This is a genomic window from Bradyrhizobium sp. WSM4874 (genome assembly GCF_055811835.1).
In genome coordinates this window covers 4551-59680 of the sequence record NZ_JBVVPR010000030.1, presented here as the reverse complement: position 1 = coordinate 59680, position 55130 = coordinate 4551, and the positions used below count along the sequence as shown (strand labels likewise).

At 63.6% G+C, this 55130-nt stretch carries 58 protein-coding genes, 1 tRNA gene and 1 pseudogene (1 of these 60 only partly in view); 27 read left to right on the top strand and 33 right to left on the bottom strand.

Features of this window, described 5'->3' with window-relative positions; all coding sequences use genetic code 11:
* The 3 genes from AC0L3P_RS26685 to AC0L3P_RS26675 all read right to left on the bottom strand — a co-directional run.
* Positions 1-250 carry the start of an electron transfer flavoprotein subunit beta/FixA family protein gene (locus AC0L3P_RS26685; protein WP_007597346.1) on the bottom strand. 500 nt of this gene lie to the left of the window's left edge, so the window shows 250 of its 750 coding nt (coding positions 1-250); the start codon lies at positions 248-250; its stop codon lies off the left edge, out of view.
* Positions 251-375: 125 nt separating this feature from the next.
* Positions 376-948 carry a cob(I)yrinic acid a,c-diamide adenosyltransferase gene (locus AC0L3P_RS26680; protein WP_247285810.1) on the bottom strand — a complete coding sequence of 191 codons (573 nt, stop codon included), beginning with the start codon at positions 946-948 and terminating at the stop codon, positions 376-378.
* Position 949: 1 nt separating this feature from the next.
* A complete protein-coding gene (locus AC0L3P_RS26675) occupies positions 950-1144 on the bottom strand; it encodes a twin transmembrane helix small protein (protein WP_247427614.1) in 195 nt (64 codons plus the stop codon).
* Positions 1145-1348: 204 nt separating this feature from the next.
* On the opposite strand from AC0L3P_RS26675, the gene AC0L3P_RS26670 reads away from it, so the two are divergent.
* Entirely contained in the window at positions 1349-2242 is an 894-nt protein-coding gene (locus AC0L3P_RS26670) for a YihY/virulence factor BrkB family protein (RefSeq protein WP_275170925.1), read from the top strand.
* Here AC0L3P_RS26670 and AC0L3P_RS26665 read toward each other — a convergent pair.
* Both AC0L3P_RS26665 and gluQRS read right to left on the bottom strand, forming a co-directional pair.
* Entirely contained in the window at positions 2169-3470 is a 1302-nt protein-coding gene (locus AC0L3P_RS26665; protein ID WP_473306441.1) for an ATP-binding protein, read from the bottom strand. The two genes, AC0L3P_RS26670 and AC0L3P_RS26665, sit on opposite strands and share 74 nt — an antisense overlap.
* Positions 3471-3574: 104 nt before the next feature.
* Positions 3575-4447: a tRNA glutamyl-Q(34) synthetase GluQRS gene (gene gluQRS / locus AC0L3P_RS26660; protein WP_473306438.1), complete on the bottom strand. Its 873-nt coding sequence runs from the start codon at positions 4445-4447 to the stop codon at positions 3575-3577.
* 223 nt (positions 4448-4670) lie between these two features.
* On the opposite strand from gluQRS, the gene AC0L3P_RS26655 reads away from it, so the two are divergent.
* A complete protein-coding gene (locus AC0L3P_RS26655; RefSeq protein WP_354061132.1) occupies positions 4671-5324 on the top strand; it encodes a DNA-3-methyladenine glycosylase family protein in 654 nt (217 codons plus the stop codon).
* On the opposite strand, the gene AC0L3P_RS26650 is transcribed toward AC0L3P_RS26655, so the two are convergent.
* On the bottom strand, positions 5321-6208 hold the full coding sequence (locus tag AC0L3P_RS26650) for a LysR family transcriptional regulator (protein ID WP_354207852.1): 888 nt from the start codon (positions 6206-6208) through the stop codon (positions 5321-5323). The two genes, AC0L3P_RS26655 and AC0L3P_RS26650, sit on opposite strands and share 4 nt — an antisense overlap.
* Positions 6209-6385: 177 nt before the next feature.
* Here AC0L3P_RS26650 and AC0L3P_RS26645 point away from each other — a divergent pair, with 177 nt between their 5' ends.
* The 8 genes from AC0L3P_RS26645 to AC0L3P_RS26610 all read left to right on the top strand — a co-directional run bounded on the left by AC0L3P_RS26645 (position 6386) and on the right by AC0L3P_RS26610 (position 15173).
* Positions 6386-7360, top strand: coding sequence for an NAD(P)H-dependent flavin oxidoreductase (locus tag AC0L3P_RS26645; protein ID WP_473306436.1), 975 nt, complete (start codon positions 6386-6388; stop codon positions 7358-7360).
* Positions 7361-7393: 33 nt separating this feature from the next.
* Positions 7394-8578 carry an ABC transporter substrate-binding protein gene (locus tag AC0L3P_RS26640; protein ID WP_473306433.1) on the top strand — a complete coding sequence of 395 codons (1185 nt, stop codon included), beginning with the start codon at positions 7394-7396 and terminating at the stop codon, positions 8576-8578.
* Positions 8579-8600: 22 nt separating this feature from the next.
* Positions 8601-10109, top strand: a complete 1509-nt coding sequence (locus AC0L3P_RS26635) for an acyl-CoA synthetase (RefSeq protein WP_473306431.1) — start codon at positions 8601-8603, stop codon at positions 10107-10109.
* Between the two features lie 177 nt (positions 10110-10286).
* The gene (locus AC0L3P_RS26630) at positions 10287-10607 is read left to right on the top strand and encodes a PepSY domain-containing protein (RefSeq protein ID WP_027514171.1); all 321 of its coding nucleotides are present in this window, start codon (positions 10287-10289) and stop codon (positions 10605-10607) included.
* 12 nt (positions 10608-10619) lie between these two features.
* Positions 10620-11252, top strand: a complete 633-nt coding sequence (locus AC0L3P_RS26625) for a general stress protein (protein WP_275170916.1) — start codon at positions 10620-10622, stop codon at positions 11250-11252.
* Positions 11253-11512: 260 nt separating this feature from the next.
* The gene (locus AC0L3P_RS26620; RefSeq protein ID WP_473306428.1) at positions 11513-13288 is read left to right on the top strand and encodes an NAD(P)-binding domain-containing protein; all 1776 of its coding nucleotides are present in this window, start codon (positions 11513-11515) and stop codon (positions 13286-13288) included.
* 135 nt (positions 13289-13423) lie between these two features.
* The gene (locus tag AC0L3P_RS26615) at positions 13424-14401 is read left to right on the top strand and encodes a peptidyl-alpha-hydroxyglycine alpha-amidating lyase family protein (RefSeq protein WP_473306424.1); all 978 of its coding nucleotides are present in this window, start codon (positions 13424-13426) and stop codon (positions 14399-14401) included.
* Between the two features lie 214 nt (positions 14402-14615).
* A complete protein-coding gene (locus AC0L3P_RS26610; protein WP_007597381.1) occupies positions 14616-15173 on the top strand; it encodes an HNH endonuclease in 558 nt (185 codons plus the stop codon).
* A gap of 15 nt (positions 15174-15188) precedes the next feature.
* Here the strand turns inward: AC0L3P_RS26610 and AC0L3P_RS26605 are convergent, their stop codons facing one another.
* Together AC0L3P_RS26605 and AC0L3P_RS26600 are read right to left on the bottom strand one after the other, a co-directional pair.
* Positions 15189-16670 carry a GH1 family beta-glucosidase gene (locus AC0L3P_RS26605; RefSeq protein WP_473306421.1) on the bottom strand — a complete coding sequence of 494 codons (1482 nt, stop codon included), beginning with the start codon at positions 16668-16670 and terminating at the stop codon, positions 15189-15191.
* 2 nt (positions 16671-16672) lie between these two features.
* Positions 16673-17674, bottom strand: a complete 1002-nt coding sequence (locus tag AC0L3P_RS26600; RefSeq protein WP_473306419.1) for a glycoside hydrolase family 16 protein — start codon at positions 17672-17674, stop codon at positions 16673-16675.
* Positions 17675-17967: 293 nt separating this feature from the next.
* Here AC0L3P_RS26600 and AC0L3P_RS26595 point away from each other — a divergent pair, with 293 nt between their 5' ends.
* Positions 17968-18189 (top strand): dodecin, encoded by a 222-nt coding sequence (locus AC0L3P_RS26595; RefSeq protein WP_018453224.1) that lies wholly within the window; start codon positions 17968-17970, stop codon positions 18187-18189.
* Between the two features lie 298 nt (positions 18190-18487).
* On the top strand, positions 18488-19135 hold the full coding sequence (locus AC0L3P_RS26590) for an HAD family hydrolase (protein WP_473306416.1): 648 nt from the start codon (positions 18488-18490) through the stop codon (positions 19133-19135).
* A 25-nt stretch (positions 19136-19160) separates the two neighbouring features.
* On the opposite strand, the gene AC0L3P_RS26585 is transcribed toward AC0L3P_RS26590, so the two are convergent.
* From AC0L3P_RS26585 to AC0L3P_RS26560, 6 genes are all read right to left on the bottom strand, one after another.
* Positions 19161-20129: an ABC transporter ATP-binding protein gene (locus AC0L3P_RS26585; RefSeq protein ID WP_473306414.1), complete on the bottom strand. Its 969-nt coding sequence runs from the start codon at positions 20127-20129 to the stop codon at positions 19161-19163.
* Positions 20126-21121: an ABC transporter ATP-binding protein gene (locus AC0L3P_RS26580; RefSeq protein ID WP_473306412.1), complete on the bottom strand. Its 996-nt coding sequence runs from the start codon at positions 21119-21121 to the stop codon at positions 20126-20128. The genes AC0L3P_RS26585 and AC0L3P_RS26580 overlap by 4 nt, the downstream gene beginning before the upstream one ends.
* A complete protein-coding gene (locus AC0L3P_RS26575; RefSeq protein WP_007597392.1) occupies positions 21121-22038 on the bottom strand; it encodes an ABC transporter permease in 918 nt (305 codons plus the stop codon). Before AC0L3P_RS26575 ends, AC0L3P_RS26580 begins: the two co-directional genes overlap by 1 nt.
* Positions 22004-22963 (bottom strand): ABC transporter permease, encoded by a 960-nt coding sequence (locus AC0L3P_RS26570; RefSeq protein ID WP_106941042.1) that lies wholly within the window; start codon positions 22961-22963, stop codon positions 22004-22006. The genes AC0L3P_RS26575 and AC0L3P_RS26570 overlap by 35 nt, the downstream gene beginning before the upstream one ends.
* Before the next feature lie 28 nt (positions 22964-22991).
* Entirely contained in the window at positions 22992-24782 is a 1791-nt protein-coding gene (locus tag AC0L3P_RS26565) for a peptide ABC transporter substrate-binding protein (protein WP_473306411.1), read from the bottom strand.
* 261 nt (positions 24783-25043) lie between these two features.
* A complete protein-coding gene (locus tag AC0L3P_RS26560) occupies positions 25044-26462 on the bottom strand; it encodes a M20 family metallopeptidase (protein ID WP_027514180.1) in 1419 nt (472 codons plus the stop codon).
* Between the two features lie 282 nt (positions 26463-26744).
* Between AC0L3P_RS26560 and AC0L3P_RS26555 the strand changes: the two genes are divergently transcribed.
* The 3 genes from AC0L3P_RS26555 to AC0L3P_RS26545 all read left to right on the top strand — a co-directional run bounded on the left by AC0L3P_RS26555 (position 26745) and on the right by AC0L3P_RS26545 (position 29104).
* Positions 26745-27716: a S1C family serine protease gene (locus AC0L3P_RS26555; protein ID WP_473306406.1), complete on the top strand. Its 972-nt coding sequence runs from the start codon at positions 26745-26747 to the stop codon at positions 27714-27716.
* A gap of 28 nt (positions 27717-27744) precedes the next feature.
* Positions 27745-28815 carry a phospholipase gene (locus AC0L3P_RS26550; RefSeq protein ID WP_473306403.1) on the top strand — a complete coding sequence of 357 codons (1071 nt, stop codon included), beginning with the start codon at positions 27745-27747 and terminating at the stop codon, positions 28813-28815.
* Positions 28816-28897: 82 nt separating this feature from the next.
* Positions 28898-29104: a hypothetical protein gene (locus AC0L3P_RS26545; protein WP_027514183.1), complete on the top strand. Its 207-nt coding sequence runs from the start codon at positions 28898-28900 to the stop codon at positions 29102-29104.
* Positions 29105-29186: 82 nt separating this feature from the next.
* Here the strand turns inward: AC0L3P_RS26545 and AC0L3P_RS26540 are convergent, their stop codons facing one another.
* The 5 genes from AC0L3P_RS26540 to AC0L3P_RS26520 form a co-directional block, all read right to left on the bottom strand.
* Entirely contained in the window at positions 29187-29846 is a 660-nt protein-coding gene (locus tag AC0L3P_RS26540; protein ID WP_473306401.1) for a DsbA family protein, read from the bottom strand.
* 87 nt (positions 29847-29933) lie between these two features.
* Positions 29934-30656, bottom strand: a complete 723-nt coding sequence (locus AC0L3P_RS26535) for an LrgB family protein (RefSeq protein ID WP_354061093.1) — start codon at positions 30654-30656, stop codon at positions 29934-29936.
* Positions 30653-31036, bottom strand: coding sequence for a CidA/LrgA family protein (locus AC0L3P_RS26530; protein WP_275170904.1), 384 nt, complete (start codon positions 31034-31036; stop codon positions 30653-30655). Before AC0L3P_RS26530 ends, AC0L3P_RS26535 begins: the two co-directional genes overlap by 4 nt.
* 34 nt (positions 31037-31070) lie before the next feature.
* Positions 31071-31556 carry a PaaI family thioesterase gene (locus AC0L3P_RS26525; RefSeq protein ID WP_473306398.1) on the bottom strand — a complete coding sequence of 162 codons (486 nt, stop codon included), beginning with the start codon at positions 31554-31556 and terminating at the stop codon, positions 31071-31073.
* 3 nt (positions 31557-31559) lie between these two features.
* Complete coding sequence (locus tag AC0L3P_RS26520) at positions 31560-31988, bottom strand: acyl-CoA thioesterase (protein WP_354061087.1); 429 nt, start codon at positions 31986-31988, stop codon at positions 31560-31562.
* A gap of 109 nt (positions 31989-32097) precedes the next feature.
* On the opposite strand from AC0L3P_RS26520, the gene AC0L3P_RS26515 reads away from it, so the two are divergent.
* Positions 32098-32646 (top strand): TetR/AcrR family transcriptional regulator, encoded by a 549-nt coding sequence (locus AC0L3P_RS26515; RefSeq protein WP_354061085.1) that lies wholly within the window; start codon positions 32098-32100, stop codon positions 32644-32646.
* A gap of 47 nt (positions 32647-32693) precedes the next feature.
* Here AC0L3P_RS26515 and AC0L3P_RS26510 read toward each other — a convergent pair whose 3' ends face one another.
* The gene (locus tag AC0L3P_RS26510) at positions 32694-33176 is read right to left on the bottom strand and encodes a hypothetical protein (RefSeq protein WP_354061083.1); all 483 of its coding nucleotides are present in this window, start codon (positions 33174-33176) and stop codon (positions 32694-32696) included.
* Between the two features lie 202 nt (positions 33177-33378).
* On the opposite strand from AC0L3P_RS26510, the gene AC0L3P_RS26505 reads away from it, so the two are divergent.
* Together AC0L3P_RS26505 and AC0L3P_RS26500 are read left to right on the top strand one after the other, a co-directional pair.
* Positions 33379-33651 carry a PsiF family protein gene (locus tag AC0L3P_RS26505; protein ID WP_275170899.1) on the top strand — a complete coding sequence of 91 codons (273 nt, stop codon included), beginning with the start codon at positions 33379-33381 and terminating at the stop codon, positions 33649-33651.
* A gap of 98 nt (positions 33652-33749) precedes the next feature.
* Complete coding sequence (locus AC0L3P_RS26500) at positions 33750-34835, top strand: AbrB family transcriptional regulator (protein WP_473306395.1); 1086 nt, start codon at positions 33750-33752, stop codon at positions 34833-34835.
* A 3-nt stretch (positions 34836-34838) separates the two neighbouring features.
* On the opposite strand, the gene AC0L3P_RS26495 is transcribed toward AC0L3P_RS26500, so the two are convergent.
* Positions 34839-35378: a disulfide bond formation protein B gene (locus AC0L3P_RS26495; protein ID WP_354061078.1), complete on the bottom strand. Its 540-nt coding sequence runs from the start codon at positions 35376-35378 to the stop codon at positions 34839-34841.
* Between the two features lie 154 nt (positions 35379-35532).
* Between AC0L3P_RS26495 and AC0L3P_RS26490 the strand changes: the two genes are divergently transcribed.
* A tRNA-Leu gene (locus tag AC0L3P_RS26490) sits at positions 35533-35617 on the top strand.
* A 418-nt stretch (positions 35618-36035) separates the two neighbouring features.
* Here AC0L3P_RS26490 and AC0L3P_RS26485 read toward each other — a convergent pair.
* Both AC0L3P_RS26485 and AC0L3P_RS26480 read right to left on the bottom strand, forming a co-directional pair.
* The gene (locus tag AC0L3P_RS26485) at positions 36036-36422 is read right to left on the bottom strand and encodes a RidA family protein (protein ID WP_275170896.1); all 387 of its coding nucleotides are present in this window, start codon (positions 36420-36422) and stop codon (positions 36036-36038) included.
* A gap of 53 nt (positions 36423-36475) precedes the next feature.
* Positions 36476-37243, bottom strand: coding sequence for an AraC family transcriptional regulator (locus tag AC0L3P_RS26480; RefSeq protein WP_473306392.1), 768 nt, complete (start codon positions 37241-37243; stop codon positions 36476-36478).
* Between AC0L3P_RS26480 and AC0L3P_RS26475 the strand changes: the two genes are divergently transcribed.
* Positions 37233-37490: a hypothetical protein gene (locus tag AC0L3P_RS26475; protein WP_473306389.1), complete on the top strand. Its 258-nt coding sequence runs from the start codon at positions 37233-37235 to the stop codon at positions 37488-37490. The two genes, AC0L3P_RS26480 and AC0L3P_RS26475, sit on opposite strands and share 11 nt — an antisense overlap.
* A 3-nt stretch (positions 37491-37493) precedes the next feature.
* Here AC0L3P_RS26475 and nbaC read toward each other — a convergent pair whose 3' ends face one another.
* From nbaC to AC0L3P_RS26455, 4 genes are all read right to left on the bottom strand, one after another.
* A complete protein-coding gene (gene nbaC / locus AC0L3P_RS26470) occupies positions 37494-38027 on the bottom strand; it encodes a 3-hydroxyanthranilate 3,4-dioxygenase (RefSeq protein ID WP_275170894.1) in 534 nt (177 codons plus the stop codon).
* A gap of 40 nt (positions 38028-38067) precedes the next feature.
* Entirely contained in the window at positions 38068-38595 is a 528-nt protein-coding gene (locus AC0L3P_RS26465) for a flavin reductase (RefSeq protein ID WP_473306386.1), read from the bottom strand.
* 5 nt (positions 38596-38600) lie between these two features.
* On the bottom strand, positions 38601-40166 hold the full coding sequence (locus tag AC0L3P_RS26460) for a 4-hydroxyphenylacetate 3-hydroxylase N-terminal domain-containing protein (protein WP_473306384.1): 1566 nt from the start codon (positions 40164-40166) through the stop codon (positions 38601-38603).
* 377 nt (positions 40167-40543) lie between these two features.
* Positions 40544-41023 carry a RidA family protein gene (locus AC0L3P_RS26455; protein WP_473306382.1) on the bottom strand — a complete coding sequence of 160 codons (480 nt, stop codon included), beginning with the start codon at positions 41021-41023 and terminating at the stop codon, positions 40544-40546.
* Between the two features lie 1168 nt (positions 41024-42191).
* On the opposite strand from AC0L3P_RS26455, the gene AC0L3P_RS26450 reads away from it, so the two are divergent.
* From AC0L3P_RS26450 to AC0L3P_RS26430, 5 genes are all read left to right on the top strand, one after another.
* Positions 42192-42494, top strand: a complete 303-nt coding sequence (locus AC0L3P_RS26450) for a hypothetical protein (RefSeq protein WP_473306380.1) — start codon at positions 42192-42194, stop codon at positions 42492-42494.
* Positions 42495-42652: 158 nt separating this feature from the next.
* Complete coding sequence (locus tag AC0L3P_RS26445) at positions 42653-42886, top strand: hypothetical protein (RefSeq protein WP_473306378.1); 234 nt, start codon at positions 42653-42655, stop codon at positions 42884-42886.
* Between the two features lie 249 nt (positions 42887-43135).
* Complete coding sequence (locus AC0L3P_RS26440) at positions 43136-45886, top strand: DUF2235 domain-containing protein (RefSeq protein WP_473306376.1); 2751 nt, start codon at positions 43136-43138, stop codon at positions 45884-45886.
* 115 nt (positions 45887-46001) lie between these two features.
* Positions 46002-46685, top strand: a complete 684-nt coding sequence (locus tag AC0L3P_RS26435; protein ID WP_473306374.1) for a response regulator — start codon at positions 46002-46004, stop codon at positions 46683-46685.
* Positions 46682-48619, top strand: a complete 1938-nt coding sequence (locus AC0L3P_RS26430) for an ATP-binding protein (RefSeq protein WP_473306373.1) — start codon at positions 46682-46684, stop codon at positions 48617-48619. Before AC0L3P_RS26435 ends, AC0L3P_RS26430 begins: the two co-directional genes overlap by 4 nt.
* A 117-nt stretch (positions 48620-48736) precedes the next feature.
* Here AC0L3P_RS26430 and AC0L3P_RS26425 read toward each other — a convergent pair whose 3' ends face one another.
* Positions 48737-49018: a hypothetical protein gene (locus AC0L3P_RS26425; protein WP_473306371.1), complete on the bottom strand. Its 282-nt coding sequence runs from the start codon at positions 49016-49018 to the stop codon at positions 48737-48739.
* Positions 49019-49253: 235 nt separating this feature from the next.
* Between AC0L3P_RS26425 and AC0L3P_RS26420 the strand changes: the two genes are divergently transcribed.
* Positions 49254-49478, top strand: a complete 225-nt coding sequence (locus AC0L3P_RS26420; RefSeq protein WP_473306369.1) for a cysteine rich repeat-containing protein — start codon at positions 49254-49256, stop codon at positions 49476-49478.
* A gap of 100 nt (positions 49479-49578) precedes the next feature.
* On the opposite strand, the gene AC0L3P_RS26415 is transcribed toward AC0L3P_RS26420, so the two are convergent.
* From AC0L3P_RS26415 to AC0L3P_RS26400, 4 genes are all read right to left on the bottom strand, one after another.
* Positions 49579-50280: a hypothetical protein gene (locus tag AC0L3P_RS26415; RefSeq protein ID WP_473306366.1), complete on the bottom strand. Its 702-nt coding sequence runs from the start codon at positions 50278-50280 to the stop codon at positions 49579-49581.
* An 86-nt stretch (positions 50281-50366) separates the two neighbouring features.
* Positions 50367-51077 carry a hypothetical protein gene (locus tag AC0L3P_RS26410; protein ID WP_473306362.1) on the bottom strand — a complete coding sequence of 237 codons (711 nt, stop codon included), beginning with the start codon at positions 51075-51077 and terminating at the stop codon, positions 50367-50369.
* 132 nt (positions 51078-51209) lie between these two features.
* Complete coding sequence (locus AC0L3P_RS26405; RefSeq protein WP_007615367.1) at positions 51210-51458, bottom strand: hypothetical protein; 249 nt, start codon at positions 51456-51458, stop codon at positions 51210-51212.
* A gap of 140 nt (positions 51459-51598) precedes the next feature.
* Entirely contained in the window at positions 51599-52573 is a 975-nt protein-coding gene (locus tag AC0L3P_RS26400; protein ID WP_473306359.1) for an NAD(P)H-dependent flavin oxidoreductase, read from the bottom strand.
* Between the two features lie 108 nt (positions 52574-52681).
* Here AC0L3P_RS26400 and AC0L3P_RS26395 point away from each other — a divergent pair.
* Positions 52682-54242 (top strand): annotated as a pseudogene (locus tag AC0L3P_RS26395) (AMP-binding protein).
* A 37-nt stretch (positions 54243-54279) separates the two neighbouring features.
* Here AC0L3P_RS26395 and AC0L3P_RS26390 read toward each other — a convergent pair.
* Entirely contained in the window at positions 54280-55053 is a 774-nt protein-coding gene (locus tag AC0L3P_RS26390) for a thioesterase family protein (protein WP_275170881.1), read from the bottom strand.
* Between the last annotated feature and the right edge of the window lie 77 nt (positions 55054-55130).

Genomic DNA, 55130 nt, shown 5'->3' with positions numbered 1-55130 from the left:
TGCCGCGATCGGCGCCCATGGCGAGACCGGTGCGGATCGTTTCCGACGCCTGCGCCGGTCCGATGGAGACCACCACGACTTCGGTCGCCTTGCCGGCTTCCTTCAGGCGCAGCGCTTCTTCGACCGCGATTTCGTCGAACGGGTTCATCGACATTTTGACGTTGGCGAGTTCAACGCCCGATCCATCGCTCTTGACGCGGACCTTGACGTTGTAATCGACCACCCGCTTTACCGGCACCAAGACCTTCATCGATCCTCTTTCACTCAATCTGGGAGGGGGGTTATCAACTGGCGCGGAACCTAAAGGCCTGATCCGGCCCGGTCAACGCGCGAAGGGGTCTAATTTTGGCGCCCAGAAATGCGCGGCCTAATGGGTCAGCGATTCTGGCCCGGAACCCAGAGCACGTCGCCGGCGCCGTCATCGTTACTGGCGCGGCTGGCGACGAACAGGAAGTCTGACAGGCGATTCATATACTGGATGCCAGCGGCACCAACAGGCTCTTCCGGCCGGGCCGCCAGTTCCACCATCACGCGTTCCGCCCTGCGGCAAATCGTGCGGGCGACATGGAGGTAGGCGGCGGCGGGCGTGCCGCCCGGCAGCACGAAGGAGGTCAGGGGTGCCAGCTTGTCGTTGAGCGCGTCGATGTCGCGCTCGAGTCGCTCGACCTGGCTCGCCACCACCCGCAGCCGCTCCGCCTTGCCCTCACGTTCGGGCACCGCGAGGTCCGCGCCGAGGTCGAACAGATCGTTCTGGATGCGGCCAAGCATCGCGTCGAGCTCGGGGGCATCCCTGGTGTGAAGCCGGACCACGCCGATCGCAGCATTGGTCTCGTCGACCGTGCCATAGGCCTCGATGCGCAGATCGTATTTCGGCCGGCGTTCGCCCGAGCCGAGCGCTGTCGTGCCGTCGTCACCGGTTTTCGTATAGATGCGGTTGAGCACGACCATGTTAACGCCCCATCGCCCATACGGCGACCATCGCGATGACGATCGCCACGAACTGAAGCAGCACGCGCCAGCGCATCAGCTTCTGCGAGGTGCTGGGCGAGCCGCCGCGCATCATGTTGATGAGACCGAGCAGCAGCACCAACGCCACGGCGCCGACCGCGATCGGCAGGATGAAAGTACTCAGGAGAGATGCCATTCGAGGGTAGATAACACCCTGCGCGCCGGTCCGCCATGGCGTTCCCGATCTGGCTTTTAAGCCAATAATATCAGAAGCTAGCTAGATGATTTCCGATTTGCGCGAATTGCCCATCCTCTTCGCCTCTCCCCGCCTGCGGGGAGAGGTCGGAATGCGTTTCCCGCGCGCGGAAAGAGGAAGCAGCAACAGCAGTGCAGGTGGCGCGTGAAGGCAATCCGCACCATCTACGTCGTCGTGATGGACGCGTTCTACACGTTCCTGGCCGACGATGGCTGGGCGATCGCGAGCCATATCGCGCTGTCGACGCTGATGGCGCTATTCCCGTTCCTGATCGTCCTGACATCGCTCGCCGGCTTCTTCGGCTCCAAGGAACTCGCCGACCAGGCTGCAAGCCTCATGCTCCAGGTCTGGCCCAAGCAGGTCGCGGATTCGATCTCGGGGGAAGTCCACGACGTGCTGACCACGACCCGCACCGGCCTATTCACCATCGGCGCGGTGCTGTCGGTCTACTTCGCCTCCAACGGCGTCGAGGCGCTGCGGGTCGCACTGAACCGCGCCTATGCGGTCGTGGAGATGCGGCCCTGGTACTGGCTACGGCTGGAATCGATCGCCTACACGCTGATTGCGGCCTTCACCGCGCTCGCCATGGCATTCCTGATCGTGCTCGGACCGCTGCTCATCGAGGCCGCGCGTGCGCACATTCCGCTGTTCGTTGAATCCAACGAGAGGATCCTCACCTGGCTGCGCTACGGCATCACCGTCGGCGCGTTGGTGGTGGCGTTGATGATCCTGCATACCTGGCTGCCGGCGGGACGGCGCCGGTTCCTCCAGATCCTGCCCGGCATCGTCTTCACCATCGTGGCGTCGCTGATCTCGGGCATCGTATTCGGCCAGTACCTCGCGCGCTTCGCCAACAATTACGTGACGATGTATGCCGGGCTCGCCTCGGTGATCATCGCGCTGGTGTTCCTGTATTTCATCGCCGCGATCTTCGTCTACGGCGGCGAACTCAACGCCGCGATCATCAAGTCGCGGCTTCCTCACGGCGTGTCGCTGCAAGCAGCGCAGTCGCTAGCGCCCGCGGAGACACAGGCTTGACCAGAAAGGCGTCGGCGCCAGCCTCGCGTGAGGCGACTTCGTCCTCGCCGCGACCGGACACCCCGATGATGGGGATCTGAGCCAGCGGCGTCGCCATGGTGCGGATCCGCCTGATCGCCTCGACGCCATTGATGCCCGGCAGCACCATGTCCATCAGCACCGCGTCGAAGGCGCCCTGCGCAAGCCGGTTCACCGCGTCCTCGCCGCGCCCGATGAACTCGGCATGATGGCCGAGCTCGGTCAGGATGGTGTTGAGCACGACGCGCCCGAACGGATTGTCCTCGACGCTGAGCAAGCGCAGCGCCGGGACCGCATCCATCTCGGCTTCGCCCTTCGACTTGCTGGACTTGCCCGATCCCGTGGCATCCACCGACACCGTCAACGTGAAGGTGGCGCCGCCGCCGGGCCGAGGGGCGACCGTGATGTCGCCGCCCATCGCGCGCGCCAGTTGCTTCACCGACGACAGGCCCAGGCCGGCGCCGCCGAAGCGCGAGGCAATGGTGACATTGGCCTGGGTAAACGGGCGGAACAGCCGCTTGATCTCGGCCATGGTGAGGCCGATGCCGCTGTCGGACACCGCGAAGGCGACACCGACGCTGCCTTTGCCCTTGGCTTTGCCTCTGCTCTTGGTCTTTCCCTTGCTCTTGGCGGAACGCCAAGGCGCGACCGTGAGCGCCACGCCGCCGTGCTCGGTGAATTTCACGGCATTGTCGATCAGATTCTCGAGCGCGGCGCGCAGGCGGACGGGATCACCGACCACCAGCCCCGGCAGCTTCTCCGAGATATCGACCTCGGCCTGGAGACCCTTGGCCGCGGCGCGACCGGCCAGCGAATCGCCAGCGTTGCGGGCAAGGGTCCGCAGGTCGAACAAATCCTGCCGCAGCGTGCTTCCACCTCCGACGCCCTTGCCCGTCCCCTTGCCGGTTCTGGCCGCATCGACGAACAGGGTGGCAAGGTTCGCCAGATGCTCGGCACCGGCCTTGATCGTGTCGGCCCAGCGTCTTTCCCGTTCACCGAGATCCGAAGTCGCGAGCAGGTCGCTGATCGCGAGAATGCCGGTCAGGGGGGTGCGGACCTCATGGGCAAAGGCGGCAAGCGCGGCCTGGACGACGTCCGGCTCGACACGCTTGGTGCTGCGCTTGCGCAACCGGGCGGTCGGCCCGGAGCGCTTCCCAGCCACTCGCTTGGACGTCCCCGTAGTGCGCGCTGCGCGCGTTTTCGCCGCCATAACTCCCCTTCGAAGTATCGCCTTCGAACCCCGGGCTGTCAGGCGAGCATGGCACGGCGGAACACCTGGAGTCACGGCGCCGTTTGGCTAACCCCCAGAGAAACTTAACCTAATCCCACCAGCTGGCGGATACCGGCCGGCGTGGCGCCGGCAGCGCGCAGTTCACGAAGGCCGGTCGAGCTGGTTGATTTCGACAGCTTCCGGCCGCCCTCGTCGCGAACTAGCCCATGGTGGCGGTAGACGGGTTCGGGCAGGCGGAGCAGAGCCTGAAGCAGACGGTGGACCGAAGTGGCGTGAAACAGGTCCTGGCCCCGCACGATTTCGCTGATGTCCTGGAGCGCATCGTCGACAACGACGGACAGATGGTAGCTCGTTGGCGTCTCCTTGCGGGCTACAATGACGTCGCCCCAGGCTTCTGGCCGCGCCGGGACGACACCACGCTCACCATCGGGCCCCTCGCCCAGTTCGTTCCAGCTCAGGCCGACGGCGCGGCGGCAGGCCGCCGCCATGTCGAGCCGAAGCGCGTAAGGCGCGCCGGTGTCGATGAGGCGGTCGCGCTCGTCAGCGGACAGCGATCCGGCATTGCCGGGATAGAGCGGCGCGCCGTCGGGATCGCGCGGCCACGGCCCATCCGCTTCACGCGCCGTAACCAGCCTTGCGATCTCGGCGCGGCTTTCGAAGGCGGGATAGACCACGCCGAGCGCCGAGAGCCTGTCCAGCGCCGCCCGATACGCGTCGAGATGCTCCGACTGCCGCCGCACCGGCGTCTCCCAGGCAATGCCGAGCCAGGCGAGGTCTTCGTAGATCGCTGTCTCATATTCCGGTCGGCAACGCGTCGTGTCGATGTCCTCGATCCGCAACAAAAACCGCCCGCCGGTCTCGCGCGCGCGATCGAAATTGAGCAGCGCGGAATAAGCGTGGCCGAGATGCAGGTAGCCATTCGGGCTGGGGGCAAATCGGAAAACGGGTGGCGACATGCTTCGGAATTCATCATGGCCAGGCATAGCCGTCCAGACGGACGGCGTCGCTTCCGCTCGCCTGTGTCCCGGCCATCCACGTTCTTCGGTGCGGCGCACCGATCGTGTCAAGATCGCCGACAATGCGATGACCCCAGCCGTGCTAATAATAATGCACGGTTGGAAAGACGTGGATGGCCGCGTGGAAGCCTGGCCATGACGCCGGAGAGAGTTGACGATTGCCATGACCATCCACCTCGAAACCCAATCCGATCTCGAAGAGGCCGTCCACGCGCTCATCAAGCGCGATCCGCGGCTGAAGCCCGTGCTCGCGACCGCCGGCATGCCGGCATTGCGCCGGCGCGAGCCGGGCTTTGCGGGGCTTGCCCACATCGTTTGCGGACAGCAGCTCTCCACAGCGAGCGCTGCAGCGATCTGGGGACGGCTGTCCGCCGCGTTCGATCCGTTCGATCACGAGGCGGTGCGCCGCGCCCGCACCGACCGGCTGGGGCGGCTCGGCCTGTCCGCCGCCAAGATCAAGACGCTGAAACATCTCGCACGCGAGATCACCGCACAGCGACTGAACCTCGACGTGCTCGCAGAAGAAGACGCCGATGCCGCGCATCACACGCTGATCGCACTGCCCGGCATCGGACCGTGGACGGCGGACGTCTACCTGCTGTTCTGCCTCGGCCATGGCGACGCCTGGCCGGCCGGCGACCTCGCCGTGCAAGAAGGCATCCGCATCGGGCTCGGCTTGCAGGCGCGGCCGACGGAGAAGCAGATGGCGCCACTCGCCGAACCCTGGCGCCCCCTGCGCGGTGCGGCGGCGCATCTGTGGTGGAGCTATTATCGCGCGGTAAAAAAACGCGAAGGCGTCATCGCGGGATCAGCTTAGCCCCGCAGCCGAACGCGATCGGTCCGGGCGCAATCGGCGACGAAGTCGATGACGGCCCGCACCGCCGGCAGTTCGACGAGGTCGGGATGGGCGAGCAGCCACAGGTCCGCCACGCTGGCGAGCTTCTGCGGCGCGACGCGCACGAGATCGGGATAGCTTTCGGCGACAAAGCACGACAGGGCGGAGATTCCGAGTCCGGCGCGGACCGCCGCCAGCATGTCGCCCTGGGACGAGCAGCGCATCACCACCCTGGCCTGACGTGTGACGACGTCGCTCCAGCGCGCAAGCTGGACGTTGGAGGTCTGGTCGGCGAAACCGATGACACTATGCCCCTTCCACTCGCCGCGCCGTTCAGGCAAGGACCGCCCGCCGGCGTAGTCGCGTGAGGCGTAGAATCCCGTGCCGAGACGGCCGATCTTGCGGCCGACCAGATTTTCCTCGCCGCTGTCGAAAGGCCGCAGCACCACGTCCGCCTCGCGCCGGCGCACGCTGGCCGGAAACGGATGGGTGATGATCTCGAGCTGGACGTGATCATGCGCGCGCAGGAACGCAGGCAGGCGCGGCATCAGCCAATGCGAGGCCAGCGTCGCGCCGATCGACAGCTTGACGGTACCGCGCGCCTTGTGCCCTCCCGCCGAGACTGCTGTCTCCGCCCGCAGCGCCGCCGCCGCCATCGCCTCGGCGTGCTCGCGCAGTGTCCGTCCATCCGCGGTTAGCGCCAGGCCGTCGGCGGCGCGCGCCACCAGCCTGGTGCCGAGTTGGGCTTCCAGCGCCGCGATCTTGCGGCTGACGGTGGGATGGCTGCTGTGCAGCCGACGTGCCGCGCCGGTGAAGCTGCCGGTATCGGCGACGGCGACGAAGGTCTTGCATAGGTCCCAGTCCATCAGCGGCACTCTGTTCAAATCTGAATAGTTGTCTGTTCAATATTGAACGATGGGAGGCCGCACTCCAACCCCTATAATGGCGTGAAATGAAACATGGGCGGCAACTCGCCCGCGACAATCAACAGGGAAACGCCTCGTCATCCGCCTGCCGGCGGGCTGCGTTTTCGGGAGGACATCATGGCGCTGCCCGCTCTCTTGAAGGATTCGCTCGAGCTGCCCGTGGTCGGCTCGCCGCTCTTCCTCGTCTCAGGCCCGGAGCTGGTGATCGCCCAGTGCAAGGCCGGTATCGTCGGCTCGTTTCCGGCGCTCAATGCCCGTCCGGTGGAAAAGCTCGACGAGTGGCTGAGCCGCATCGAGAATGAACTCGGCGAATACAAGTCGCGCAATCCCGGCAAGAAGGTCGCGCCCTACGCCGTCAACCAGATCTGCCACGCCTCCAACGACCGGCTGATGAAGGACATGGAGACCTGTGTGAAGCACAGGGCGCCCATCATCATTACCTCGCTGCGACCGCCCGCCGAGCTCGTCGAGGCCGCACATTCCTACGGCGGCCTCGTGTTCCACGACGTCATCAACGTCAAGCACGCGCGCAAGGCCGCCGAGCAAGGTGTCGACGGCCTGATCCTGGTCTGCGCCGGCGCTGGCGGACATGCAGGAACGCTCTCGCCTTTCGCGCTGGTACGCGAGGTCAAGCAATGGTTCGACGGCGCGATCCTGCTGTCGGGCGCAATCAGCGACGGCTTCGCAATCGCCTCCGCCCTGACGCTGGGCGCCGACCTCGCCTATATGGGCACGCGCTTCATCGCGACGAAGGAAGCCAACGCTGACGAAGCCTACAAGTCGGCGCTGACGCAGCACGCCGCGCACGACATCGTCTACACCAACCTCTTCACCGGCGTGCACGGCAACTATCTCGGCCCTTCGATCGCCGCGGCTGGTCTCGATCCGGACAATCTGCCGGCCGCCGACAAGACCAAGATGAACTTCGGCTCCGGCGGCAACATGAAGTCCAAGGCGTGGCGCGACATCTGGGGCTCGGGCCAGGGCATCGGCCAGATCGCCGATGCACCGCCGGTCGCCGAGCTCGTCGACCGGATGAAACGAGAACTCGATCAGGCCCGAGAGGATTTCCTGATGCGCGCCAGCGCCTAAGGACTCGGACCGACAATAAAACGGGAGGACACCATGAAGCTGGCAGCCGCACTGATCGGCATGTCGTTGCTGACGCTCGCTGGCGGCAGCGCCCATGCCGAAGGCAGCGACGAGATTCGCATCGGGCAGACCCTGCCCTACAGCGGCCCGGCCTCCGGCTTCGGCGCAATCGGACGGACGCAGGAAGCGTTCTTCGAGAAGGTCAATGCCGAAGGTGGCATCAACGGCCGCAAGGTCAAGTTCATCACGCTGGACGACGCCTATTCGCCGCCGAAGACCGTCGAGCAGACCCGCAAGCTGGTGGAGCAAGAGGAGGTGCTGATGATGTTCGGCTCGCTCGGCACCGCCACCAACAGCGCCGTGCAGCGCTATCTCAACGCCAGGAAAGTGCCGCAGCTATTCGTGCTCTCCGGCGCCACCAAATGGGCCGAACCACAGAAGAACCCGTGGACGATGCCCGGCATGGCGGCCTACGAATCCGAGGGCGTGGTCTATGCCAAATATATTTTGCAGACCAAGCCGGACGCCAAGATCGCGATCCTGTCGCAGAACGACGATTTCGGCCGCGACTATGTCGCCGGCTTCAAGCGCGCGCTCGGGCCCAAGGCCGCAAGCATGATCATCGCGGAAGCAAGCTACGAGACCAGCGCGCCGACGATCAGTTCGCAGCTCTCGACGCTGAAGGCCTCAGGCGCCAACGTGCTGTTCGGCGTCGTGCTCGGCAAGTTCACCTCGCAGATGGTCAAGGGCGTGGCCGAGATCGGCTGGAAGCCGGAGCTGTTTTTCGTGCCGACCTCGGCGTCCTCGATCTCGTTTCTGGAGCCGGCGGGCCTCGACAACGCCGTTGGTCTGATCTCGTCGAGCAACCAGAAGGACACGATGGACCCGCAATGGGCCGACGATCCCGGCGTGAAGGAATATTTCGCCTTCATGAAGCGCTACATGCCGACCGCGGACCTCTCCAACTCCAACTACGCCGCGGGCTATCACTATGCCACGCTGCTGATGACGGTGCTGAAGGCGTGCAAGGATGATGTCAGCCGCGACAACATCCTGCGCCAGGCGGCCTCGCTGAAGGATGTGAAGCTGCCGCTGCTGCTGCCGGGAATGGCTGTTACGACCGCTCCCGACGACTATCTGCCGTTCCAGCAGCTTCAGCTGCGGCGCTTCAACGGCAAGAGCTGGGTCGGCTTCGGCGACGTGCTGGATGATCGCTAGACGAGCGGAATGAGGAGACGCCATGATCATCAGCGGCGAACGCCAGATCAGCTATGACGACATCCGGGCCCGAATCAAGCGGGCGATGAGCGGCTTCCGCGCCCTGGGGCTTGCCGAGGCCACGCCCGTCGCGATGATGCTGCGCAACGATTTCGCCCTGTTCGAGGTGGTTGCGGCCTCCGCCGCGCTGGGCAGTCCGGTGGTGCCGATCAACTGGCATTTGAAAGCCGAGGAGGTCCGTTACATCCTGGCCGACAGCGGAGCGAAGATCCTGGTGTGCCATGCCGATTTGCTGCCGCAGATCGGCGACGGCGTACCGCCGGATGTGCTTCTCCTGGTCGTTGCGACGCCACCCGAACTCGCAGCGACCTTCTCGATCCCTCGGGAGCTGACCGAAATCCCGGTGGGACTGACCGATTGGGACCGCTGGCGCGACGACCATCCGCAAGCGCAGGAGCCGCCGCGGCGAGCCGCAGCGATGATCTACACATCGGGCACCACCGGCATGCCGAAGGGCGTGCGGCGCATGCCGATGCAGCCCGAACAGGCGGCCGCCTCCGAACGCGTGGGCGGGATCGCCTATGGCATCAAGCCGCGGGAAGACCAAATTGTGCTGATCAACGGCCCGATGTATCACTCGGCGCCGCATTCCTACGGCATGTTGGCATTTCGGAGCAGCTGCACCATCATTCTCCAGGCGCGGTTCGATGCGGAGGAACTGCTGGCGCTGATCGAGCGCCACCGCGTCACGCATATTCACATGGTGCCGACCATGTTCGTCCGACTGCTGCGGTTGCCCGAAGCGGTCAGACAGCGTTACGACCTGTCGTCGCTGCGTTTCGTCGTGCACGGCGCCGCCCCCTGCCCGCCAGACGTCAAGCGCGCCATGATCGACTGGTGGGGACCGGTCATCAACGAGTATTTCGGCTCCACCGAGACCGGGATCCCGGTGTGGCACTCGGCCGAGGAAGCACTGAAGAAGCCCGGGACGGTCGGCCGCGCCATCGAAGGCGGCATCGTCAGGATCTTCCGCGACGATGGCAGCCCGTGCGGTGCCAGCGAAGTCGGCGAAATCTACATGCGCCAGATGGCGGTGCCCGATTTCGACTATCACGGCAGGTCGCAGGCGAGGACCGAGGCCGGCCGTGACGGCCTCGTCAGCGTCGGCGACGTCGGTTACCTCGACGAGGACGGCTATCTGTTCCTGTGCGACCGCAAGCGCGACATGGTGATCTCCGGCGGCGTCAACATCTATCCCGCGGAGATTGAGAACGCGCTGATCGGAATGCCCGGCGTGCGCGACTGTGCCGTGTTCGGCGTCCCGGACGCGGAATTCGGCGAACGGCTGTGCGCCTTTGTCGAGCCTGAATCGGATGCCGAGCTCTCGGCCGACGCTGTCCGATCGTTCCTGCGCGAGCGGCTTGCCAATTTCAAGGTGCCCAAGGACGTCGAATTCCGCGACGCGCTCCCGCGCGAGGCCACGGGAAAGATTTTCAAGCGCAAGCTGCGGGAGCCCTATTGGACGGCGTGAAAACAGGCGACGCGTCCGAGAGAGCGAGACCGTATAAACGGGAACGAGTGGCAATCGTTCCTGGGCCTCTTCAATATCGAGCAGTTTGAAGACGCGCGCTTCCGTCGCAAATGGAAGAGCAACCAATTCGAATCTCGTCTGTTGTCGACCGGCACAATCACTGCCGGAGGATAAACTATGTCACGTCTAATTTCGCTCGCTGCGGCTGTCCTGCTGCTCGGATCAATGCCCGTAAGCGCACAGTCCCAAAAGGCACAAAGCGGCCCGGGCAACAACGCCGTCAACAGCTCTGATCACAACAACTCCAACGCACCAGTCGCAGGCCGCAACAGCTTCACCGAGGGACAGGCGAAGTCGAAGATCGAGGGCGCGGGCTATTCCAATGTTTCCGGCCTGCAAAAGGACGACAACGGCGTCTGGCGCGGCAAGGCCGACAAGGCTGGGACCAAGGCGGACGTGAGCGTCGATTTCCAGGGCAACGTGAACCCCGCCAAGTAAGGAGGATAAAACATGACCACCACCATTTCTCGACTTTATGACACCTATTCGGATGCGGAACGTGCGGTCAGGCGTCTGGAGGCCGCGGGCGTGCCGCACTCCGACATCAGCATCGTCGCGAACAACTCCGATAATTGGTACGGCTCCTCCTCCACCGGCAAGGTCGACCGTGACCGCGACGGCGTCGATGACCGCGCCGAAGGCGCCGGTACGGGCGCCGGCATCGGCGCTGGAATCGGAAGCGCGGCGGGCCTGCTTGCAGGACTCGGCTTGCTGGCTATTCCGGGGCTCGGGCCGGTGGTTGCTGCCGGATGGCTGGCTTCTACGGCAGTTGGTGCCGCAGCGGGCGCCGCGACGGGCGGCATCGTTGGTGCGCTGACCGAAGCCGGCGTTTCCAAGGATGATGCGTCGCGGTACGCGGAGGGCGTCCGTCGCGGCGGAACGCTGGTATCGGCGCGGGTGCCCGACCAGGACCGCTCACGTCTCGATGCCCTATTGCACGAGAAGGCCGTGAACCTGCAGGAACGGAGCGCCGCCTGGCAAAAGTCCGGCTGGAACGGCTTCGACGCCGCAAGCCCGCCGCTGTCGCCTGACGATGTCGGCCGTGAGCGTGAGTTGTACGGCGCCGGCACGCGGGTGAGGTAGGGATGTTCCGCTCGCCGCGACGCGAGCGGCTGTGAATCCCAAGAGCGCGAGGGAGGCTCCACCGAGGTGGAGCCTTTTTCGCGTGTCCGTTCTCAAACACCGCGAGAGTGCCGCAGGTCTCTCTCACGGGCTGACGGGCGCATTCCGCTGAAGCAGGGGCACATGCTCTCACTGCTCGGGTAATCGGCTATTGGCCGTCAGCGAAACAGTATAGCTTTCGACCCTAGAGGAAACGCCGCGAAGACGGCACGAGGTCGCGCATGCTGGACAGGACGAAGGATATTGCCGCATCCGCGCAAGCCTGGCTCGATGAATTCGAGCGCACGCTTGGCGTACCCGGTGGCGCTGGGCTGGACCCTCTTTTCCTCGCCGACAGCTATTGGCGCGATGTGCTGGCACTGAGCTGGAACCTGCAAACCATCGCCGGCGGCGACTCGATCAAGCGGGAGCTGACAACGCTCGCGGCAAAGGTCGCACCGGGCAGCTTCAAGATCGCGCCGAACCGAGCGCCACCGCGCTGGGTGACGCGTGCCGGGACCAACACGATCGAAGCGATCTTCGATTTCGAAACCGCACTGGGGCGCGGCAGCGGCATCGCGAGGCTTGTGCCCGACGCTACCGACGGCGACCGCCTGAAAGCGTGGACGCTCCTCACCGCGCTCGACGAGCTCAAGGGCTTCGAGGAGCAGCTCGGCACCTCGCGGCCGCGCGGCCAGGCTTATTCGCGCGACTTCCGTGGACCGAACTGGCTCGACCTGCGCAACGCCTCGCGCGACTACACCGATCGCGATCCAGCCGTGCTGGTGGTCGGCGGCGGCCAGGCCGGGCTCGCGATTGCGGCTCGGCTGAAGCAGTTGAAGATCGACACACTGATCGTCGATCGCGAGGCGCGGATCGGGGACAATTGGCGCAAACGTTACCACGCGCTGACCCTGCATAACCAGGTGCAAGTCAATCATTTGCCCTACATGCCGTTTCCGCCGAACTGGCCGACCTATATCCCCAAGGACAAGCTCGCCAACTGGTTCGAAGCTTACGTCGACGCGATGGAGCTGAACTTCTGGACCGGGACCGAATTCGAAGGCGGCGCCTACGACGATGCCAAGGGCAGTTGGACCGTCACGTTGCGAGGCGCCGACGGCGGCAAACGGACCATGCACCCGCGCCATGTAGTGATGGCGACCGGCGTCAGCGGCATCGCCAATGTGCCTGTCATTCCGACCCTCGAAAACTTCAAGGGCACGCTGCTGCATTCGAGCCGCTACGAGGACGGCGAGAGCTGGACAGGCAAACGCGCCATCGTCATCGGCACCGGCAATAGCGGCCACGACATCGCGCAGGATCTTCACTCCAGTGGCGCAGAAGTGACGTTGGTGCAGCGTTCACCCACGCTGGTCACCAATATCGAGCCGTCGGCCCAACTTGCCTACGCGACCTACAATGAGGGCACGCTCGAGGACAACGATTTGATCGCGGCCTCGATGCCGACGCCGCTGGCGAAGAAGACCCATGTGATGCTGACGGAACAGTCGAAGCAGCTCGATAACGAGCTGCTCGACGGCCTGCGCAAAATCGGCTTCAAGCTCGATTTCGGCGAGGCCGGCACCGGCTGGCAGTTCAAATATCTCACCCGTGGCGGCGGCTATTATTTCAATGTCGGCTGCTCCAACCTCATCGTCGAGGGTGCGATCAAGCTCAGGCAGTTTTCCGACATCGAGAGCTTCGTCGCCGAGGGAGCGCGGATGAAGGACGGCACGACCCTTCCGGCCGACCTGATCGTGCTTTCGACCGGTTACAAGACACAGGAATATCTGGTGCGGAAACTGTTCGGCGACGGCGTCGCCGACCGCGTCGGCCCGATCTGGGGCTTTGGCGACGGCCTCGAGCTGCGCAACATGTATGCGCGCACTGGGCAACCCGGCCTCTGGTTCATCGCCGGCAGCCTCGCGCAATGCCGGATCAACTCGAAATATCTCGCGCTCCAGATCAAGGCGATCGAGGAAGGGATTTTGGGGCGTGAGGCGGGCGCAATTTGAGCCTCCTCGTCGTTGCGAGCGCAGCGAAGCAATCCAGTGTCTATTCGGAGAGACAGTCTGGATTGCTTCGCTGCGCTCGCAATGACAGTGTGGAGACGATCGCGCATCGCCGACACGAATAAGAGGAGAACACCCATGCCAGCCATTCTCGGCACCGGCGAGCACCGCTACCGCGTCGTTGAAAACTTCGCAAAGCTGCCGCACGGATGGCAGCTCACCGACGTCGCTTCGGTCGCGGTCGACAGCAAGGACCGCGTCTACGTCTTCAACCGCGGGGCCCATCCGATGGTCGTGCTGGACCGCGAGGGCAATTTCTTGCGCAGTTGGGGCGAAGGCCTGTTCTCGCGCGCCCACGGCCTGCACATCGATGCCGACGACAACCTCTATTGCACCGACGACGGCGACCACACCGTGCGCAAGTGCACCACCGACGGCAAGGTGCTGCTGACGATCGGCATCCCGGAGAAACCGTCGCCGTTCATGAGCGGCGACCCCTTCCACCGCTGTACCCACACGGCGCTGTCGCCGAAGGGCGAAATCTACGTTTCCGACGGCTATGGCAATGCGCGCGTGCACAAATTCACGCCCGATGGCAAGCTGATGACAAGCTGGGGTGAGCCCGGCACCGATCCCGGCCAGTTCAACATCGTGCACAACATCGCGGCCGACGCCGACGGCTTTGTCTATGTCGCCGACCGCGAGAACCACCGCGTGCAGGTGTTCGACGGCAACGGCAAATACGAGACGCAGTGGAACAATCTGCACCGCCCTTGTGCGCTATGCTGCTGCGGCGGGGGCAAGAGCCCGACCTTCGTCATCGGAGAACTCGGGCCCGGCCTCGCGGTCAACCGCAAGGTGCCCAATCTCGGCCCGCGGCTCTCGATCGTGGACGCCAAGGGCAACCGCATCGCGCGGCTCGGCGGCGAAGAAGGCCCGGGCGTTGCGAGCGGCAAGTTCCTGGCACCGCATGGCATTGCGCTGGATTCCAGGGGCGACATCTATGTCGGCGAGGTCGGCGTCACCGACTGGAAGACCAGCTTTCCGGATGAGGAGATGCCGGCCGCGGTGCGCGCGACGCGATGTTTGCAGAAGCTGGAGCGGGTACGGGAGTAGCTGCCTCGGCATATCCACGTTGCGCTGTCAGGAGGACGCTGCCGCCACGGCCTCGGACCTGGAAATCACGGCGTTTTGCGCGGTTTGCCACCCCCGTGCCGCATTGCTTGTGCCGGAATAAGTCGCTCGACGGGCTTCACAATCCCGTCACGCTGCATGTAGTATGTCAGTTACGTGCTGCTTCGCAGCGTACATTGGAGGCCAGGAGCGTTACTTGAACGCACATGTCTCGCAAGGCCATTGGCCGGTGTTGGTGCTGAATGCGGACTTCCGGCCGCTGAGTTACTATCCACTGTCTTTGTGGTCGTGGCAGGACGCGATCAAGGCGGTATTCCTCGACCGCGTCAACATCGTCGCGCATTACGATCAGGCGGTCCATAGTCCCACGCTGCAAATGCAGCTGCCGAGCGTCGTCTCGCTCAAATCCTTCGTCAAGCCGACCACCCATCCTGCCTTCACCCGATTCAACGTCTTCCTGCGCGATCGTTTCGCCTGCCAATATTGCGGCTCGCCCGAAGACCTCACCTTCGACCACATCATTCCGCGCAGCAAAGGCGGCCAGACCACCTGGGAGAACGTGGTCGCGGCGTGCTCGCCCTGCAATCTGCGCAAGGGCAATCTGACGCCGGTGCAGGCCAAGATGTTTCCGCGCCAACACGCGTTCGCGCCGACCGTGCACCAGCTCCACCGCAACGGCCGCCTGTTCCCACCGAACTATCTGCACGACAGCTGGCTGGATTATCTCTACTGGGATACGGAGCTGGATCCGTAAGGTCTGCGTCTGGTCTCACATCCCGATCGCATTCCGCGCGACCACGTCGCGATAGAACGCCGCGCTCAGCTTTGGCACCCTCGCCTGCGTCTCGAAATCGACCCGGTACAGGCCAAACCGCTTTCCGTAACCAAAAATCCATTCGAAATTGTCCATCAGGCTCCACAGGAAATAGCCGCGAATTGGGACGCCTTCGGTAATCGCGCGCTGCATCTGGGTCAGGTAGTTGCGCAGGAACATGATGCGGTCGAGGTCGTAGACCTGGCCGTCGGCGGCGAGCTTGTCCTCCGACGAGGTACCGTTCTCGCTGATATAGATATCGTCGATGTTCCAGATCTTTGCGGCGATGCGCGGTGCCCAATAGATGACCTCGGGGCCGACTCGTAACCATTCCGAGTTCATGTGCGGGAACGAGATCGGAAACGGCAGCACGCGGAAGCCGGGCGCACGATCGGAGGCCGTGATGTAATATTGTGGCGCGTATATGTTGAGGCCGACGAAGTCGTTCGGCGTGCCGATGATCTTCAATTCATCAGGCGTGAATTTCGGAGCGTCCGCGCCGGCATAGGCGAGGAAACCGTCGGTGTATTTGCCCTCCAGCACCACACCGAGGAAGCCGGCGTTGAGCTCGCGCGTCGCGATCTCGGCCGCGCGGATGTTTTCGGGTGTCGCGATCGCCGGCACGCAGGCGGCAATGTTCTCGGCCGCGCCGACGCGGGTGCCGGCGCGCCCTGAGGCGCGGATCGCATGCACCGCCAGCCCATGCGCCAGCGCGACGTGATGGCGGGCCTGATTGAGCAGCGCCGCCGGCAGCTTGAGTCCGGGCGCGTCGATGCCCCAGCCATAGCCGAAATTCACGAAGCGCCCGACCTCGTTGACGGTGAAAATATTCTTCACGCGATCGGTCAGGCGCTGGGCGACGTAGGCGGCGTAGTCGGCAAAAGCCTTCGAGGTGTCGCTGGACTGCCAGCCGCCGACGCGGTCCTGGAGCGCCTGCGGAAGGTCCCAGTGATAGAGCGTGGCGAAGGGCTCGATGCCGTTCGCGAGCAGCTCGTCGACGAGACGGTTGTAGAAGTCGAGCCCTTTGGGATTGGGTTGTCCCGATCCTTCCGGAAACACCCGCGGCCAGGCGATCGAGAAACGGTAAGCCTTGACGCCGAGCGCCTTGATCAGCGTCACGTCGTCCTTGTAGCGATGATAGTGTTCGTTGGCGCGGTCGCCGGTCGTACCGTCCTCGATCTTGCCGGGCGTGTGACTGAAGGTGTCCCAGATCGACTTGCCGCGACCGTCCTCGTCGACGGCGCCTTCGATCTGATAGGACGAAGTCGCCGTGCCCCAGAGAAAATCCTTCGGGAAAGGCGCGGGCGCGTGGCGGTCGGGCACGATCAGCGTTTCATCTACCGCAGCCTTCTCGTCAGCCTTGACACCTGCCGTTGCGCCGACCGCCGCAAGGCCGGCGAGCTTTGCAAAATCGCGCCGCGAGAAATCAGCTGCCATTGCTATCTCCGGGCCTGCTCCATATCGATCTGATAGACGGATATGCGGTCGATCTCGAATGCAACGGTCGAGGGCGACTCCGCGTCGACCGGTCCGACGCCGAGAAAGAATTTCGATCCGATTGCGAGATTGACGATCATGTACATGGGATCGTCGAAACCGATCGGCACCTTGATGTCGGACACCGGCCTGCGGTCGATGAAATAGACCAGGCGATCCTCTTCCCACAATACACCGTAAGTGTGAAATGCGCTCGAAGCGTCGCCGACCGCGAAGTCGAAGCCGCAGGACTGGATCTTCTGGGTCGAGGGAATCCGCCAATGCGTCGTCATCACGAGATCACCCGGCTTTTCGCCGCGGCCTTCCAGCACGTCGACCTCCGGCGGCCAGCCGCCGTCATCCGCCAGCATCCAGAACGCCGGCCACACCGCATGCCCAACCGGCACCTTGGCGCGGATCTCGAAATAACCGTGCTTCTGCGCGAACGTGCCCTGGGTCGTGAGTATCCCGGAAATGTACTCGTTGTTGAACAGCACCGGTTTCAATTCCGGCGGGGTGCGGCTGGCGACGATCGACAGCACGCCGTCCTTGACCTTGAACGGATCGAGCCCGAGCGGCGCCGCGGCTCGCCCCGCGTAGCGCGGATCGACGTAGATCTGCTGCTCGCCATTGGCGCTGGTCTTGCGCTTGAAGTCGGAGCCGTCGCCACCCCAGTAGCGCGCCTCCGGCCAGGCCGCACCGCCGGCGTAATGCGGCACCCACCGTCCGTTCGTCAGCGGATGCTCGTCAAAATCCTCGTTGAAGGTCCGGCGCAGCGGCAAGAAGATTAGCGAGGCCGGATTGACCGTTTCCAGCCGGCGGCACGCGATGGCGGAGGGATCGGTCGTCACCTGCAGCGACATGGTCACCGGGGCACCGTCGAGATCGTCCTGCGCGATGGCCGGCGCAGGCACTACGCAGAGACCGATCGCAGCCAGAGCGCCCCTCGTCCAACGCGCGATCATCACCGCTCTTCGAAGATGCCAGAGGAAAGGCCGAAGTTAGCTCGCCCGTATCGGAACGGGCAAGGGCAGGCCCGCGACCGCGCGTCAATTCGGGAGCGCTGGCCGGACATGCGATCCAGATTTTCGTGCACTTATAAAAAATGAAGGCGCCAGGGCGGTGCCCGGCAGGCTCTCGCCGGGGACGGAACTCGATGCGCCGCCGACCGTTCAGAGTGAAGGCCGGATGTCTCGCGCACGCCAACGGTCCGCGCCAGACGTGTCCAGCCCTGCCACAGCACAAGGGGAGAATAGTCATGGCCACAAGCGAGACGGATCACGTCTACAAGATCCTGGAACTGGTCGGATCGTCCGAGACCTCGATCGAGGACGCGATCAAGAACGCGGTCAGCCGGGCCGCCAAGACCGTTCGCGAGATGAAATGGTTCGAGGTGGTGCAAACGCGCGGCCATATCGAGAACGGTGCCGTGCGCCACTACCAGGTTACGCTGCGCGTCGGCTTCACTCTGGACGAGTGAGGCAGAACACCGGGCCAAGCCGACGCTTGAGCCAGCCTGGTTAGCGCGACAATCCCCCTCCCGCCTGATGACTGCATGTTGGCGCCGCGACGAGTCTGCCGTCCCAAGCCACGACGGACTGCAGCACGCTTCGGCGCCGCCGATCGCGCGCTCTACACCGCCAAGGACAACGGCCGTGGCCGGCTGGTGATGTCAGGACAGGTCGTCCCCTGGCCCGCGAGGAGCGCGTGACGGGATCGATCGTTGCTCCGGATTTGTCGCCTGCGCGTTAGCGCGGTATGGCTTGGATCACGGCCGGATGTTCGGCCAGTCCGAGAGTGCCGCTGTGACTGGTGGAATCAAGCTCGTCCTCTTCGACATGGACAATGTCCACTGCGACTACGACAGGGCAAAGCGTGTCGCATGGCTGGCGAAGCTTGCGGGGACTACGAGCGAATCCGTCCACAAGGCGATCTGGGACAGCGGCTTCGAGCTGCTCGGCGATTCCGGCACTCTCGATGCCGCGGACTATTTGCGGGGTTTCGGCGAGCGCATCGGCTATCCGCTATCACTGGACGAGTGGATCGAGGCGCGACGCCGTTCAATGCAGGCCGATCGTGCCATGCTGGAGATTGCCGGCAGCTTGCGTCAAACCGTCGACATTGCCGTCCTGACCAACAACACCACGCTGGTCGCCGACCATATCGCAGCGCTGCTGCCGGAATTGCCGGCGCTGTTCAGCTCGCGAATCTACGCCTCGGCCCGGTTCAAGACGGCGAAGCCTGACCCTCGCTGCTTCCGCCTCTGTCTGTCCGAGCTCGAGGTCAAACCGGAGAGCGTCCTGTTCGTCGACGATCTCATGGCCAATGTCGCCGGCGCGCGAGAGGCGGGTCTGTTCGGGCATCACCACACCTCGGTTGAGGCGTTCAGGCAGGCCCTTTCGGAGCACGGCCTGCTTCACGCATGAATGCACGCTCCGTTTTCTCCCGGCATCAGGCGAGATGGCACGCCACAAGGTGCCCGCCCGCTCCCTCCTTCAGCTCCGGCGCGCTTTCGGCGCAACGCGGCTGGGCGATAGGACAGCGGGTGTGGAAGTGGCAGCCCGACGGCGGCTTCATCGGGCTCGGAACGTCGCCCTTGAGGCGGATGCGCTCGCGCTTGAGCTTGGGATCGGGCACCGGCACCGCTGATAGCAGCGCCCTCGTGTAGGGATGCTGCGGATTGCGGTAGAGGTCGCTGGCCTTGGCGAGCTCGACGATACGGCCAAGATACATCACCGCGACGCGGTCGGAGATGTGCTCGACCACCGACAAATCGTGCGCGACGAAGAGATAGGTGAGGTTCAGCTCGGCCTGGAGATCCTCCAGCAAGTTGATGACCTGCGCCTGGATCGAGACGTCGAGCGCCGACACCGGTTCGTCGCAGACGATCAGTTTCGGCTCGACCGCGAGCGCACGCGCGATCACGATGCGCTGGCGCTGACCGCCGGAAAACTCATGCGGATAGCGGCGCATGTGCTCGGCCTTGAGCCCCACCTTCACCAGCAGGCTCGCGACGCGATCCTCCCGCTCCTTGGCCGATGAGCCGAGCTTATGGATGATCAGCGCTTCGCCGAGGATGGCGCCGACCGTCATCCGCGGATTGAGGGAGGCGAACGGGTCCTGGAACACGAGCTGCATGTTCCGCCGCATCGCGCGCAAATCGGTGCCGCCGAGCTGGCGAACATCCTGACCATCGAACACGACCTCCCCGTCGGTCGGCTCGATCAGGCGCAGCACGCAGCGTCCCGTCGTCGACTTGCCGCAGCCGGATTCGCCGACGAGGCCGAGCGTCTCGCCTCGGTTGACCGAGAACGAGACCCCGTCCACCGCATAAACGCTGCCGACCTGACGCGACAACAGGCCGCCATGCACGGGAAAATATTTCTTTAGGCCGCTGACGTGGAGCAAGGGCTCGGTCATGCTGCGCCTCCCAACTGCGTATCTCCCAGATGACAGGCCATGCGGTGGCCGGGCGCGATCGCGCGCAGCAGCGGCTCCCTCTCGGTGCAGACGCTCATGGCGTGGCGGCAGCGTGGAGCGAAGCGGCAGCCGACCGGCGGATTGATCAGGATCGGCACCGAGCCGCCGATCGCCTCCAGCCTCACCTTGTGCTCGCTGTCGAGATCGATGCGCGGGATCGAGCGGATCAGTCCCTGGGTATAGGGATGGCCGGGATTGCCGAAAAGGTCGTCGACAGGCGCCTCCTCCACCACCTTGCCGGCGTACATCACCACGACGCGCTGCGCGGTCTCGGCGACGACGCCCATGGCATGGGTGATCAGCATCACCGCCATGCCGAAACGTTCCTTCATATCCTGGAGCAAGTCGAGGATCTGCGCCTGAATGGTGACGTCGAGGGCCGTGGTGGGCTCGTCGGCGATGATCAGCTTCGGCTTGCAGGCGAGCGCCATCGCGATCATCACGCGCTGACGCATGCCGCCGGAGAACTGATGCGGATAGTTGTGCACGCGGCCTTCGGCGTTGGGAATCTGCACCAGCTTGAGCATTTCGATGGTGCGCTCGAGCGCCTGTTTCCTGGTGACGTTCTCATGGCGGCGCAGGCTTTCGGCGATCTGCTCGCCGATGGTCAGCACCGGATTGAGCGAGGTCATCGGCTCCTGGAAGATGAAGCCGATCTCCTTGGCGCGGATCTCGTCGAGCTGACTGCTCGTCAGCGGCACGAGATCGCGGCCCTCGAAGATGATCTCGCCCGCTGCGATGCGGCCCGGCGGCATCGCGATCAGCTTCAGGATCGACATCGCGGTGACGGTCTTGCCGCAGCCGGATTCGCCGACGACGCAGAGCGTCTCGCCGCGGTTGATGGAGATGTCGACTCCATCGACGGCCTGGAGGATGCCGTCGTCGGTGGAGAAGTGGGTTTTCAGTCCCTTGATCTCGAGCAGCGGCGCCATCAGATCACCCGCCGCGCATCGAGCGCGTCACGCAAGCCGTCGCCGATGAAGTTGATGGCGACCACCGCGATGAAGATCGCGCCGCCCGGAAACAGCGCCCAGTGCGGGCCGATGTCGAGAAAATCCTTGGCGTCATAGAGCAGCCGACCCCAGGTCGGCGTATCCGGAGGGAAGCCGAGGCCGAGGAAGGACAGCGTCGATTCCGCGATGATGGCGGCGGCCACGTCGATGGTGCCGGCGATGATCACCGGACCGAGGGCATTGGGCAGGATATGGCGCACCACCTGCCGCACCGGGCTTGCCCCGAGAGCGCGCGCGGCTTCGACGAATTCCTTCTCGCGAATCGACAGGAACTGGGCGCGAACGAGGCGCGCAACCGGCATCCAGCGCAAGCCACCGATCACGAGCACGATCAGGATGAAAATGCCGCCCTCGGGGCCGAAAGCCGCCTTCAGCCCGTCGCGGAAGAGATAGATCAGCAGCAGCAGCAGGGGCAATTGCGGCAGCGACAGAAAGAGATCGGTGAGCCACATCAGCCCATGACCGAGCGCACCGCGCGACATGCCGGCGAGCGCGCCGATCAGCACGCCGACAAAGACTGAGACCAGCATCGCGGCGAGGCCGACCGCGAGCGAGATGCGCCCGCCATAGATCATGCGGGCGAGGATGTCCTGCCCGAGATCGTCGGTGCCGAAAGGATGGGCCAGCGACGGCCCCTGCATGCCCGCCACGATATCGATGTCGTCGATCTTGACCCGCCAGATAAAGGGGCCGACCACCACCGCCAGGATCAGAACGAGGAGCAGGAACGCACTGACCACGGCAAGCTTGTGGCGGCTATAGCGCCGCCACGTCTCGCGCCAGGGCGAGTAGACGCGCCGCTCAGCGGAGGGAGATGCGAGGGTCAAGCCAGCCATAAAGAACGTCCGCGATGAGATTGAACAGCACGACCAGGCACGCAAAGACGAAGGTGACGGCCATCACCACCGGCGTGTCGTTGGAAAGGATGGAGGAGATCAGCAGCGAGCCGATGCCGGGGATGCGGAAAATCTGCTCGGTGACGATGGCGCCGCCGAACACCGCCGGGATTTGCAACGCAATCAGCGTGACGACCGGGATCATCGCGTTGCGCATCACGTGCTTGATAATCACCCGCCGCTGGCCGATGCCCTTGGCGCGCGCGGTGGTGACGTAGTCGAGCCGGATCACGTCGAGCATCGCCGAGCGCACGAAGCGCGTCATCGACGCCGCCTGGAACAGGCCGAGCACCGCCACCGGCATGATTGCCTGACGGATCGTCTCCGCCAGCCAGTGAATGCCCGTGCCCTTGATGTCCGTGGTGTAGACGAAAGGCAGCCAGTCCAGCGTGACCGAGAAGATCAGGATGAACAGGATGCCGGTGAAGAAGGTCGGAAGCGAGAAGCCGACGAAGGCCAGCGTGTTGGCAACCTGGTCGAACAGCGAATACGGCTTCGTCGCGGCATAGACCCCGACCGGGATCGCGATCAGGAGCGCCAGAATCTGCGCCGAGCCGATCACGTAGAGCGTCGTTGGCAGTCGCTGGAGAATGAGCGTGTCGACGTTCATCCGGCTGACAAAGGAGAAACCCCAGTCGCCATGCAGCATGGCGTTGAGCCAGTGCAGGTAACGAAGGTAGATCGGATCGTCGAGGCCGAACTTCGCCCGAAGCGCGAGAGCGACTTCGGGCGGCACGTTCGGATTGGTCGCCAGCTCCGAGAAGGGATCGCCCGGGGCTAGCGCGAGCACGACGAACAGCACGAGCGAAATTCCGAGCAGGCTCGGAATCGCGATCAGGAGGCGACGCAGGACATACTGGCTCATGAAGAAGGACCGCTCTAGGCGTGCGTGATCATTCCTCGCGGTACCAGTCGAACAAATTGTCGGTCTCGTTGGCCCAGCCGCTGATCACCGGACGCAGCGTGTTGGCGCTCGCCTCCACCTTCAGCCGATGCTGCGCCGGGATGAACACGGTGTCCTGGAACAGGAGATCATTGGCCTTGATGTAGAGCGCCACACGCTTGACCGGATCCATCTCACCGTCGGCGGCGTCGATGGTCGCGTCATAGTCCTTGTTGATCCAGCGCGGGAAATTGGTGCCCTGCCACTTGTTCTCCTTGGCCGCGACATTGCTCGAATGATAGCGGCGCATGTGCTGGGCGGGATCCGGCTGGCTCATCGGGATCTGGAACATCTCGATGTCCGCGTAAAATTTGGCGTACGTGTCGGGATTGGCAACGTCCGAGGAGAAGAAAACAGAGGCCACGACGGACTTCAATTCCACATCGATGCCGGCCTTCTGACAGGCCTGCTTGACGATCGCCTGGGTCTTCTGGCGCGGGCCGTTGATCGAGGTCTGATACACGATCTTCAGCCTCTTGCCGTCCTTCTCGCGAATGCCGTCGGCGCCGGGCTTCCAGCCGGCATCGTCGAGGATCTTCGAGGCCTTCTCGACGCTGAACTCCCATGTGGTGTTCTTGGAGACGAACTTTTCGGGACCGTTGAGGAAGTTCGCGGTAGTGCGGCCGGCGCGGCCATAGATGGCTTTCTTGATGGACTCGCGATCGACCAGCAGCGACAGCGCCTTACGCACCGCCGGATCCGAGAACAGCGGATGCTTGGTCTTTATCGAGGAGCGCTCGCCGTCGATCTCGGTGGTCGGATCGGTGAAGTTGAGCGCGATGAACTCGGTATCGCCGCCTACGGCGTAGATGGTCTTGCCCTTGCCGCCCTTCTCCAGACGCAGCAGCACGTCGTCCTCGACCTGGATATTCCAGCCGAAATCATATTCGCCGGTCTGGATCACCGCGCGCGCCGCCGAGACGGCGTCGCCGCCGCCCTTCATCTCGATCGTATCGAAATGGGGACGGTTCGGCATGTGATAGTCGGGATTGATCACGCCCCGGATGAGATCGCCGGGCTTGAACTCGACGAATTTGTAGGGGCCGGTGCCGACCGGGGCGAGGTTGGCCGGCGCCTCACGGGACTTCGAGCCTTTGAACTCGGCAAACAGGTGCTTAGGCAGAATCTGTCCGGTCGCGCCGACGAAGGCATCGGCCCAGAACGGCGTCGGCTTCTTGAAGCCGAGGCGGACTGTCAGATCATCCACCTTCTCAACCGTAATATCGCGGTAGGTCGCGATAGTGACGGCCGCGGTCGCGGGATCGATGATGTATTCCCAGGTGAAGACCACGTCATCGGCGGTGAAGGGTTTGCCATCGTGCCATTTGACGCCGGGTTTCAGCTTCCAGGTCACCGACTTGCCGTCGGCCGCGAGCAGGCCGTTCTGGGTCGAGGGAATCTCCGTCGCGAGAACCAGCTTCATGTTGCCGTCGGGATCCCAGCAGGCGAGCGGTTCGTAGAACAGGCGCGAGCCGTCCTGGTCCTTGGTGCCGGTGGCGAAATGCGGATTGAGCAGGGTCGGCCCCTGCCACCACAGCAGCTTGAGCGCACCACCGCCGCCGCGCTTGGTCGGCTTGTAGGTCGAGACGCCCTCAGCCATGGCGACCCCGCCGAGCGCGAGGATCTGGTTGGCCAGCGGAGCGGTCAAGCCTACGGCAGCCAGACGCTGGATAAAGGCACGGCGATCCATCCGCCCGTCCTTCACGTCACCGATCATCGAACGCAGCTCTTTATCCAGCATGGTTGTCCCCCGTCTGGTTCCCGTATGGATGCAGGCGGTCGCGCGAGGCGACCACCGGGCTTGGCTGGCGGTAGATGGCACACCGAATGGGGTGCGCGTCAACTGCGACCGTGTGTATGCAAACGGTCTTCTGACTGTCTGTTGGGCAAAACCATATTCCGCAGCCCATCCATTCGGCAATCCAGCATCAAAACAGGCTGGATTCCGCGCTGCACTGCAGAAAATTTGTTCGCCGGATCAGACGAAGTATCGAGGCGAATTCTACGCCACGGACATGTCGAGCGGCGGCGCGACGTGGTCTGGCAGCGGACAGACGTAAGGTGTCTTGGCGGTGCGCTTCTCGAGGTCAGCCTTGGCAGCCTTGATCAGCTCCGGGTCCGTCAGCGCCTTGATGCCGATGCCGGCCATCGCCTTGGCGGCCTGCACCATGGCCTTGTGCGCATGCGCGCTCTTGCCCTGCGCGACCACCTGCCAGGTGTGGAAGGGCGTACCGATTGCAACCGTGGGTGCGTGGACCTGCACGGTCGGCACCACCCAGCTCACGTCGCCGACGTCGGTCGAGCCGACCAGCGGATTGCGCTTGGCATCGAGTGGCACCAGGAAGTCAGCCAGCGGCCGGTCGGTCGGCTCCATGCCGATCGCGTAATAGACCGACTCGATGTCCTTGTCGCTCAGCGTCGCGCGGATCTCCGTGGCAAAGCCCTTGTCTGCGTCGTCGAAATGCGGCGGTCCGAGCTCTTCCATGACCCGGTGAAGCGCCTGCTCCAGCGGCGTGTTCGGCAGGATGTTGGAGACCGCGGAGATGATCTTCATCTCGACCTTGGTCTCGGTCATCAGCGCCGCGCCCTCCGCGATCTTGCTCACGCGTCCGACCAGCTCGTTCATGCCAGGCAGATCACGGGCGCGGATCGAATAGCGCACGCGCGCATGCGCCTGCACCACGTTCGGAGCGATGCCGCCGGTGTCGAGCAGCGCGTAGTGCACGCGCGCGTCGCTGGGCATGTGCTCGCGCATATAGTTCACGCCGACATTCATCAGCTCCACGGCGTCGAGCGCGGAGCGGCCGAGATGCGGCGAGGCCGCCGCATGCGAGGTGCGGCCGGTGAAGATGAAATCGGCGCGGGTGTTGGCGAGTGACGGCGTCACCGCGACCTCCCAGAAGCTGTGCGGATGCCAGGTGATGGCGATGTCGGCGTCTTCAAATGCGCCGGAGCGCACCATGAAGGCTTTTGCCGCGCCGCCCTCCTCCGCCGGGCAACCGTAATAGCGTACGCGGCCCGGCACCTTGTTCTCGGCAAGCCAGTCCTTCACCGCCGTCGCGGCGAGGAGAGCTGCGGAACCGAGCAGATTGTGGCCGCAGCCATGGCCGTGGCCGCCGGTCTCGACCGGACGATGCTCCGCGACGCCCGCCTCCTGGCTGAGGCCCGGCAGCGCATCATATTCCCCCATGAAGGCAATGACCGGTCCGCCCTCGCCCCATTCGCCCATCACCGCGGTCGGAATGCCCGCGACCTGCTCGGTGATGCGAAAACCCTGATGACGCAACTCGGCGAGATGTTCTGCGGCGGACCGCGCCTCGGTGTAGCAGACTTCGGGCATGCCCCAGACCTTGTCGCTGAGGTCGATGAAACGTGCCTTGATCGTGTCGATGCCACGCCAGATGTCGCTGCGGTTGTCCATGCTTCGGTCCGTGATCCCTAGGTCAAACGAAGCGGCAATGGTTAGCAGCTTCATTGTACGGCGCCTAGCACCTCGCCGGAGAGCAGCCATGCGGCCAATGCCGGAGGGTCGCCCGACCGACCTTGCATGAACCGTTCCCGTGCCTTTCAAAAATGTCATACGACGCTTCGGAATAGTTGGGGAGCGAGGCTTTCAAGACGGCCTCCCCCGGCCTAAATTATGCGTGCCTCGCGCGTCTTTACGCTAGCCGCGCCGAGCGATGCACTCAGCCAGGAGAACTCCATGCCCGCCCTGACCGAATGGAGAGTGCCGCCGGCCAATCAGCCGCGTGCGAGCGATTACGGTTTCGATCTCGACCGTGCGCTCGCCTCCGTCGTCGGCCTGCATGCCATCATCCCGCCGGACGCCTTCAGTGCCGAGACACTGGGCACCGAACGCGCCGGCAACGGCGTCGTGATCGACGACGGGCTGGTGCTCACGATCGGTTATCTCATCACCGAAGCAGAGTCCGTGTGGCTGCATGTCGGAGACGGGCGCGTGGTGGAGGGACATGTGCTCGGCTTCGATGCCGTCACCGGCTTTGGCTTGGTGCAGGCGCTCGGCCAGCTCGAAGTCGCCCCCTTGCCGCTCGGTATCTCGGCCGAGACCAGGCTCGGCGACCGCGTCGTGGTCGGCGGCGCCGGCGGACGCACGCGCTCGGTCGCGAGCCAGATCGTGGCCAAGCAGGAATTTGCCGGCTACTGGGAATATCTGCTGGACGAGGCCGTCTTCACCCATCCCGCGCACCCGAACTGGGGCGGCACGGCGCTCCTCAACGAACACGGCGAGCTGATCGGCATCGGCTCGCTCCAGCTCGAACGCGAGCGCGACGGCAAGGCCGAGCACGTCAACATGATCGTGCCGATCGACCTGTTGAAACCGATCCTGGACGATCTGCGCAAGTTCGGTCGCGTCAACAAGCCGGCACGGCCATGGCTTGGACTCTATTCGACAGAGATCGACAACCGCGTGGTGGTGATCGGGATCTCTGCCAATGGTCCGGCCGCCCGCGCCGAGCTCAAGACCGGCGACGTCATCCTCGCGGTCGACGGCGAGAAGGTGACGAGCCAGACCGGCTTCTACAACAAGCTGTGGGGCCTCGGCGCCGCCGGCGTTGACGTGCCGCTGACGGTACACCATGAAGGTGTCACCTTCGACGTCACGGTGACCTCGACCGATCGCTACAAGCTCTTGAAGGCGCCAAAGCTGCACTGACGATCAGAACTAACGCAAGGAAGCGACGATGAGCGAGGCCGTCGTTGACGACATCGTGGCCGTGCTACCGCCGCTGCTCAATGCGCTGGAAGCGCTCGCCTTCTTTCAGCGAAACCTGCACCCGCCGGCCTTCGGCTCCGTGATGAACGCGATCGGCTCTCCTGACGAGGCGTTGCAAACGGCGCGCGCGGCAATCGGAGAATGGCCGGAGCAATTTACCGGACTGCGCGAGCGACTCGACCGTTCCTGCGACGAGACGCTCGCCGCCTTCGCCGGCATCCGCGAGGTCGAGCGTGGCAATGGCGATCTCGTCGCGGTCTTCCGCGCGCTGCGCCATCTGCCACGCGCGCAGGAGGCACTCTATCCGCTCGCAGTGCAGTTTCCGCCGGTGAGCAGCTTCTTCCTCAACGCCGCCACTCGCGAGAATGCCGACCTGTTGTCGCGGCTCGAAGCCGGCGCGGACGCGCACACCGGCATCATCCACGATCACAACGAGCCCGGCAGCCGCGGCGGCTTTTCGGTCTACGTGCCCGAATATTACACGCCCGATCGCGCCATGCCGCTGGTGATGGCGCTGCATGGCGGCAGCGGCAACGGCCGCGGTTTTCTGTGGAGCTGGCTGCGCGACGCCCGCAGTCTTGGTGCGATCCTGGTGGCTCCGACCGCGACCGGCCCGACCTGGGCCCTGATGGGCGAGGATTCCGACACGCCCAATCTCATGCGCATTCTCGAAACCGTGCGCAGCCGCTGGGCCATCGACGCCTCGCGCATGCTGCTGACAGGCATGAGCGACGGCGGCACCTTCTGCTACGTCACCGGGCTCGAAGGCGCATCGCCCTTCACGCATCTCGCGCCGGTGTCGGCGACCTTCCATCCGCTGATGGCTGAGATGGCTGACGCCACGCGCCTGCAGCGCCTGCCGATCTTCATCGCGCACGGCAAGCTCGACTGGATGTTTCCGGTGCAGACCGCGCGGCAGACCCAGGCGGCCCTCGCCGCCGCCGGCGCAAATGTCACCTATCGCGAGATCGACGACCTCAGCCACACCTACCCACGCGAGATCAATGCGGAGTTGGTTCAGTGGCTGAATGAAGCGTGAACGGATCGTCCTTACCTGCGCCGCACTGTCGCGGAACAATCGATCCGGGTCGACGTTATCGCCCGTCATTGGAGGTTTCGCGATGCGGATGTTTCTTGGAATGATTTTGGGCGCGCTGCTGCTCGGCTGCGGCGTGTACGTCTATGACTCCATGCAGACATCGTCGGTCGCCAATGGCGAGGTCGCGACAACCAATCGCACCATCGTGAACTGGGATGTTGCCAAGGCCGATTGGGACGCGCTGCGCGATCGCGCGCACAAGGACTGGGTCCGCATCTCCTCGAAGTAACGATTTGGTATCATGAATGAAATGAGGCGCCGTCGCGGGTCCGCGGCGGCGCCTTCGTATTGCGCGGTGAATATCGCTCGGCTCAGTTCATCTTGGCCTTGCGGGCGTCGGCGATGACCTGCTCGAACTCGTTCATGCTGAGCACGCCCGGCACGCGGTACTTGCCGACGATGAAGGACGGGGTGCCGCTGAAACCGAAGGCTTCGGCCTGCTCGTTGTTGCGCTTGAGCACGGCGTCGATGTCCTTGGCGCGGTCTGCGAGATCGCGCTTCAACCGATCCATGTCAACACCGGCGGCCGCGAGCAATTCGTTGATGCGTGGCTCGGTCAAACGCGAGCTGACGCCCATCATGGCGTCATGGGCCTGGTGGTATTTGTCCTGGAATTTCGCCGCGAGCGCGGTCCGCGCCGCCGTGACCGAGACCGGACCGAGAATCGGCCAGTCCTTCATCACCAGCCGGACCTTGCCGTCGTCCTGGATGACCTGACGCAACTCGGGCTCGAGCTTGCGGCAATAGGGGCAGTTATAATCGGACCATTCGATAATGCTGATATTCCCGTCGGGATTGCCGGCGACGGGAACATCGGGGTCGCGCAGCACCTTGGCTTCGGTCAGCACCTCGTCTTCGTCGGTCGCCGCGCGCGCCGAGGTCATCCCACCCGCGACAAGGGCGCCCGCCCCTATCAGGGTCAGCGCCGCGCGCCGCGTCGGCACAAGGCCCTTGTTCCTGAATCCAGCCATATCTCGTTCCATTTCGGTCCCATCTCCGTCGATACGGTTCGAGACTGGGAATTGTTACAGCTCATATAGAGTGTCGCGGTGCCGATGTCATCGCACCAGCAGCGTGACCGCCAAAGGTACCAGGAAGGAGGTCACCAAAGCGTTCAGGCTCATGGCGATCCCGGAGAAGACGCCGGCGATCTCGTCGACCTGGAACGCGCGCGCGGTCCCGATCCCGTGCGCGGCAAGGCCGGCGGCAAAGCCGCGGGCGCGGAAATCGCTGATACCGGTGCGGTTCATCAGCGGCGTCACGATGATCGCGCCCATGATGCCCGTGAGGATGACGGCAACCGCAGCAAGCGAGGGATCGGCATGCAGGGATTCGGCGATGCCCATGGCAACGCCGGCCGTGACGGATTTCGGCGCGAGCGACAGAACCACGTCGCGCGGCAGACCGGCGAGTTGGGCCAGCAACACCACGGACACCACGGCGGTTACCGATCCCGCGACCAGCGCCACCAGCATCGGCACGATCGACGCGACGACGCGCTTGCGGTTCTCGTAGAGGGGAACAGCCAGCGCGACCGTCGCGGGCCCCAAGAGGAAATGCACGAACTGCGCGCCGGCGAAATAGGTCGTATAGGAGGTGCCGGTCAACAGCAGAAACGCGCCGACGATCCACATCGCATGCAGCACGGGATTGGCGAGAGGATGGCGCCGCGTTGCCAGCGACACCGCGTCCGTGCTCGCATAGACCAGCAGCGTCACGGTCAACCAAAGCAACGGCGACTGCGAGAGATAGACCCAGAGCGAGAACGGATTGTCCTTCATCGCGCGTCCTGTTGCCTCAACAGGCGGCTGACCAGGCGGAAGGTGAGTACGGTTGCGAGCAGCGTGACGACCACCGATAGCGCGAGCACGAGGATGATAGCGATGCCGTGGGATGCGAGCAGGTCGAGCTTTTGCACGACCCCGACCCCGGCCGGTACGAACAGCAGCGACAGATGCGCCAATAGACCCCTGCTCGCCGTCTCGACGCCATCATCGCGCAGCGGCCCGCGCGCGAGAAGCGCAAAGCGGTCGCGCGCGAGCAGCAGGATGAGGAGCAGCAAGAGGCCAAGCACCGGGCCTGGCATCGGCAGCCCGAGGCTGCGCACGACGGCTTCGCCGATCAACTGGCAGAGCAGAATGAGACCAAGGCTTGCAAGCATGACCGGAGTATCAAGGGACGCGCCCGCAGTCTTGTCAATCACCGCTAGCGGTGGTCGTGCGCGGCTCGTGCGAAGCCGAAGCGCGGGGCAGCATTGCCATCAGTGTCCCGGTCATCGTGGCGATCAACGTGACCTTGCCCTCGTGCTCGGCAAACGCCTTGGCCTCGCAAAAGGTCAACGTGCGGCCGGGCTTGACCACCTCTGCTTTGAAGACGAAACGCTCGCCCCGCGCCGGCGCGAGCAGCGTGGTCTTGAACTCGACGGTGAGGATATCGGCCTCGCGCGGCATCAGAGTGAAGGCGGCAACACCACAGGCGTTGTCGAGCCCTGCGGTAATGATGCCGGCGTGGACAAAGCCGTTCTGTTGTGTGAGCGCCGGCGAATGCAGCATGGCCAGTTCGACTTCGCCCGGCGCAAGGCGGACGATCACGATGCCGAGCGTGTGCATCGCCGGCTGGCCGTCGAACATGGCGATGGCAGCCGCGCGATAGCCCGGGTTCTTCGGCTCGAATGCGGCCATGATTCAGGCCTCCGCCGGCTCGACGAGATGGCTCAAGGCGACCTCGCGGATGGCATCCGTGAACGGCACCGATTTGCGCTGGCTACGGTCCATGTGCACGCCCGTGATCTCGCAGAACGCGGCGATCTCGCCGGTCTCGGCATTGGTCATGTCGTGCCGGAAGCGGATCGATTTGTCGCGGATCTCCAGCAGATGACTGCGGATCTCGACGATGTCACCGGCGAGCAGCTCGCGCTTGTAGGTGATGTTCTGCTGCACGGCGGCCATGCCGCGGCCGGAGCCGCGCAGATAGCTCGGCGTCAGCCCGAGGCGGGCGAACAGAATCCAGTTGGCCTCGTCGAATTTGCCGACATACCACATGATGTTCATATGGCCGACGTGATCGCACTGCCACGGATAGACCGTGCCGCGATAGGTCGCCTCCTGCTCCATCGCAATTCTCCCTGGCCTTTTCTGCCTTTGATTATTGATACGGTAGCGTATCAACCCCCTCCCGCGTTAGCAATACGGCACCGTATCAAGAATCGGCGAGGCTGCCTGCATGAGTGACGGCAAAGGCGATGTCTGGGTCGACGCAGGGCTCACCGAGCTCGCCCGATCGGGGGTCGAGGGGGTGCGGGTGGAGGTGCTCGCCAAGAATCTGGGCGTCACCAAGGGCGGCTTCTACCGCCGCTTCGCCGACCGTGCCGCCCTGCTCGGTGCCATGCTGGAACGCTGGCGCGAGGGGCGCTCAACGGCGATCGCGCAGCAGACGAGTCTTGATGGCCAAGAGCCCCGTGAACGGCTGCGGGCAGTGATCCAGCTCTATTCGGAGCGGCTCAATCCGGACGGGATGGCAATCGAGCTTGCCATCCGGCAATGGGCCCGCTCGGACGAGGGCGCCGCGGCAGCGGTGGCGAACGTGGACGCGGCGCGGCTGAAGCACGTCGCCGAACTCTATCGCGCGACCGGCCTCGAGACCGAGGCAGCTGAAGCGCAGGCCTTCCTGTTCTACTGCTTCATCTTCGGCCAGAGCTTGCTGTTCGTCGAGCGCGGCCCGCGCAAGCGATCGCAGCTCGTGGCGAAGTCGGCCGAGAAGCTACTGGATTAAAGCAAGAGGCCGGAGCTTGGCTCCGGCCTCTGCGTCGTCTTGAAGCTTCAGGCGGCGCCCTTCAGCTTCTTGTTGCATTCGCTGTAATAGCCGCCGCCCTTCTCGATCCACTTCATGCCGCCATTGCCGTTGGTGGTCTTGTTGGCATTGTACTGGTCGACGCAGGTGTGCAGGCGCCCCTTGCCGGGGGTCTCCTTGGCGTATTTCGGATCGACCGCGTTCGGATAGATCGCGGGGCCGGCCGGCAGGGTCGGCGCAGCAGCCGGGGCGGCCTCCTTCTTCGCCTGCTTCGGCTCGGCGGGCGCAGCGGGAGCGGCCGCGGTCGGCGCAGCCGCTGGCGTCGCGTCCGCGCCGCACTGGGCCTTGCGGAAGTCATTCCACTTCGTGGTGCCGAGCGAGCCGTCCTTCTTGGCGGCTTGGTATTTCGCGCTGCACTCCTGCGAGGTCAGCGCCTGCGCCGGCGCACTCGCCACCAGCGCGGCAAATCCCGACAGCGCAACTGCACACAGCAACTTTGATTGAACGGTCATCCTGGGTCTCCTCCTTGATCTTCCCCCGGGGGAAGTGAACCGAGGATTGCTATCCTAGCGTGCCGCCTGCTCGCGACAAGGAAGCGATGGCTCCTGCCGCCAAAATATAGTGATCCTCTACGTTCAAATTATTCATGTCGCGTTCAGCAACGCCAGCCGACTTTCGCGCCCTTCGCAATTCCCGCAAGAAGAGTGCAGCACCATGACCTTCTCATCTCGCCTCGCCGTCGTCGCTCTCGCCTCCCTGCTCGCCACCGGCACTGCCTTCGCGCAGACCGCCGCGCCGGCAGCCAAAACCGATGCCGCCGCGACCACCGACAAGAAGGCGCCGAAGGAGCGCTCGGCCGGATCGCTCGAATGCTCCAAGCAGGCAGATACCAAAGGATTGAAGGGCAAGGAGCGCAAGAAATTCCGCCGCGAATGCATGAAGGAAGCCAAGGCTGGCGCGACCGCCGCCCCCGCCGACAAGAAGTAAACCCGTCACGGTCCTCGCCGGCTTCGGCGAGAGGCGCGCGCATTGCGGCATGACGTGGCCGCAATTGTGCGCCTCTCGCTGATTTGCGATAAGGCGGTGTGAAGCAAATCACCGCCTCCCCGCCGTTCGAATGGCCGAGCCGTGCCAAGATCTTGAGCACGGTGGAAACGCTCGTCATTGGCACCGCCGGTGGCCTCGTGTTTCTGCTCGCGAGCCTTCCGGGGGGATTGATCTCGGGCTCGATGATCGCGGTCGGGATCGCCGCGATCGCCGGTCGCCAGCTGACGCTGCCGCCGATCCTGACCCAGACCGTGCTGGTGCTGCTCGGCATTTCATTAGGCTCGGTCGTCTCGCGCCACCTGCTTCAACAGGTCAGTGCCTATCCGCTCACCATCGGGCTGCTCGCGCTCGCGACCTTTTGCTCGACCTTCGGCTCCAGCTATTATCTCCAGCGCTTCCACGGCTGGGACCGCACCTCGGCCTTCCTTGCCGGCAGCCCCGGCGCGCTGTCGCAGATCACGATTTTGGCGGTCGAGCGCTGCGCCGATTTGCCGGGGATCGCGGTGGTGCAGACCATGCGCGTCATCATTCTCACCGCGGCGCTGCCGATGGTGCTGGCGTTCTCCGGCGTCGCCCCCTCCGTCGCGCCGTCGCTGGCGACGACGATTGCCTCGCCGCTCGACCTCGTCGAGCTGGTCGCGGCCTCGCTAGCCGCGGCGCTCGTCCTGCGGCTGATCAAGTTTCCGGCGAGCTGGATGTTCGGCGCGATGATCGGCTCAAGCGTGCTGCATGGCGCAGGCTGGGTCGAGGGCGGCCTGCCGGACTGGGTACGCGGCGTAGCACTGGTCGGCATCGGCGCCCTGATCGGCAGCCGCTTCGCGCGGATGCGGATCAAGACGCTCGCCGGCCACATCAACGCGGCGCTGGGCTCGTTTGCCGTCGCCATCGCCGTCTCCGCGATCTTCGTCGGCATCGTGGCGCTCACCACGCAGGTGAAATTCTCCGACGTCGTGGTCGCCTACGCACCGGGCGCGATGGATGCCATGCTGGCGCTGGCCCTGACGCTGCACATCGACCCGATCTTCGTCGGCGCCCATCACCTCTCGCGTTTCGTCTTCGTGACGATCGCGACGCCGGGCATCGTGCACCTGTTCGGCCGGACGCAGGACGATGTGGATGATTGAGCCTCAGCGCTTCGCCGTCGCAACGAAGCCCGACGCGGCGATCCCAGCCATCAGCAGCGAGATCAGCACGTTGTAGCCGGCAAGCGAGAGGCCGAGAAAGCGCCACTGCACCTCGTCGCAGCGGACCACTTTCACGGTGTCGAGCCGCGACAGCAGGTCGGTGGCGCTGCCGAGATTGACGACGGGACCGGAGCAGTCCGTTGGCCCCTTCCAAAAGCCCCATTCGACGCCGGAATGATAGGTGCCGAGCCCGGCGTTGGCGAGGCTCGCCAGCACAAGGATCGCAAGGCCCGCGAGCAGCAGCGGCCTCGGCGCACCGCCCCGCGCCGCGAGTGCGATGAGCAAGCCGAGCGGGATCGCGAGGTAATAGGCGTAGCGCTGCTCCAGGCAGAGCGGACAGGGCACGATCCCGAGCACCAGCTGGAAGAACCAGGCGCCTGCGATCGTGGCAGCCGCAACCAGGGTCACAGCGAGCGAGGCAGTCAGAGCAGGGCTGGTGGCCGCCGATTTGAATGCAGGTATTGCGGCACTCTGGGTCGTCACGGCAGCCCCTTTTCGATGGTCCCTTTCCAAGGCTGTAACCCCGGCTCACGCGGCTGTCGAGAACGGCCGGGATCACTTTGGCGCGGGTTGACCCCGCTTTGTCCATGGCTATAGTCCGCCGGCTTCGCGACGCCCGCGTTAGGGCCGACCGAGGGCCCCTGTGGCGGAACTGGTAGACGCGCTCGACTCAAAATCGAGTTCCGCAAGGAGTGCTGGTTCGATTCCGGCCAGGGGCACCAAGATGAAAACACCAATAGAAACAATAAGTTCAACCATTGGTGCGATTCCGTTTTTTGGGAGAATTTCGAGACTCGTTGAAAACACTAGTTAGAAAGCGAGTCCCGCCGTCCAATCGTTGGTATTTTTGTTGGCATCAGGAAATCAAATGATCGCGGCGAATTTCGCTATTCCGAACGACGGAATCGAGCAGATGGCCGCAGGAACGATGGTCCGGACGCCAACCCAAAGCAGATCTGATCGACGTCGACTGCCGCGCCGCGCGACCGAAATTCGAATGTGATGTCGGGCCAAGTCGTGGAAATCTGCTTCGCTTGCTTTCGTTGGCTTCGGCTGCCATCAAGATATCGGCTGCCCTCGCGTGATCTGCGGGTCAACATTGACACTATTTGCTCCGTTTGTGGTTGGAATATCGGTCCATCAGACTTCCGCGATGCAATCGATCTCCAGCAGGAAGTCCTTCCGTGGAAGCCGCGCCTCGACCGTCGTGCGAGCGGGCCACTGCGACGGCTCGTTCCCGAAGAACTCTTTGTAGATTTCATTTAGTTCGTCGAAATCGGCGCGCCGATCGAGGTACACGTTAACTTTCGCGACCTTTTCGAGCGAACTGCCAGCGTATTCGAGAGTGGCTTTAACGTTCTTCAACGCCAGACGCATCTGGGCGGCGAAATCGCCCTTTGCCACTTGGACGTTCTCGTCGTAACCGGGAAAGCCCGAAACGAAGATAAGGTTACCTACGCGCACTGCATTGGAATGCGGAGATTTAGATCGCGGAAGCGCAGGATTGTTGATTACGATGCGGGCCACTGATTTCTCCCATATTGAAACGCGAACTATTGAAGCGACGAGGTCGAGAAACGCTAGGCGTCGGAACCAGCCAGGAAGCTTGCCCTGAATATTTCGGGGGTGGTCCCCCTCCGCTGCTTGAAGAATCGAGCGAAGTGAGATGCGTGGGAGTAGCCGAGCAGGAACGAGATTTCCTTCACCGGCTTGCTCGAATAGAGAAGAAGCCGGGTTGCCTGCTCCAAAACGGCCGCATGGATGAGTTCGCGCGCACTGGCGCCGCTCACCCTTTGGCACGCCGAGTTAAGCACGTACGTTGTCGTCGAGAGACGCTCGGCAAAGACCTCGACGGTGTGCGCCTGGGGCCGCTCGTTCTCGGAAAATCCGACAGCTCCGATTACCGATCGCAGGAGATCCTTGAAGCGTTGAAAAAGCTCGGCGGCCACACCCTCTGGTCGGAGTCCCAAGGCATCGGGCTGAGCCCGCAACACCACGCCGTCGATTTCCAGGAGAAGGCAAGCGAAAAGGTATCGCAGAACATCACGTCGGTACCGATGGGCTCGTTCGAAGTTCGCGGCAATTTGGTTGACAAGACTTTGCAGCGACGTTGCGGCTGCGTCGGGCGGAAATAGGACGATCCGGTGGGAGGAAAGGCGCAGCAGCGCTGCGTTCAGTGCACCTTCCACTGAGGGAAGCCCCGCCGCGAAATCGGAGGACACGCTGATCACGAAACCTTTCGCATCAGGTTCATAGACGAACTCATGCACGACATTGGCAGGCGTATAGACGCAAGATGCCGCGCCAACGGATTCCTTGCGACCGTTGAAAGTTGCATTGGCCGTCAAGGAGTATGGACAACTGATCGAAGTCCGGATGCCGATGCGGGCTGATACGCCAATTGTTGGGTATGTTGCGCACGAAAAACGGCTCGATGTGAAAGAATCCGAAGATCGATTGTGTGCGATCTTCGCCGTAGAGCCTGTAGGCGGGCACGTTCAGAACGGCTGCGGAATTTCCCTTGACGGCATTTCGGCGCGGGCTCTTTCCTTTCGTACTGACCTTCTTCATTGGGCTTCCGGCATTTTAAACTGAATCCTAGATAGCTCCGGCTCGCCAGACGGTCGGCACGATACGATCATTGTGCTGTTTCCACTCCGCCCAAGCGGCTTGGACCATGGCTAGGTCTTCCTCGATATTTTCGATCAGAAACTCTCCCCTGAACTCAAGATTGCCGGCCTCGTCGTACCATTCTAACGCATCGACCTCGCCGGGTTGCCTGTAACGTTCGATGACGAGACCGATGCAGCCCTCGGGACGTTGCGGGGAATGCCGAACGTGCGAAGGCAGGAGGTATATTTCGCCCTCCCGGACAACTACCTGGCTTCGGACGCGCGTCACCGGGTCAATCAGGTTCAGCGTAACATCGCCCCGGAGTTGAATGAACAGCTCCTCGCCGGGATCATCGTGGTAATCTGGACGATAGTTCGGTCCTCCGACCATCATCACCATAAGATTTTGCCAGTCGCCCTTCCAGAACTGTCGGTTGCCGATCGGTGGTTTCAGCGTGTCCTTGTTCTTCTCGATCCAAGCGTCCAGGTTAATGGGCAAATTTTTGAGCGCGCTGTGCATTGCACGATCTCCGCTTTCGGTTGCAGACTACTGAGCCATTTCAGACGACTGCGCGGGACAACTGCCGCTCGACCGAAAGAGCGATCGGCAACGAGTGATATTGTCTGTTCAGATAGATCAGCGATTTCGGACTCTCGTGGAAGCTGACGGCGTCAACACGCCCGAATAGAACCGTATGGGTTCCCACTTCCTTGATGTCGATTACCCGGCAGTCTAGCGCTTCGACCGCGTCCAACAGCGCCGGCGCGCCGGTCGTGAGCGTGCCCCAGGTTCCGTCCGAGAAACGCTCTCCCATGGCGACTCCCGTGGACCCTGCGAAAATGCCCGACAAATGCTCCTCTTCGGCGCTCAGGACATTGACGCAGAAGACGTCATTCTTCTTGAAGACGGGATTCATTTGACTGCTGCGGTTGATGCAGACCAACAGCGTGGCAGGCTCGTCGGTCACGGAACATACTGCTGTGCACGTGAAGCCGCATTTGCCTCCCGGCCCGTCGGTCGTGACCACCGAGACGGCAGCACCTAGGCGAGCCATTGCATTCCGAAAGGACTTTTTGTCGATCGACATGTGCATTATCCCGCAATGCGGTTTAGGATGGAGACGTCGTCGTTGTTATAGTATGCAGAGTCGCGCCAGCCATTTTCGTCGTACTCGCTGAGGCAGGCGGTCGCGAGCGCTTCCATCTCCTTTAAGGCGCCCGAGCCTTTCGCGTGCATGAGCGCCTGCATCCGGATGGCCTCGTTGTTGCCGGCATAGTTTCGTTCGTACAGTTCATGGCGACCTCCGAACTCGGAGCCTACAGCGTCCCAAAGAGCTTTCATGATCTTGATACGCTCCTTGTAGTCGACCCCGTTCGAGCCGCGAGCATATCTCGCGAGATACTTATCGACTTCCGGATTCTTGAAATCTCGAGAACTCGAAGGGATATAGATCAAGCCAGAGGCTACGATCTGCTGAACGATCGACTTGATGGCCGGGTAGGCTTCTGTGGCGAAGATGCGATAGGATGTACTTGCCTTGATGTTCGGCAGGTAGGCATCTCCCACCCACTTGTCCGGAGCTCCCGCCATGGCATCGGTGAGCGCCCAGAAAAGGTTGCGCCATCCCACGATCTCACCCATCTGAACCTGGATTCCGCGAAACTCTTCGACGCCCGTAGCGCGCAGCGCCTTCTGCAGCAACCCGATTACGAAATCCAGTTTGACGGCCAATCGGGTACAACCATGGAAAGTAAAGCCGTTCAAGAAGCCCGAACGGGGATAGAACTTCTTGAGCATCTCGATATCACGATATACGAACACGTTTTCCCACGGGATGAAGGCGTTATCGAAGATGAAAATCGAATCGTTTTCGTCGAACCGACTGCTCAGGGGATAGTCGAACGGAGAGCCCGTGGCAGCCGCACTAAGCTCGTAGGACGGACGGCATATAAGTTTGACGCCGGGCGTGTTCATCTGGACCATAAACATTACAGCCAAGCTATCGTCAGTGATCTCGGCCGCCATGTTCTGGCCGAGAAAATTGTAGTTCGTGATGACGGATGACGTTGCGACCACCTTGGCACCTGAGACGTATATGCCGGCGTCAGTCTCTTTCTGAACGCTGACATAGACATCCTTTACATGATCGGCGGCCTTGTTTCGGTCGATCGGCGGATTTGCCAGCGTGTGATTGATGAACGGAACGGCCTCTTGCGCGCGGCCATACCAGGCACGGGCGTTGTCGGCGAACTTGCCGTAGAATTCGGCGTTTGCGCCGAGCGTGCTTGTGAAGCTCGCTTTGTAGTCGGGGCTTCGGCCCATCCAGCCATATGTGATCCGCGACCAAGCCGCGATGGCGTCGCGTTGCGCCAGCATATCTTCGCGAGATCGCGCATAGCGAAAGAAGCGATGGGTGTAACCCTTGGATCCTGTGTCGGTCTCGGTCGTGAGAATGCCCTTGGTCCGGTCGTCATGCAGAGCATCGTAGAGCTTAGCCACCGATACAGCGGAGTTTCGGAAGGCGGGATGTTTGGTGACATCCTTGACCCGCTCACCGTAAATCCAGACCTCCCGGCCATCTCGCAGAGACTCAAGATACTCGGCACCGGTAAACGGCCGGCCCAGATTCTTGACGACGTCTTCCGGCCTAGCGTTCATCGCTCAACTCCCAGCTTGTTGGTCCTTCGATCCGAGACCGAAACAGTGCAGGACACGTCTTATCGCCACAACGACCATTTTCTCAAAACCGGGCCCCATAGAACCGCAGCACGCAGACGCGTACCAAATTCGGTTTGATCCCTCAGCAACTACAACAAATCAGCAATGCAAAGACCGCATACGTCAAACGACTTGGTGTGGTGAATACCGTCCGCTCAATGTCCCAGCCTTCGGTCGATAGACGGACCGATTTCATCGATGGCAAAACAGCGCGGAGGGCATGGGGCACATCGAGCAACACCGACTGACAGGGCAGTCGTCACGAGAATCACGTCCGACTGTTGGTGGCGACCAAGCCGTTGACAGAGAGCCGAGCACTATTTTCCAAGGGCGGCCGTTACGTCGATTTCTATGCTCATGAAAGGCCACGCGAGCTGACTGACGACCAAGAAGGTGGAGGCGGGGATTGGAGCACTCCCGAAAGCATCCGCTCTGCATTTCAGCGCATCCTGAAAGAACCTTACGTCGGTGGTGTAGGTAACGAGCCGTACCACGTCGTTCATTGTGGCGCCTTGTGCCTGCAGGGCCTTCTTGATCTTTGAGTACGCGTATTTGCATTGCGCCATGAAGTCGTCGCGAAACAGGATCTCGCCGTCCCCCTCGCGCTCAGCCCCTGTCCCAGAAAGGAAAATGAACTTGCTCGCGTTTGTGACGGTCACGACCTCCGAGAACTTGCCCTTAGTCCATTCACTGTAATTGAAACTCTCCTTCCTAAAATCCGCTTGCACCTGAGCCGAAGCCTCCACGCAACTTAGTAGGGCAACCATCATCAGCGATGTCATGAGACGGACGAGCATCCTCTATCTCCCTTAGTGCATTCACTTCCTCTAAAGGCCCGGAGTCGCATTGCAACAGCAGGGCCGGTGAATAGGACGGGTGGAATGGGGCCTGCACAACAACCATTTGTGAAAATACGCTAACCACTTACACGCGCCGGAGACAGCTCGCTCACTCAACCGGGAAACCGGTGCTCACCGACCGTTGTCGAATTTAAACAAATGGCTGAAATCACTCCTTTCTACCGAAAGCCACCGAGGCAGGCTGAGATAGGCTTTTCTGGCCAGCTCTATAGCGAAGAGCCAGCTCTTGAATGTCTCGAAGTAGACCCACACGGCGCAATGAAGTGCGTGATACTGTGGGCCCCTTCCCAAGCCTGGTTTCAAAGTGATGTGTCCTTATCAGTCGCGGGCCGAATGTCTGCGTACGAACGGCCGCTTGGCGCCACAAGCGGTCCTTTGCAACTCCGAAGCGTATCGCACCAGAAACGACGCTGGGCGCTGCGACGAAGTTTTTGAGACCTGAACAATAAGTATCCGGCCGTACTGATCGCACGATCGCATTTTGGGCCTGAGCCATCATTGGGTGGGCATCGATTCCTGCATTATCGCGCCCCGCGCAGGCGTCGAAGGCCAATAGCGCTCTATGGCGCAGGAAGCAGTTCAAAATCGTAGGTTGGCGCACAAAATCGTTCAAATGGCGGAGGGGAGTGGGAGTCAAACTCACGATTTTCAATCATTCCACTTCGAAGAAGACTGAAAGCTGCTGAGTAAGCGCTCGCCTGCCTCCTCCAAAGATTTCGAGTCTGAGCCGGGTTCGATTCCGGTCGGCGATTGTGGAGACCGGAACGGCATGGGGCCCTGCCTGCTGCCGAGCGCTTGCTGATTTGTTTTTGCGAGCTACTGCCGTCCGTAGTCTTGTTGGTATTCCTGTTGGTATCCGCAGCAATCGGCGACTAACACCATCGCAAATTCAACTCGTTATTCGACTAGGCGATTGTCGGCCAGGGGCACCAGCTTCGCCCTTTCGGGCTTCGCGTGGCGCAGCCCGCGCCAAGCCCGAAAGGGTGAAGCGTGTCCGGCGAAGCCTCTCGGCGAAGACGGACTGTCTCGACTTTCCCTTACCTAGCAATCGTCACATCCCACCTGTATAAACCGGTAGCTTCTTCCGCAATTCGAAGGAGCTTATATGAACGACCTGCACACGTGGCTTTCGCAACAGCACCACGGCCTGCGGACCTTCCGTATCTTTCAGCAAAAGCTCGAGACGCTCGGCCGCGATGACCCCGAACAGCGCGGCCTGTGCCGTCTATTGAGCGGTCTCGTCGGCAGCTATGTCGAGACGTTCGATGAGGCCCCGCTGCCCGTCGCGGTCGCTGACGATGCCTATCATCGCCTGCTGACGTTGGTCGCAAGCCTCGACCTCGAGGGCGACACCAGCCGGCGGCTCGCGGACATCAACCGGGTTGCGACCTGCGAACTCTGGCAGTGACGAGAGCGGGCGGCCGTACGGCTCGCATCCGCATCCCTGGGACACTTCGCCAGGAGAGGGCCGCGTGCTTTCCGGCATCCCCTCTCTCGCCGGTTCGACTTCGCCGTGCCAGTCCCTATATCGTGGGGCAACATGTATTGATGCAGCGAGCAGCTTCGATGGCCAGGAGACGCGCGACGGAAACGGAAGCCGACGATCTCCCCCGCTATTTCGTCTGGGTGCGCGGTCTCGAGGGCTCCGAACCGCAGAAATGGATGGCGATGGATTTCGGCGTCGGTGACTGGAAACGGCCGCTCGTGCTCGCCTATCTGGAGCTGCCGGAGGGCGAGCGACACTTGCCGTTGTCGGCGCTGGCCCGACGATATCCGCCGCCGCGGGGAGAGGCTTCGTAGAGGGGCCATCCTGGACGGACGCGCGGATCTCGCCAGCCCATCAACCCAGGGCGAGCAACGCCGTATCACTGGCCTGCTTCACCCATATCGTCCCGCGGCGGCGCGTTCCTGCTTGCTACCTCAGCGGGATTGTGTGCAGAATGCACCTGCATTTTCACGACGCCAGCCATTGCCACCATTGATTGATTTTGGGGGGTGCTGCCCGGCTCGGGCCTGAAGCGCGTCCCCGTCGCATTGCCGGAGGGGCTCATGCCGCACCATGATGGCGCGCCGAACGCCGATTCTGCCGGACCAGAACGCGCGCATATCGAGATTCATTCCGACGCGACGACCACCGCCATCCCGGCAAAACGCAAGCTGGTGCTGTTCGCCGACGGCACCGGCAATGCGTTTACCGCCCAGGAATCCAGCGTCTGGCGACTCTACGAGGCGCTCGACCACACCCAGCCGGACCAGATTGCCCACTACATCAAGGGCGTCGGCACCGCCGGCTGGGCGCCGCTCGCCGCGATCGACGGTGCCACGGGCATCGGCGTGCCCGGCAACGTCCGCAAGCTCTACCGTTTCCTGTGCTGGAACTGGCGCGAGGGCGACGAGATCTACATCTTCGGCTTCAGCCGCGGCGCCTTCACCGCGCGCACGCTGGCGTCGCTGATCGCGAGCCAGGGCCTGGTGCCGGCGGAGATCGACGATACGCCGGTGTCTCACGCGGAGATGGAGCGCAACGCCATGGCCGCGTGGCGGGAATACCGCCGCGGCACCGTTCCGTTGAAGAAGAGCCTGCCGACGATCTGGATCGCGCGCTTCATCCGCGATGCTCTGCTCTATCTCTATCATGCGATCTTCCGGCATCGCACGTACGCCGATGTCCGCGCGGCGATGAACGGCCGCAAGGAGATCGACATCGAATTTCTCGGGCTATTCGACACGGTCGAGGCCTTCGGCGTCCCGATCGAGGAGCTGCGCGTCGCGATCGACTGGGCGATCTGGCCGATCTCGTTCCGCAATCATCGGCCCTCGCGCAAGGTGAAGCACATCTCGCATGCGCTGGCGCTGGACGACGAGCGCACCACCTTCCATCCGTTGCGGATCGACCAGAGCCATTTGGCGCCCGGCCAGACGGTCGAGGAGGTGTGGTTCACCGGCGTCCATTCCGACATCGGCGGCGGCTATCCGGAATCCACGCTGTCCTTTGTGCCCCTGGTCTGGATGGCTGATCAGCTCGACGGCCGGCTCCGCTTCCAGAACGGTACGATCGAGCATTTCCGCGAGTACCAGTCCGCGATCGGGCCGATGCACGATTCACGCAGCGGAGCCGCGGTACTGTATCGCTACGGCCCGCGGCCGATACTCGAAGGCGCCGAGAACGGCGGCCCGCCGGTCGTGCATCTCGCCGTCGTCGAACGCATGCTGCACGGCTGCGACAACTATGCGCCCATCATGCTCCCTGCCAGCGCCTGGGTGACGTTGCCCAACGGAGACACCAGGCCGCTCATCGAGCACGAAGTGCGCGCGGCTATGAAGGACGCCTATCTCGAGAAAGCTAGGGGCCCGCGCCGCGAGAGCGAAGCCGAGGCATTCACGACCATGAAGACGCCGGATGCCGAGATGGCGCGGCGTACGCGCGACACCGTGTGGTGGCGACGCGTGGCCTATTTTGCGCTTCTCTTCATGGTCGGCGTCGTCGCGCTCTGGCCCGCGATCGCGCGTACTCTGGTCGGCACTTCGAAGGACACCGTATTCGAAGGGTCGCTCTTCCTGGCGATCATTACAAACATCGATTGGTATATCGGGGCCGTCATTGCGCCGTTCGTGAACCTCCTTAGAAATGTGCTGCCATCCTATGCGGCCCCTTGGCTCGACATCGCGCTTTATTATCCATCCCTGACCTCACTCATCGTCGTGATCACATTGTGGGTGTGGCTCAAGAACGGCGAGCTGCGCGACCTGATTCAGGAGCGTGCACGACTGGCATGGAGCAGCCGCACGCACCCGGAACACGGGCATCATAGCAAACAGCCGGGCTTCCTGCTCAGGTTCGGACGCTGGATGCGACAGAATGCGGGACCGGTTCGCACGCTTTTCGCCAGAAGGCTGATGCCAGCAGCCTTCCTGCTCGCCATCTTCGGATCGACGATCGTCGTCGCCTGCAACAGCGTGTTCACCGGGCGCGTCGCGCTGGGAACTGTATGCGCACCGCCCGCAACCGGTGAGGGCGGAAAGCAAGCGACGGGAAGACCTGTCCTCGACCAGCCTCTCGATGCCGCCGAGACCTTTCACACGAATGATTTCTGTCATTGGAGCGGGCTCGCAATCGAGAAAAATCGCAAATACCGCGTCTGGATCGAGATGGAAGATCCATGGTTCGATCGCACCATCATGACGGGAGTGAACGGCTTCAGGACGTATGGATGGCGCCACTACCTCGCCTGGCCGACCCGTCGGCTGCTCGGCGCGGACTGGTTCCAGCCCGTCGTCCGCATCGGCACGAAGGGGATGAACGATCTGCCGCTGCAAGCCGTGAATGTCATGCCAGGTGACGAACTGCCACGGCGCGTGAATCCGACAACGCCCATCGAGAACGACACGAGGCAATCGAGATATCCCGTCAACCTCGAGGACGTCGCGGGGCTGCCAGACCCCGCGGACACGGCCAAACTGAAACAGCTGCAGGCCGAGGTGGCTGATATGGGCCCGTTCGATGCGCTTCCGCAAAGCGACACAACGCGCAAGGTCTGGGACACAGAGAAGCTGGCGAGCCGGATGGTTGCCGAATTCGTGGCGCCGGATTCCGGCGAAGTGTTCTTCTACGTCAATGACGCCGTACAGATCTATCCGCGCTTGCTCGGATGGCTATTACCGGCAAAAGCTGCCTCTTATTTCGGACCGGACGACCAGTACTATAAGAACAATAGCGGCACGGCTCGGATCACGCTTCAGCGGTTACCTGCGCTACCACTGCCACCGGACCAGTCGGGCCCACCGCCGGCAAATAAATAGCGGCATCCGGGGTACGAGGTTTTCTGCGCCCCCATGATTATGGGTGTCGCGGCGCCCGCACCGCGGCTAAACTTGGCCTTGCGCCGCGGGGGACACGCGGTGCAGGACGATGATCATGACCGAACAGGGCGAGACGGGTGAAACCATCACCATCCTCCTCGTCGAGGACGATGCGCCGACCTGCTGGCGGCTCCAGGACGCGCTGGTCAAGGCCGGCTACGAGGTGCGCAGCGCCGGCACGCTCGCAGAGGCCCGCGCCGGACTCGGCGAGCGGGCGCCGCGCGTGCTGCTCACCGATCTGCGGCTACCCGACGGCCACGGCGTCGAGCTGATCCGCGAGACGAGGCAACGCTTTCCCGACACCGAGATCATGGTGATCTCGGCGCTCGGCGACGAGGAGAGCGTGATCTCCGCGATCACGGTCGGCGCCACCGGCTATCTCCTGAAGGATGCGTTCCCCACGGATATCGCCACCACCGTGCGCGATCTGGTCGCCGGCCATTCGCCGATCTCGGCCTCGATCGCCCGCTTCATCGTGCGCAGAACGCAAGGTACCGCGCAGAATGCGGCCGAGCCTCCGCCGGGTCTCGCGCTCAACACCGCAAGGCTCACCCCACGCGAGATCGACATCCTCTGGGGCATCGCCAAAGGTTTCAGCTACGCCGAGATCGCGAGCCATCTCGGCCTCTCCAGGCAGACCGTGCCCGGCCACATCAAGAATATCTATCGCAAGCTCGAAGTGCATACCCGCAGCGAAGCGGTGTTCGAAGCGGTACAGCAGGGCCTGATCAAGCTGTGAGCGAGATCGCGGCGAAGGCACCGGTCAAACCCGCGCGGCGCCGGCTGCTGGTCTCGCGCCTCGTACCCTATCTGCTGCTGCAGGCGCTGATACTGGTCGCGACCATCCTCGGGCTGCGGCTGCTCCAGCCCAGCGACCCCGACGACTTTGCGCTGAGCGAATTCTCGCTGCGCGAGGACGGCGTGGCGCGTCCCGTGATGCTGCCCCATTTCACATCGTCACGCTACTCCCTGGCCGACCCGCCGCTCTACACCGGCGCCTTCACGTTCCGCCGCGGCGATGTGGCGTCGGGATGGTCGGTATTCCTGCCGCGCTTCAGCAACGCGGTGGAAGTCGCAATCAACGGCGTCGTCGTCCTGGATTCCCGACGCGATGCCAACGCCAATCGGCCCGACCGCAACACCCCGCAGATCGGGTCGATCCCGTCCTCGCTGCTGCGCGAGGGCGCGAATGAGATCACGGTGCGACTGTTGGTTTGGGGACCGCTCAAGGGCTTTCTCGACACCGTCTATATCGGGCCGGATGCCGCCTTGCGGCCCGCCTACGAGACACGCACGCTGATGTTCGTCACGTTGCCCGTGGTGTTCTCCGCCTGGCAGTCGATCCTCGCCGTCATCCTGGCGATCATGTGGCTGATGCGCCGCCGCGAGCCGGTTTACGGCGTGCTGGCCGTGGCGATGGTACTCGGCGTGGTGCAGGCCTTCGCGCCGCCACCGGTGCCGCCCGTCAACACGTCCCGGCTCGCCGCGGTGTTGCTCGCGTCTGCGCCAATCGAGAGTGCCCTGGTGGTCGTCTTCGGCGTGCTGTTCTTCGGCTGGCGCTGGCCGCGTTACGGCATGCTGCTGTTCGCGCCGGGGTTCGTCGTGTTCGGTGTCGGGCTGATCGCCGGCCCGCCGCTGCCGCGCATTCTGTTTCTCGTGCTTGGCATTCCCACCGTCGGGCTCTGCCTGATCCTGATGGCCTGTGTCACAGCTGCCGCGGTGGTGCGGCGGCAGGACGCGGCAAGCTTCACGCTCGGCTGCGCGGTGACTATCGTGCTGATCTGCTGGGTCCACGACATGCTATCGGTGTTCGAGATCGTAACCGACGAGCGCATCTTCCTCTCGCGCCTGTCCTATTCGGCGATGTTGGTCGCGATCGGCGCCGGCCTGACCTGGCGGTTCGCGCGCGCGCTGAACCAGGTCGACAGCTTTGCCGGCCAGCTCGTGACGCGCGTTCGCGAGGCCGAGGAGCGGCTGAAGGCGAGCTTTGCCCGCGAGGAGGAGCGTGCACGGGCCGCCGCGCTCGCCAATGAGCGCACGCGGCTGATGCGCGACCTGCATGACGGCCTCGGCGGCCAGCTCATCAGCATCGTGGCACTGTCCGAGCGTGGCCACGAGGGCGCGACGATCACCGACGCCGCCCGCGCCGCGCTGAAGGACCTCCGCCTCGTCATCGATTCCATGGACGACATCGGCGGCGACTTGATGCTCGCGCTCGGCTCCTGGCGCGAGCGCACGACCGCGCAATTGCGACCGCACGACATCGCGCTCGACTGGCACGTGGCGACGCCGCAGGGGCTGCCGCTGCATCCCGAGCTCAGGCCGTGGCATGTCATCCAGATCGTTCGCATCCTCGACGAGGCCGTGACCAATGCAGTCAAGCACGCAGACGCCCGCCGCATCGCGGTCACCATCGAGACGGTCGACGAAGGTCAGGGACCGTACGGTGTGATCAGGATCGCGGATGACGGCAAGGGCTTTGCGAACCGTTCTGTGCCGGTCGGCAGCGGCGGGGCCGCCGACGCGAGCCAGACCAGGCGGGGCCTTCGCAACATGGGGAGCCGTGCCGCGCGCTGCGGGGCGACGCTAGATCTGAGTTCAGATTCGTCAGGCACGCGTGTGCGGTTACAATTGCCGCAGATTTTCCCCGACAGCGATGCCGCCGTCGGCTGAAAAGCCCCCTCTCCGAACGTGTGGGGCGCGCGGAGAGAGGGACGGGCCGGATGATTTGCCTGCGGAGGACGGGGGGTTCGTCCGCAATGCTCCTTCGCCCGAACTCTTTCGTCTTTCTCAGCGCACGCCGACGCGATTGACCGGACCACCGCGATTCATCGGCGTGCCTGCGCGCACGCCGGCCCCGGGCGCACCGACCCCGGGAGTCGCAACCGCGACCGCGGCGGCCGGCGCAACCACCACTGCCGCTGTCGGCCGCACCACGCAGCCCTTGGGTATGCCGACTGTCTTGCAATAAACCACCGCCTGCGCCGGGCTCGTGCCCAGCGAAACTATCGCCGCACCTGCCAGCGCCAAAATCGTCAGCCCGGCGCTCAGCGCTCCCGCTCTTTTCGACATCTTGCTCTCCTGCTTCCCGTTCGGCGTCCCGATGCAATCACCGGGTCTCGCAGCCGACGTGCAGCCTGAATGACAAAAGACGGCGCGCTGATACATGCCATGAAAATGGGGGTACGGCGGCGGGGCGGACTGGCCGATGCCATGAACATGGCATGGACCTGCGCCCGGCCCTCGCGAGATGGTCCGGCCCGCTTGATCCCAGGCGGGACCAACGACATTCCCAAGGAGGTGCTTTATGAAGATTTCGGTTCTTGCCGTGCTGCTGCTCGCCGCTACCACCCAGACCGCCGCTGCACAATCCGGTCCGACGCCCCAGGAGCAGATGACCTGCCGAAGCGACGCGAGCAAATTCTGCGCCGAACACATCGGCAAGCCGCCGCAGATGAATGCCTGCCTGCGCGAGAACAAGTCGAAGCTTTCGGATGGCTGCCGCAAGGTCGTTGAGTCGCACGGCGGGTGAGTGGTCGCCGTTCGCGGCAAAATCTCGCCGGCGCCAATGCCGTCAGGCCTTAGACGTCGATGCACCGTTCGTAAGTCGTGCGCGATGGCGAGGATGGATGCTAATCGTCGTCGCCGAATAGCCTGATCTGCGGGAAGCCGCTGCGCGGCCGGCTGGCGACATCGCGCGCATCGGAATCCTCGCGGATGTTGCGCGCGACGTCGTCCCAATCGGTGCGGTCGCGCATCCCACGCGGCTCGCGGGAATCGTAATGGTGGCGCTCGGCCCAGCGCTCACGGCGCTCCGTCCGGCGCCGTTCAGACATGGCGCGTTTGACGTCAGAATCCCTGGCCTTGGCATAGGCGTTGTCGGGTGTGGATGATGGCTCTGTCGATGCTTGTCGCTCGGCAGGCTTTGCGACTTGCGGAGGCGATGCCGGTGCCGGTTTCGGCGGCTCCACCGCAGCCGCCTGCGAAGGCTGTTGCGCTGGCTGCTCAGCGTTGGCCTGAGTGGTCTGCGTGTCGGGCTTCACCGCTTCGGACTTTGCCTCAGGCTTGGACTCGGCCTTGGCTTCGGCCTGCGCTGGCGCGGCGACAATGGCCCCGAAGGCTTGCGAGCCGGTGAGATATTGCAGGCTCTCGGATGGCGCGTTCGTCGTAACGGGCTTGGCGTCGGCGCGCTGCGCGATCTTGCTGGTATCAGGCCCCTGCTTGGGCGAGACCGGATTCATGATATTGCCGGCGACAATGCCGCCGCCGAGACCAATGGCGATGGCTGCGACGATGGTTCCTGCACCGACGAAATAGGCTGTCGAGGCGCGCATAGGTCCACTCCCTCTTTGGAGCGGGCAACGCTTGTCGATTGCCGGATGTTCCCGATACGGGCGCAGTTCTGGAAGGAACTTGCGCGTCAAATCTGCTGTGCAACCTTCTCCAGCCCGATGATGCGGGCGAGCTTGCGCACTTCCTCTTTCTGGTCGTCACGCAGCTGGAACAGCAGCGGCATCGCGGCGGACTTCAGCTGCTGGACCTCGTCGCAATTGGGATCGATCGGCACGCCCTGCACGTTCGGATTGGACAGCTTGTTTGCCGAGATCTTGCGGACAACGTTGCGCAGCGCGGTCTCGACCGACGGCCAGTAATATTCCTGCGACGACGACAACTTCAGACGGTCCCTGATGCCCGCGATCTGCACGTCGGACAGCAGCGAATAGGATTTCTGCGGCTGCGGCTTGGCGACAACCTTCGGCTTGGCCGGGACTTCGACGGCAGGAATCTCTGCAGCGGCCGGAGCCTCGTTCACGCTCCCCTTGGGCATCGGGAAATCGGATGGCGTGGCGGCGGCAAACGCCTGGCGCAGCGGCTCGGTCAGCACGGGCATTTGCGAGAGCTTGTCGGCCGGAACCTGGACCGGGTCGAACGCGGCCGAGGCCAGCGCCAGCGTCGGAACCAGACGATCGGCCTTGGCGGCCCGATTGGTTGCAAGCGGCTTGGCTGCCGGCGCCTGCGTGATCATTTCGGCGCTGACGCTAGGCACGCTGTCGCGGCCGAGAATGGCGGTGGTGGCGGCGCCGAGGACGAGGAAGCAGGTCAACACGACGATGGTGATGGCTTTCGACAAACGTCTCTCCGCAACCGGCTTCAAGTCCACGTGATCACTGCCCGGAAACTGGGCGAAAATTAAGGCTTAACCGTGCCATCGCGGCGGCAATCGCGCGGACTACGGCGACATCGCCTAGAAAGTTCAACAAAATCAGGCAGCTAGCGCCAGATCGTAAGCGTCTTGGATGTCGGCCACGATCTCCGACGCCTCCCAGACTCCACGCGGCTCGACCGACTGCAGCGCCACTGTCCAATTGCCGCCCCGGCGGGTGCGGGGGACGCTGACGATGTCGAAGCGCACATTGCGGCACAGCGGATGGCGGGCCAGAGCGTGGGCTACGCGAATGCGAATTTCGTCCAGCGAAGCCGCCGTCTTGGCGTTGAGAAAGTCGAAGTCCATCGCCTGTCCCTCTCGGTCCTGATTGGCGCCGTGAGAGGGATTCTTGCCGGGCGTTGGTTAATCTGCCGTTAAGTGGGGGTTTCGGAGGAGCGCTCGATTAACTGGTGATGGGACGACGGGCCCTGTCGGCCTCCGCATTTTCACGGGGAGACGCGGCCACCCGCCCCTCGATACTCGGCGACGGTCCGTGCGACGAGATCGTCAATGGCGAGCACATCGGTCACCCCGGATGTCGAGTGCCCACCGCTCCAGATATCGCGCCAGCGCTTTGGCCGGTTCTCCCGTGCGGTAACGTCGATGTCCTTGGCGATGTCGATGGACCCGCGCGCCGGCAGGTCGTCGGGATCGAGCCCCGCGGCGACGATCGACGGCTTCAGCATGCTGGTTTGAAGTCCCGTGAACGCGGTGGTCAGCAGGATATCGTCCGCGCTGCCGTCGACCAGCATTCGCTTGTGACGCTCGTCCGCCATGCTCTCGTGGGTCGCGATGAACTTCGTGCCCATGTAGCCGAGATCGCAGCCGAGCACTTCGGCCGCGCGCAATGCGTGGCCGTCGCTGATGCCACCCGCGAGCACGATGATGCCATCGTAGAACGCGCGCACCGCTCGGACGAACGCGAACGGGTTGAGCCAGCCGGTCTGCCCGCCAGCGCCCGCAGTGAGCAGCACGAGTCCATCGGCACCTGCTTCCGCCGCGCGTTCGGCGTGGCGGATCGAGGCAACATCCGCAAACACCAATGCGCCGGCATCGTGCAGTGGCTTGAGCACCGGCGTGGGCGAGCCGACCGAAGTGATGACGATCTCCGGCCTGTGTTGCAGCAACACGGCGAGATCCTGCTCCAGCCGTGCATTGGAGCGGTGCACGATCAGGTTTGGACAAAGCGGCGCGGCCTTTCGGCCGGTTTGATCTTCATGCCGCCGCAGCCGCGCTTCGATGTCAGTGAGCCATTCATCGAGTTGTTCGGTGCTACGGCAATTCACGCTGGGGAAGCTGCCGATCACGCCGTTGCGGCAGGCCGCGACCATGAGCTCGACGCCCGATACCAGAAACATCGGCGCGGCAATCAGCGGCGGGGCGAGACGACCGTGGAAACGTTGCAGCCGATCTGACGTCACGCATGCCTCCCTCGCGCGGGCTTTGTCGTTCCATCCCGCATTCCCTGTGCTAGCGTCGCGGTAAACATTGGCACGCCAGAAGCCGATAACAAAGCAGCGAGGAAACATATGTCCGATCCGCTCCACGCATCGTCCCCGACTTGCGCGCAGGCGCTGCGGGCGCTGTCGCGCTATCCGGGCCGAACCGCGTTCGCGTGGCCCGGCGGATCGCTGAGCTATCAGGGCACCATCGACCTGATCGGGCGCATCCAAGGCGTGTTCATGCGGCTTGGATTGCAGCCCGGCGCGCGGGTCGCCTTCCTCACCGCGAACCGCGCCGACACCTGGTGCGCCGGCGTCGCCGCGCAATTGTCGCGGCTCTGCGTCACCTGGCTGCATCCTTTGGGGTCGCAGGGAGACCAATTGTTCCAGCTCGAGGATTCCGAGGCCGAGGTGCTGGTGGTCGATGCGGCCGCCTTCCGCGATCGCGGCGGCGAGCTCGCCGCGCAGGCGGGCTGGCTCAAGGCGGTCTTCACCGTGGGACCGGCCGACTATGGCGTCGATCTCTTGCAGGCGATCGAGATCGAAGGCCATGCCAGCGCGCAATGCCTCGCCGGCCCCGACGATCTCTCCACGCTGAATTACACCGGTGGCACGACCGGCAAATCCAAGGGCGCGTTGCGCTACCAGCGAAAATGCCGGGGCCGCGGCCGCGATCCTCGCCGATTTCGAGATCCCCGATGGCGCACGCTACCTCGCGGTGGCACCGATCAGCCATGTCGCCGGCACCAAGGTTCTGCCGATCTTGATGCGGGGCGGCACCGTGCACATGCTGAAGGGTTTCGATCCCGAGGCGGTATTGGCGACGATCGCGCGCGAGCGCATCAACTTCACTCTGTTCGTGCCGACCATGATCTATGTGCTGCTCGAACATCCCGCATTCAGCAGGACCGACCTCTCCTCGCTCGAGCTGGTGCTCTACGGCGCCTCCGCGATGTCGCCGAGCCGGCTGATCGAGGGCATCGAACGAATCGGGCCGGTGTTCTCACAGCTTTACGGCCAGACCGAATGCTATCCAATCTCGGTGCTGCGCAAGGCGGATCACGATCCCAAGGCGCCCGAACTGTTCCTGTCCTGCGGCTTCCCGATCGCGGCCTGCGAGGTCCGGATCCTCGACGACAACGATCAGGAGGTAAAGACGGGCGAAGCCGGCGAGATCTGCGTGCGCGCCCCGCATGCGATGGCGGACTACTGGAAGCGGCCCGACACCACCGCCGAGACGCTCAAGAACGGATGGGTTCATACCGGCGACATCGCGCGCAAGGACGAACGCGGTTACATGTTCATCCTTGACCGCAAGAAGGACATGATCGTCTCCGGCGGCTTCAACATCTTTCCGCGGGAAATCGAGGACGTGCTGTCACAGCACGCCGATGTGGCCATGGTTGCGGTCGTCGGCATCCCCGACGAGAAATGGGGTGAGGCCGTTACGGCCGTCGTCGTGCCGCGTGAGGGCGCTACGCCCGATGCCGATGAGCTGATCAGCATGGTGAGGACGCGAAAGGGCTCGGCTCACGCGCCCAAGCAGATCAAGTTCGTCAGGCACTTGCCGATGACCGGCGTCGGCAAGGTCGACAAGAAAGTGCTGCGCGGGGAATTCTGGAGCGGGCGGGACCGGATGGTGGGATAGCTCCTGCCCGGGACGCCACGCAGTCTCAGGCCGCCCCTCACCGCTTCTCGATCACCAGGCTCTGCACCGCGCGGCCAAAATACCCCGTCCGGTCCGCCAGCCGTGACATCGCAAGCCCGACACCATCGGGGCCGATCCAGGAATCACCGTCGAGCAGGATCCATTCGCCGACCGGCTGGCGCGCAAAGCTCACGGTGAGGTCGGCGTTGATGTAGGTCCAGGCGCGGAAATCGAGCGTCGAGGCGGTGCCGTTGGAAAAATCGGCCGCGACCACGGCGCGCATCGCCTGCGAGAGCGTTTCGCCTGCGATCAGGGGATGGTCGACGCGAAACCAGATCGCGCCGGCGCCGGCTTGGCCGAAGCGGCCGCGCGCGGCGCGCATCGAGACGGAGCGCACGAACGGGCTGGTGGCGGCATGACCGTCCTCGAGCAGCGAGTCCTCCGGTGACGGCAGCGTAACCGGCAGCGCCTTGACATCCTCGGGCAGCGTCAGCGCCTGGCGCTTGATCTTGAGCACGGTGGCGCCGACCACCTGTACGCCATCGGCGAGCAGCTTGACCCCGCAGAGCTGGATCTTGCGGCCCTCGCGCAAGATTTCGGTCGCGATCGTGAGCGGCGCCACCGGCACCGGGCGCATCAGGTCGATGGTGACGCGCGCGATGTCCATCGTGACAGGCGTCGGAATGCGCTCAGCCGCCCACGTCACCAGCGAGGCCGGCGCCGAACCGTGCTGCATACGCCGGTCCCACGGGCCCGCAGCATCCGGGCTGGTGACGACGCTGTCGCCGTCGACGCGGTAGATGGGGGTCATCGTTTCTCCGTGATGCACATCCGGCGCTCAGCAAGAGTTGTCGTCCCGGCCCCCCGTGCGCAATTGCGCACTAGGCC

Bases quoted from the DNA above. Each gene is read 5' to 3' on its own strand.
- AC0L3P_RS26680 (WP_247285810.1), bottom strand. From the start codon at position 948: ATGGTCGTGCTCAACCGCATCTATACGAAAACCGGTGACGACGGCACG.
- AC0L3P_RS26675 (WP_247427614.1), bottom strand. From the start codon at position 1,144: ATGGCATCTCTCCTGAGTACTTTCATCCTGCCGATCGCGGTCGGCGCC.
- AC0L3P_RS26665 (WP_473306441.1), bottom strand. From the start codon at position 3,470: ATGGCGGCGAAAACGCGCGCAGCGCGCACTACGGGGACGTCCAAGCGA.
- gluQRS (WP_473306438.1), bottom strand. From the start codon at position 4,447: ATGTCGCCACCCGTTTTCCGATTTGCCCCCAGCCCGAATGGCTACCTG.
- AC0L3P_RS26655 (WP_354061132.1), top strand. From the start codon at position 4,671: ATGACCATCCACCTCGAAACCCAATCCGATCTCGAAGAGGCCGTCCAC.
- AC0L3P_RS26650 (WP_354207852.1), bottom strand. From the start codon at position 6,208: ATGGACTGGGACCTATGCAAGACCTTCGTCGCCGTCGCCGATACCGGC.
- AC0L3P_RS26645 (WP_473306436.1), top strand. From the start codon at position 6,386: ATGGCGCTGCCCGCTCTCTTGAAGGATTCGCTCGAGCTGCCCGTGGTC.
- AC0L3P_RS26640 (WP_473306433.1), top strand. From the start codon at position 7,394: ATGAAGCTGGCAGCCGCACTGATCGGCATGTCGTTGCTGACGCTCGCT.
- AC0L3P_RS26635 (WP_473306431.1), top strand. From the start codon at position 8,601: ATGATCATCAGCGGCGAACGCCAGATCAGCTATGACGACATCCGGGCC.
- AC0L3P_RS26630 (WP_027514171.1), top strand. From the start codon at position 10,287: ATGTCACGTCTAATTTCGCTCGCTGCGGCTGTCCTGCTGCTCGGATCA.
- AC0L3P_RS26625 (WP_275170916.1), top strand. From the start codon at position 10,620: ATGACCACCACCATTTCTCGACTTTATGACACCTATTCGGATGCGGAA.
- AC0L3P_RS26620 (WP_473306428.1), top strand. From the start codon at position 11,513: ATGCTGGACAGGACGAAGGATATTGCCGCATCCGCGCAAGCCTGGCTC.
- AC0L3P_RS26615 (WP_473306424.1), top strand. From the start codon at position 13,424: ATGCCAGCCATTCTCGGCACCGGCGAGCACCGCTACCGCGTCGTTGAA.
- AC0L3P_RS26605 (WP_473306421.1), bottom strand. From the start codon at position 16,670: ATGGCAGCTGATTTCTCGCGGCGCGATTTTGCAAAGCTCGCCGGCCTT.
- AC0L3P_RS26600 (WP_473306419.1), bottom strand. From the start codon at position 17,674: ATGATCGCGCGTTGGACGAGGGGCGCTCTGGCTGCGATCGGTCTCTGC.
- AC0L3P_RS26595 (WP_018453224.1), top strand. From the start codon at position 17,968: ATGGCCACAAGCGAGACGGATCACGTCTACAAGATCCTGGAACTGGTC.
- AC0L3P_RS26590 (WP_473306416.1), top strand. From the start codon at position 18,488: ATGTTCGGCCAGTCCGAGAGTGCCGCTGTGACTGGTGGAATCAAGCTC.
- AC0L3P_RS26585 (WP_473306414.1), bottom strand. From the start codon at position 20,129: ATGACCGAGCCCTTGCTCCACGTCAGCGGCCTAAAGAAATATTTTCCC.
- AC0L3P_RS26580 (WP_473306412.1), bottom strand. From the start codon at position 21,121: ATGGCGCCGCTGCTCGAGATCAAGGGACTGAAAACCCACTTCTCCACC.
- AC0L3P_RS26575 (WP_007597392.1), bottom strand. From the start codon at position 22,038: ATGGCTGGCTTGACCCTCGCATCTCCCTCCGCTGAGCGGCGCGTCTAC.
- AC0L3P_RS26570 (WP_106941042.1), bottom strand. From the start codon at position 22,963: ATGAGCCAGTATGTCCTGCGTCGCCTCCTGATCGCGATTCCGAGCCTG.
- AC0L3P_RS26565 (WP_473306411.1), bottom strand. From the start codon at position 24,782: ATGCTGGATAAAGAGCTGCGTTCGATGATCGGTGACGTGAAGGACGGG.
- AC0L3P_RS26560 (WP_027514180.1), bottom strand. From the start codon at position 26,462: ATGGACAACCGCAGCGACATCTGGCGTGGCATCGACACGATCAAGGCA.
- AC0L3P_RS26555 (WP_473306406.1), top strand. From the start codon at position 26,745: ATGCCCGCCCTGACCGAATGGAGAGTGCCGCCGGCCAATCAGCCGCGT.
- AC0L3P_RS26550 (WP_473306403.1), top strand. From the start codon at position 27,745: ATGAGCGAGGCCGTCGTTGACGACATCGTGGCCGTGCTACCGCCGCTG.
- AC0L3P_RS26545 (WP_027514183.1), top strand. From the start codon at position 28,898: ATGCGGATGTTTCTTGGAATGATTTTGGGCGCGCTGCTGCTCGGCTGC.
- AC0L3P_RS26540 (WP_473306401.1), bottom strand. From the start codon at position 29,846: ATGGCTGGATTCAGGAACAAGGGCCTTGTGCCGACGCGGCGCGCGGCG.
- AC0L3P_RS26535 (WP_354061093.1), bottom strand. From the start codon at position 30,656: ATGAAGGACAATCCGTTCTCGCTCTGGGTCTATCTCTCGCAGTCGCCG.
- AC0L3P_RS26530 (WP_275170904.1), bottom strand. From the start codon at position 31,036: ATGCTTGCAAGCCTTGGTCTCATTCTGCTCTGCCAGTTGATCGGCGAA.
- AC0L3P_RS26525 (WP_473306398.1), bottom strand. From the start codon at position 31,556: ATGGCCGCATTCGAGCCGAAGAACCCGGGCTATCGCGCGGCTGCCATC.
- AC0L3P_RS26520 (WP_354061087.1), bottom strand. From the start codon at position 31,988: ATGGAGCAGGAGGCGACCTATCGCGGCACGGTCTATCCGTGGCAGTGC.
- AC0L3P_RS26515 (WP_354061085.1), top strand. From the start codon at position 32,098: ATGAGTGACGGCAAAGGCGATGTCTGGGTCGACGCAGGGCTCACCGAG.
- AC0L3P_RS26510 (WP_354061083.1), bottom strand. From the start codon at position 33,176: ATGACCGTTCAATCAAAGTTGCTGTGTGCAGTTGCGCTGTCGGGATTT.
- AC0L3P_RS26505 (WP_275170899.1), top strand. From the start codon at position 33,379: ATGACCTTCTCATCTCGCCTCGCCGTCGTCGCTCTCGCCTCCCTGCTC.
- nbaC (WP_275170894.1), bottom strand. From the start codon at position 38,027: ATGCACAGCGCGCTCAAAAATTTGCCCATTAACCTGGACGCTTGGATC.
- AC0L3P_RS26465 (WP_473306386.1), bottom strand. From the start codon at position 38,595: ATGTCGATCGACAAAAAGTCCTTTCGGAATGCAATGGCTCGCCTAGGT.
- AC0L3P_RS26460 (WP_473306384.1), bottom strand. From the start codon at position 40,166: ATGAACGCTAGGCCGGAAGACGTCGTCAAGAATCTGGGCCGGCCGTTT.
- AC0L3P_RS26455 (WP_473306382.1), bottom strand. From the start codon at position 41,023: ATGCTCGTCCGTCTCATGACATCGCTGATGATGGTTGCCCTACTAAGT.
- AC0L3P_RS26450 (WP_473306380.1), top strand. From the start codon at position 42,192: ATGAACGACCTGCACACGTGGCTTTCGCAACAGCACCACGGCCTGCGG.
- AC0L3P_RS26445 (WP_473306378.1), top strand. From the start codon at position 42,653: ATGGCCAGGAGACGCGCGACGGAAACGGAAGCCGACGATCTCCCCCGC.
- AC0L3P_RS26440 (WP_473306376.1), top strand. From the start codon at position 43,136: ATGCCGCACCATGATGGCGCGCCGAACGCCGATTCTGCCGGACCAGAA.
- AC0L3P_RS26435 (WP_473306374.1), top strand. From the start codon at position 46,002: ATGACCGAACAGGGCGAGACGGGTGAAACCATCACCATCCTCCTCGTC.
- AC0L3P_RS26425 (WP_473306371.1), bottom strand. From the start codon at position 49,018: ATGTCGAAAAGAGCGGGAGCGCTGAGCGCCGGGCTGACGATTTTGGCG.
- AC0L3P_RS26420 (WP_473306369.1), top strand. From the start codon at position 49,254: ATGAAGATTTCGGTTCTTGCCGTGCTGCTGCTCGCCGCTACCACCCAG.
- AC0L3P_RS26415 (WP_473306366.1), bottom strand. From the start codon at position 50,280: ATGCGCGCCTCGACAGCCTATTTCGTCGGTGCAGGAACCATCGTCGCA.
- AC0L3P_RS26405 (WP_007615367.1), bottom strand. From the start codon at position 51,458: ATGGACTTCGACTTTCTCAACGCCAAGACGGCGGCTTCGCTGGACGAA.
- AC0L3P_RS26390 (WP_275170881.1), bottom strand. From the start codon at position 55,053: ATGACCCCCATCTACCGCGTCGACGGCGACAGCGTCGTCACCAGCCCG.